This is a genomic window from Nocardioides campestrisoli (genome assembly GCF_013624435.2).
Lineage (GTDB): Bacteria > Actinomycetota > Actinomycetes > Propionibacteriales > Nocardioidaceae > Nocardioides > Nocardioides campestrisoli.
In genome coordinates this window covers 2,572,244-2,625,000 of the sequence record NZ_CP061768.1, presented here as the reverse complement: position 1 = coordinate 2,625,000, position 52,757 = coordinate 2,572,244, and the positions used below count along the sequence as shown (strand labels likewise).

General features: G+C 71.5%; 41 protein-coding genes, 1 tRNA gene, 2 rRNA genes and 1 other RNA gene (2 of these 45 running past the window's edge). 28 read left to right on the top strand and 17 right to left on the bottom strand.

The annotated features are described in order from the left end of the window. From H8838_RS12320 to H8838_RS12305, 4 genes are all read left to right on the top strand, one after another. A 23S ribosomal RNA gene (locus tag H8838_RS12320) occupies positions 1-2,081 on the top strand (it extends 1,041 nt beyond the left edge of the window). Between the two features lie 218 nt (positions 2,082-2,299). Continuing rightward, positions 2,300-2,416: ribosomal RNA gene (gene rrf, locus H8838_RS12315) — 5S ribosomal RNA — on the top strand. A 483-nt stretch (positions 2,417-2,899) separates the two neighbouring features. Further along, the gene (locus tag H8838_RS12310; protein ID WP_224766105.1) at positions 2,900-3,598 is read left to right on the top strand and encodes a tetratricopeptide repeat protein; all 699 of its coding nucleotides are present in this window, start codon (positions 2,900-2,902) and stop codon (positions 3,596-3,598) included. 188 nt (positions 3,599-3,786) lie between these two features. Then, positions 3,787-4,314, top strand: coding sequence for a DUF3145 domain-containing protein (locus H8838_RS12305; protein ID WP_181311349.1), 528 nt, complete (start codon positions 3,787-3,789; stop codon positions 4,312-4,314). Positions 4,315-4,465: 151 nt separating this feature from the next. On the opposite strand, the gene H8838_RS12300 is transcribed toward H8838_RS12305, so the two are convergent. From H8838_RS12300 to H8838_RS12275, 6 genes are all read right to left on the bottom strand, one after another. Then, complete coding sequence (locus tag H8838_RS12300) at positions 4,466-5,923, bottom strand: carboxyl transferase domain-containing protein (RefSeq protein ID WP_181311348.1); 1,458 nt, start codon at positions 5,921-5,923, stop codon at positions 4,466-4,468. Continuing rightward, on the bottom strand, positions 5,920-7,224 hold the full coding sequence (locus H8838_RS12295; RefSeq protein WP_181311347.1) for a beta-ketoacyl-[acyl-carrier-protein] synthase family protein: 1,305 nt from the start codon (positions 7,222-7,224) through the stop codon (positions 5,920-5,922). Before H8838_RS12295 ends, H8838_RS12300 begins: the two co-directional genes overlap by 4 nt. Before the next feature lie 71 nt (positions 7,225-7,295). Beyond that, on the bottom strand, positions 7,296-7,547 hold the full coding sequence (locus H8838_RS12290) for an acyl carrier protein (protein ID WP_181311346.1): 252 nt from the start codon (positions 7,545-7,547) through the stop codon (positions 7,296-7,298). Positions 7,548-7,618: 71 nt separating this feature from the next. Then, entirely contained in the window at positions 7,619-8,641 is a 1,023-nt protein-coding gene (locus H8838_RS12285) for a beta-ketoacyl-ACP synthase III (protein ID WP_181311345.1), read from the bottom strand. Then, entirely contained in the window at positions 8,638-9,822 is a 1,185-nt protein-coding gene (locus tag H8838_RS12280; protein ID WP_181311344.1) for an acyltransferase domain-containing protein, read from the bottom strand. The genes H8838_RS12285 and H8838_RS12280 overlap by 4 nt, the downstream gene beginning before the upstream one ends. Before the next feature lie 56 nt (positions 9,823-9,878). Continuing rightward, on the bottom strand, positions 9,879-11,120 hold the full coding sequence (locus tag H8838_RS12275) for a PucR family transcriptional regulator (RefSeq protein ID WP_224766104.1): 1,242 nt from the start codon (positions 11,118-11,120) through the stop codon (positions 9,879-9,881). Between the two features lie 104 nt (positions 11,121-11,224). Here H8838_RS12275 and H8838_RS12270 point away from each other — a divergent pair, with 104 nt between their 5' ends. Further along, complete coding sequence (locus H8838_RS12270) at positions 11,225-12,220, top strand: alpha/beta fold hydrolase (RefSeq protein WP_219924147.1); 996 nt, start codon at positions 11,225-11,227, stop codon at positions 12,218-12,220. Positions 12,221-12,232: 12 nt separating this feature from the next. Here the strand turns inward: H8838_RS12270 and aceE are convergent, their stop codons facing one another. Next, positions 12,233-14,995 carry a pyruvate dehydrogenase (acetyl-transferring), homodimeric type gene (gene aceE, locus H8838_RS12265; RefSeq protein WP_224766103.1) on the bottom strand — a complete coding sequence of 921 codons (2,763 nt, stop codon included), beginning with the start codon at positions 14,993-14,995 and terminating at the stop codon, positions 12,233-12,235. Positions 14,996-15,209: 214 nt separating this feature from the next. Between aceE and H8838_RS12260 the strand changes: the two genes are divergently transcribed. From H8838_RS12260 to H8838_RS12230, 7 genes are all read left to right on the top strand, one after another. Beyond that, complete coding sequence (locus H8838_RS12260) at positions 15,210-15,587, top strand: DUF3052 domain-containing protein (protein WP_181311414.1); 378 nt, start codon at positions 15,210-15,212, stop codon at positions 15,585-15,587. 61 nt (positions 15,588-15,648) lie between these two features. Further along, entirely contained in the window at positions 15,649-17,235 is a 1,587-nt protein-coding gene (locus tag H8838_RS12255) for an AMP-binding protein (RefSeq protein WP_181311343.1), read from the top strand. Positions 17,236-17,317: 82 nt separating this feature from the next. Then, positions 17,318-17,788, top strand: coding sequence for a peroxiredoxin (locus H8838_RS12250; RefSeq protein WP_181311342.1), 471 nt, complete (start codon positions 17,318-17,320; stop codon positions 17,786-17,788). Positions 17,789-17,935: 147 nt separating this feature from the next. Beyond that, positions 17,936-18,007: transfer RNA gene (locus H8838_RS12245), tRNA-Val, on the top strand. Positions 18,008-18,085: 78 nt separating this feature from the next. Further along, positions 18,086-19,618, top strand: coding sequence for an AMP-binding protein (locus H8838_RS12240; protein ID WP_185996364.1), 1,533 nt, complete (start codon positions 18,086-18,088; stop codon positions 19,616-19,618). A 35-nt stretch (positions 19,619-19,653) separates the two neighbouring features. Further along, a complete protein-coding gene (locus H8838_RS12235; protein WP_185996363.1) occupies positions 19,654-20,799 on the top strand; it encodes a Nif3-like dinuclear metal center hexameric protein in 1,146 nt (381 codons plus the stop codon). Then, positions 20,796-21,572, top strand: coding sequence for a zinc ribbon domain-containing protein (locus tag H8838_RS12230; protein ID WP_224766102.1), 777 nt, complete (start codon positions 20,796-20,798; stop codon positions 21,570-21,572). The genes H8838_RS12235 and H8838_RS12230 overlap by 4 nt, the downstream gene beginning before the upstream one ends. 6 nt (positions 21,573-21,578) lie before the next feature. Here H8838_RS12230 and yaaA read toward each other — a convergent pair whose 3' ends face one another. Further along, positions 21,579-22,358 (bottom strand): peroxide stress protein YaaA, encoded by a 780-nt coding sequence (gene yaaA, locus H8838_RS12225; protein ID WP_185996362.1) that lies wholly within the window; start codon positions 22,356-22,358, stop codon positions 21,579-21,581. A 167-nt stretch (positions 22,359-22,525) separates the two neighbouring features. Between yaaA and H8838_RS12220 the strand changes: the two genes are divergently transcribed. Together H8838_RS12220 and H8838_RS12215 are read left to right on the top strand one after the other, a co-directional pair. Then, on the top strand, positions 22,526-23,638 hold the full coding sequence (locus tag H8838_RS12220; protein ID WP_185996361.1) for a DUF4082 domain-containing protein: 1,113 nt from the start codon (positions 22,526-22,528) through the stop codon (positions 23,636-23,638). Positions 23,639-23,714: 76 nt separating this feature from the next. After that, a complete protein-coding gene (locus tag H8838_RS12215) occupies positions 23,715-24,383 on the top strand; it encodes a hypothetical protein (RefSeq protein WP_185996360.1) in 669 nt (222 codons plus the stop codon). 77 nt (positions 24,384-24,460) lie between these two features. Here H8838_RS12215 and H8838_RS12210 read toward each other — a convergent pair whose 3' ends face one another. Next, entirely contained in the window at positions 24,461-25,813 is a 1,353-nt protein-coding gene (locus H8838_RS12210) for a carotenoid oxygenase family protein (protein ID WP_185996359.1), read from the bottom strand. Between the two features lie 141 nt (positions 25,814-25,954). Here H8838_RS12210 and hrpB point away from each other — a divergent pair, with 141 nt between their 5' ends. Beyond that, on the top strand, positions 25,955-28,504 hold the full coding sequence (gene hrpB, locus H8838_RS12205) for an ATP-dependent helicase HrpB (RefSeq protein ID WP_185996358.1): 2,550 nt from the start codon (positions 25,955-25,957) through the stop codon (positions 28,502-28,504). 18 nt (positions 28,505-28,522) lie between these two features. On the opposite strand, the gene H8838_RS12200 is transcribed toward hrpB, so the two are convergent. Next, complete coding sequence (locus H8838_RS12200; RefSeq protein ID WP_185996357.1) at positions 28,523-29,179, bottom strand: hypothetical protein; 657 nt, start codon at positions 29,177-29,179, stop codon at positions 28,523-28,525. 105 nt (positions 29,180-29,284) lie between these two features. Here H8838_RS12200 and H8838_RS12195 point away from each other — a divergent pair, with 105 nt between their 5' ends. Continuing rightward, a complete protein-coding gene (locus tag H8838_RS12195; RefSeq protein ID WP_185996356.1) occupies positions 29,285-30,631 on the top strand; it encodes a wax ester/triacylglycerol synthase domain-containing protein in 1,347 nt (448 codons plus the stop codon). Positions 30,632-30,788: 157 nt separating this feature from the next. Then, complete coding sequence (locus tag H8838_RS12190) at positions 30,789-31,316, top strand: helix-turn-helix domain-containing protein (protein ID WP_224766101.1); 528 nt, start codon at positions 30,789-30,791, stop codon at positions 31,314-31,316. 409 nt (positions 31,317-31,725) lie between these two features. Here H8838_RS12190 and rnpB read toward each other — a convergent pair. Next, positions 31,726-32,112: RNase P RNA component class A (gene rnpB / locus H8838_RS12185), an RNA gene on the bottom strand. 55 nt (positions 32,113-32,167) lie between these two features. Between rnpB and H8838_RS12180 the strand changes: the two genes are divergently transcribed. Continuing rightward, complete coding sequence (locus tag H8838_RS12180; protein WP_224766100.1) at positions 32,168-32,587, top strand: tetratricopeptide repeat protein; 420 nt, start codon at positions 32,168-32,170, stop codon at positions 32,585-32,587. A 52-nt stretch (positions 32,588-32,639) separates the two neighbouring features. On the opposite strand, the gene map is transcribed toward H8838_RS12180, so the two are convergent. Further along, positions 32,640-33,488, bottom strand: coding sequence for a type I methionyl aminopeptidase (gene map / locus H8838_RS12175; RefSeq protein ID WP_444875241.1), 849 nt, complete (start codon positions 33,486-33,488; stop codon positions 32,640-32,642). Between the two features lie 25 nt (positions 33,489-33,513). Between map and H8838_RS12170 the strand changes: the two genes are divergently transcribed. After that, on the top strand, positions 33,514-33,732 hold the full coding sequence (locus H8838_RS12170; RefSeq protein ID WP_181311331.1) for an SPOR domain-containing protein: 219 nt from the start codon (positions 33,514-33,516) through the stop codon (positions 33,730-33,732). A 16-nt stretch (positions 33,733-33,748) separates the two neighbouring features. On the opposite strand, the gene H8838_RS12165 is transcribed toward H8838_RS12170, so the two are convergent. Both H8838_RS12165 and panB read right to left on the bottom strand, forming a co-directional pair. Beyond that, positions 33,749-34,954, bottom strand: coding sequence for a PQQ-dependent sugar dehydrogenase (locus H8838_RS12165; RefSeq protein ID WP_181311330.1), 1,206 nt, complete (start codon positions 34,952-34,954; stop codon positions 33,749-33,751). A 68-nt stretch (positions 34,955-35,022) separates the two neighbouring features. Further along, positions 35,023-35,889, bottom strand: a complete 867-nt coding sequence (panB, locus tag H8838_RS12160) for a 3-methyl-2-oxobutanoate hydroxymethyltransferase (RefSeq protein WP_181311329.1) — start codon at positions 35,887-35,889, stop codon at positions 35,023-35,025. A gap of 132 nt (positions 35,890-36,021) precedes the next feature. Between panB and H8838_RS12155 the strand changes: the two genes are divergently transcribed. From H8838_RS12155 to H8838_RS12140, 4 genes are all read left to right on the top strand, one after another. Next, positions 36,022-38,061 carry an NAD(+) synthase gene (locus H8838_RS12155; RefSeq protein ID WP_181311328.1) on the top strand — a complete coding sequence of 680 codons (2,040 nt, stop codon included), beginning with the start codon at positions 36,022-36,024 and terminating at the stop codon, positions 38,059-38,061. Positions 38,062-38,121: 60 nt separating this feature from the next. Next, positions 38,122-39,459, top strand: coding sequence for a glutamine synthetase family protein (locus H8838_RS12150; RefSeq protein WP_181311327.1), 1,338 nt, complete (start codon positions 38,122-38,124; stop codon positions 39,457-39,459). An 82-nt stretch (positions 39,460-39,541) separates the two neighbouring features. Then, positions 39,542-40,273 (top strand): hypothetical protein, encoded by a 732-nt coding sequence (locus H8838_RS12145; RefSeq protein ID WP_181311326.1) that lies wholly within the window; start codon positions 39,542-39,544, stop codon positions 40,271-40,273. After that, the gene (locus H8838_RS12140; protein ID WP_185996355.1) at positions 40,266-43,238 is read left to right on the top strand and encodes a bifunctional [glutamine synthetase] adenylyltransferase/[glutamine synthetase]-adenylyl-L-tyrosine phosphorylase; all 2,973 of its coding nucleotides are present in this window, start codon (positions 40,266-40,268) and stop codon (positions 43,236-43,238) included. The genes H8838_RS12145 and H8838_RS12140 overlap by 8 nt, the downstream gene beginning before the upstream one ends. A gap of 27 nt (positions 43,239-43,265) precedes the next feature. On the opposite strand, the gene H8838_RS12135 is transcribed toward H8838_RS12140, so the two are convergent. Continuing rightward, positions 43,266-43,637 (bottom strand): DoxX family protein, encoded by a 372-nt coding sequence (locus H8838_RS12135; protein WP_181311410.1) that lies wholly within the window; start codon positions 43,635-43,637, stop codon positions 43,266-43,268. Positions 43,638-43,825: 188 nt separating this feature from the next. Continuing rightward, positions 43,826-45,034, bottom strand: a complete 1,209-nt coding sequence (locus H8838_RS12130) for a TerC family protein (protein WP_181311324.1) — start codon at positions 45,032-45,034, stop codon at positions 43,826-43,828. A 189-nt stretch (positions 45,035-45,223) separates the two neighbouring features. On the opposite strand from H8838_RS12130, the gene H8838_RS12125 reads away from it, so the two are divergent. Genes H8838_RS12125 through H8838_RS12110 form a run of 4 tightly spaced genes read left to right on the top strand, consistent with a single transcriptional unit; the run spans position 45,224 to position 50,569 of the window. Further along, positions 45,224-46,441, top strand: a complete 1,218-nt coding sequence (locus H8838_RS12125) for a lipase family protein (RefSeq protein WP_185996354.1) — start codon at positions 45,224-45,226, stop codon at positions 46,439-46,441. A 46-nt stretch (positions 46,442-46,487) separates the two neighbouring features. Then, positions 46,488-47,375 (top strand): Gfo/Idh/MocA family protein, encoded by an 888-nt coding sequence (locus tag H8838_RS12120; protein WP_185996353.1) that lies wholly within the window; start codon positions 46,488-46,490, stop codon positions 47,373-47,375. Between the two features lie 51 nt (positions 47,376-47,426). Further along, the gene (ctlX, locus tag H8838_RS12115) at positions 47,427-48,464 is read left to right on the top strand and encodes a citrulline utilization hydrolase CtlX (RefSeq protein WP_185996352.1); all 1,038 of its coding nucleotides are present in this window, start codon (positions 47,427-47,429) and stop codon (positions 48,462-48,464) included. Continuing rightward, a complete protein-coding gene (locus H8838_RS12110) occupies positions 48,461-50,569 on the top strand; it encodes an MFS transporter (protein ID WP_219924143.1) in 2,109 nt (702 codons plus the stop codon). Before ctlX ends, H8838_RS12110 begins: the two co-directional genes overlap by 4 nt. On the opposite strand, the gene H8838_RS12105 is transcribed toward H8838_RS12110, so the two are convergent. Next, entirely contained in the window at positions 50,532-50,798 is a 267-nt protein-coding gene (locus H8838_RS12105) for a metal-sensitive transcriptional regulator (RefSeq protein WP_181311320.1), read from the bottom strand. The two genes, H8838_RS12110 and H8838_RS12105, sit on opposite strands and share 38 nt — an antisense overlap. 159 nt (positions 50,799-50,957) lie before the next feature. On the opposite strand from H8838_RS12105, the gene H8838_RS12100 reads away from it, so the two are divergent. Further along, positions 50,958-52,757, top strand: the 5' portion of a protein-coding gene (locus tag H8838_RS12100; protein WP_185996351.1) for an MMPL family transporter. 423 nt of this gene lie beyond the right edge of the window; 1,800 of the gene's 2,223 nt are visible here — the first part of the coding sequence; the start codon lies at positions 50,958-50,960; the stop codon falls past the right edge of the window.

Here is a 52,757-nt window from a genome sequence, read left to right as displayed (position 1 = left end):
GGGGATAAGCTCCGTAGTCGAGAGGGAAACAGCCCAGACCATCAGCTAAGGCCCCTAAGCGGTGACTAAGTGGAAAAGGATGTGGAGTCGCATTGACAACCAGGAGGTTGGCTTGGAAGCAGCCACCCTTGAAAGAGTGCGTAATAGCTCACTGGTCAAGTGATTCCGCGCCGACAATGTAGCGGGGCTCAAGTCATCCGCCGAAGCTATGGCATTCATACGTTAGCTAAGCCGCATCTTCGGGTGTTGGTTCAGGTGTGTGGATGGGTAGGGGAGCGTCGTGTGGGCAGTGAAGCAGCAGAGTGATCTAGTTGTGGAGCCTACACGAGTGAGAATGCAGGCATGAGTAGCGAATGAAGAGCGAGAAACTCTTCCGCCGAATGATCAAGGGTTCCAGGGTCAAGCTAATCTGCCCTGGGTAAGTCGGGACCTAAGGCGAGGCCGACAGGCGTAGTCGATGGACAACGGGTTGATATTCCCGTACCGGCAAAGTAGCGCCCATGACGAACCTGGTGATGCTAACCATCCGAAACCATGTTGACCGGACCCTTCGGGGCGAGGCGATGTGGCAGAGCGTGGGACCCGAGCTGGTAGTAGTCAAGCGATGGGGTGACGCAGGAAGGTAGTCCAACCGTGGCGATGGTAGTCCACGGCTAAGGGTGTAGGACGAGCGGACAGGCAAATCCGCCGCTCATGTGTCTGAGACCTGATGGGGACCCCGTATGGGGGAAGTGGATGATCCTATGCTGTCGAGAAAAACCTCTAGCGAGCTATGCGCCGCCCGTACCCCAAACCGACTCAGGTGATCAGGTAGAGAATACCAAGGCGATCGAGACAACCATGGTTAAGGAACTCGGCAAAATGCCCCCGTAACTTCGGGAGAAGGGGGGCCGGATCCGTGAACCACTTTTCGTGGGGAAGCGGTGATGGCCGCAGAGACCAGGCCCAAGCGACTGTTTACTAAAAACACAGGTCCGTGCGAAGTTGTAAGACGATGTATACGGACTGACTCCTGCCCGGTGCTGGAAGGTTAAGGGGACCGGTTAGAGGAGCAATCCTCGAAGCTGAGAACTTAAGCCCCAGTAAACGGCGGTGGTAACTATAACCATCCTAAGGTAGCGAAATTCCTTGTCGGGTAAGTTCCGACCTGCACGAATGGAGTAACGACTTGGGCGCTGTCTCAACCATGGACTCGGCGAAATTGCACTACGAGTAAAGATGCTCGTTACGCGCGGCAGGACGGAAAGACCCCGGGACCTTTACTATAGTTTGGTATTGGTGTTTGGTTCGGCTTGTGTAGGATAGGTGGGAGACTGTGAACCGGCCACGCCAGTGGTCGGGGAGTCATCGTTGAAATACCACTCTGGTCGTACTAGATGTCTAACCTAGGTCCGTAATCCGGATCAGGGACAGTGCCTGATGGGTAGTTTAACTGGGGCGGTTGCCTCCTAAAATGTAACGGAGGCGCTCAAAGGTTCCCTCAGCCTGGTTGGCAATCAGGTGGCGAGTGTAAGTGCACAAGGGAGCTTGACTGTGAGACAGACATGTCGAGCAGGGACGAAAGTCGGAACTAGTGATCCGGCGCCAGCATGTGGAAGCGGCGTCGCTCAACGGATAAAAGGTACCCCGGGGATAACAGGCTGATCTTCCCCAAGAGTCCATATCGACGGGATGGTTTGGCACCTCGATGTCGGCTCGTCGCATCCTGGGGCTGGAGCAGGTCCCAAGGGTTGGGCTGTTCGCCCATTAAAGCGGCACGCGAGCTGGGTTTAGAACGTCGTGAGACAGTTCGGTCCCTATCCGCCGCGCGCGCAGGAAACTTGAGAAAGGCTGTCCCTAGTACGAGAGGACCGGGATGGACGAACCTCTGGTGTGCCAGTTGTCCCGCCAGGGGCACGGCTGGTTGGCTACGTTCGGAAGTGATAACCGCTGAATGCATCTAAGCGGGAAGCACGTTTCAAGATGAGGTTTCCCACCACGTAAGTGGGTAAGGCCCCCAGCAGAACACTGGGTTGATAGGCCGGAGGTGTACAGCAGTAATGCCTAGCCGACCGGTACTAATAGGCCGAGGGCTTGTCCCAACACCGTACAAAACCACTCAACGGTGACAAGCACCACTGCGCACAACAAAAGAGCACAAGCTGCCCGCGTCCACTAACCAGTTCCCAACCAACAAACCACCACGAACTGTGGGGGCGATGGTTTCTGCGAACACACAACACAACAATGAGCTTGGCCCCACCCAGCACCCAACCCACACACACGTGGGCTGGTGATGCGGGTGGGAGACCACAAGAGTTACGGCGGCCATAGCGAAAGGGAAACACCCGGTCCCATCCCGAACCCGGAAGTTAAGCCTTTCAGCGCCGATGGTACTGCAACCGAGAGGTTGTGGGAGAGTAGGACGCCGCCGGACAACACTTCGCAGAGGCCACCCACTAGGGTGGCCTCTGCGCCATTTCGGGGCCCTCTGAACGAGTGGCCCGCACGCAGCACAGACACAAGAAGGTGGATCGTGGCCGAGGATCGTCGCAGTCAAGGAGCCGCTCGCAGCGGTGGGGGCACAGGTAGGCCGGGTCGCGGCGCTGCCAGACCCGGTGGCCGTGACGGGAAGCCGGCCCGGGACGACAGCCGCGGTGGCAAGCCCGAGAGCCGTGGTGGTCGCCCGGACTCCCGTGGCGGCAAGCCTGACTCTCGCGGTGGCAAGCCCGAAAGTCGTGGTGGTCGCCCGGACTCCCGCGGCGGCAAGCCTGACTCTCGCGGTGGCAAGCCCGACAGCCGTGGCGGTCGCCCGGACTCGCGCGGCGGCAAGCCTGACTCCCGCGGCGGACGCCCCGACTCCCGCGGCGGCCGGCCTGCCGGACGTGGCGCCCCTCGTCGTACGGGCGAGGAGGACCGCGTGCCGAGGACGGTCGACCAGGCCAAGTACGACGGTCCCGAGCTCCCCGAGGACATCACGGGCAAGGAGCTGGACCGAAGCGTGATTGCCCAGCTCAAGGGTCTGCCCGAGAAGCTGGCTGCGCGCGTGGCTCGACACCTGGCGGCGGCCGGTGCCCTGATCGACGAGGACCCGGAGACCGCGTACCAGCACACGTTGGCCGCCCGGGCCCGTGCCCAGCGGCTTGCCGTGGTGCGTGAGGCGACCGGTGAGGCGGCGTACGCGGCTGGTCACTACGCCGAGGCGCTCGCAGAGCTGAGGGCCGCGAAGCGGATGAACGGCGCGACCGACTACCTCCCGATCATGGCCGACTGCCACCGGGCCCTCGGACAGCCCGAGCAGGCGCTCAAGCTGGCCAAGAGCCCGTCGGTGGCGAACTTCGCGCCGGAGGCGAAGGCCGAGATGACGCTGGTCGAGGCCGGTGCGCGCCGGGACATGGGCCAGCTGGACGCTGCGCTGCGTACGCTCGAGCTGGCGCCGCTGATGTCGAAGAGCAGGGCGTCCTGGGTGGTGCGGCTGCGTTACGCCTACGCCGACATCCTGGAGGCGGCGGGACGGCACGGCGATGCTCTGGCCTGGTTCCACCGCACCCACGCCATCGACGGCGAGCAGCTGACCGACGCCGCGGAGCGGGCCGAGATGCTCGAGCGCAAGAGCTGACCCGGATCACCGCTGTTTCTTTGCCAGCGTCCGCGTGTCCCGGCGTGTCCGAGGGCGTGGGCGCTGGCAAAGTGAGGCGTCATGGGCCACAATGGGTCACACAAACCACATAGGTGTCACTTTGCTCTGTTGTTCCTGACGAGACCGCTGGGGAAGGCGTAGCTCGCGCCGGAACGAAGGAGGTCACGGTGACCACACGCACTGCACCCCGCCCGAACGGACCTGGGACCCGGGGGATTCTGTTCGTGCATTCAGCGCCGTCCGCGCTTTGCCCTCACATCGAGTGGGCCGTGGGCGGTGTACTCGGTGCTGCCGTCAGCCTGGACTGGACGCCGCAGCCCGCCCAGCCCGGCACCTACCGGGCCGAGCTGTCGTGGGCCGGTCCCGCGGGGACGGCCGCGGCGGTGGCCTCGGCGCTGCGCGGCTGGAACCACCTGCGTTTCGAGATGACCGAGGAGCCGACCGCCTCGACCGAGGGCAGCCGCTACTCCTTCACCCCCGAGCTGGGGGTGTTCCACGCCGTGACCGGCCTGCACGGGGACATCATGATTCCGGAGGACCGGCTGAAGGCTGCTGTGGTCAAGGCGTCGATGGGTGACACCACCGTGCTGCTCGAGATCGACAAGCTCCTCGGCAAGCCGTGGGACGACGAGCTCGAGTCCTTCCGGCACGCCGGCGACGGCGCGCCCGTGCGCTGGCTCCACCAGGTCGTCTGAGGCCGCAGGACCCGACGGTCCACAAACCACGAGGCGCCGACCGGAGCCGTGCTCGAGCAAGCACGGCTCCGGTCGGCGCCTTAGTCGTTCACCTGTCGCGCCACGTCGTGGTGTCGAGATGGTCGACAGGTCCGTGACTGGGACGGTCGAGTCAGAGCGGGATGTTGCCGTGCATCCCGCGCAGTACGCCGTGACGCTCGACCTCGTCGGCGATCGCGGCCGCCAGTGCGCTCCGGGTCCGTTCCGGAGCCACGACCTCGTCGACGACGCCGATCTCCACGGCGCGGTCCACGCCGCCGGCCAGCACCTCGTGCTCGGCGGCCAGCTCGGTCTCGACCTGGGCGCGGATCTCGGGCGGAAGCTCGGCGAGCCGTCGGCGGTGCAGGACCCGGATCGCGGCCACGGAGCCCATGACCGCCACCTCGGCGCCGGGCCAGGCGAACACCCTGGTCGCTCCCAGCGAGCGCGCGTTCATGGCGATGTAGGCTCCGCCGTACGTCTTGCGGGTCACCAGGGTCACCCGGGGGACGACGCACTCGGAGAAGGCGTGCAGCAGCTTGGCGCCGCGGCGCACCACGCCGTCCCACTCCTGGCCGACGCCGGGCAGGTAGCCGGGGACGTCCACCAGGACGACCAGCGGGATGCCGAACGCGTCGCACATGCGGACGAACCGGGCCGCCTTCTCGGCCGCCGAGGAGTCGAGGCAGCCGCCCAGGCGGAGCGGGTTGTTGGCCACGACGCCCACGGTCCGCCCGCCCAGGCGTCCCAGCACCGTCGCGACGTTGGGGGCCCAGCGGGCGTGCAGCTCGAGGGCGGTGCCCTCGTCGAGGACACCCTCCACCAGCGGGTGCACGTCGTAGGCGCGCCGGCGTGACTCCGGCAGCAGGGCGCCGAGGTCCAGGTCGGTCACGGCCTGCCGGTCCAGCGTCCCCTGCGTGCCCAGGAGGGTGGCCAGGTCCCGGGCGCGGTCGAGCGCCTCCTGCTCGGAGTCGGTCAGGACGTGCACCACGCCCGACCTGCGCCCGTGCGGCTCAGGGCCGCCGAGTCGCAGCATGTCCACGTCCTCGCCGGTCACCGAGCGCACCACGTCGGGCCCGGTGACGAAGATCCGGCCCTCGGGGCCCAGCACGACCACGTCGGTGAGCGCGGGACCGTACGCCGCGCCTCCGGCGGCGGGGCCGAGCACCACAGAGATCTGCGGCACCTTGCCGGACGCCTGGGTCATCGCGTGGAAGATGCGCCCGACGGCGTGCAGGGAGAGCACGCCCTCTGCCAGCCGGGCACCTCCGGAGTGCCACAGGCCGATGATCGGCACGCCGTCGGCCAGGGCGCGGTGGTAGGCCTCGACGACCACGCGGCACCCGGCGTCGCCCATGGCACCGCCCATCAGGCTGGCGTCGGAGCAGAACGCGACGACCCGGCTGCCGTGGACCAGTCCGGTGGCCGCGACCATGCCGGAGTCGTCGTCGGCGCTGATCAGCTCGAGCGTCCCGGCGTCCATCAAGGCTGCGAGCCGGTGCCGGGGGAGACGGGGGTCGCTGTCGCGGGACGTGCCCGCGTCGTGGCGTCGCGACTGCGCGGGGACGCCGACGGCGGAGGTGGCGCTCATCGGGCACCGCCCGCCGAGCCGAAGGCGACCGCGACGTTCGCGCCGCCGAACCCGAAGGAGTTGTTGAGCGCGGCGATCTCGCCGTCCGGAAGCGGTCGTGCCTTGGTGGCGATGTCCAGGTCGACCCGCTCGTCCTGGTCGTCCAGGTTGATGGTGGGCGGGCTGGTGCGGTCCGCCAGCGCGCGGACGGTGGCGACGGCCTCGAGAGCCCCGGCGCCGCCGAGGAGGTGACCGGTCATCGACTTGGTGCTCGTCACGACGACGTCGGAGACGGCCGAGCCGAGCACGGCGTGCAGCATCAGCCCTTCGGCCACGTCGCCGAGCGGCGTCGAGGTCGCGTGGGCGTTGACGTGCTTGACGTCCGAGGCGGAGATGCCGGCGGACTGCACCGCCTGCCGGATGGCTCGCGTGCCGCCGCGGCCCGAGGGGTCGGGCTGCGCGATGTCGTGGGCGTCGTTGCTGATGCCGGCGCCCAGCAGGACCGCGTGCACACGGGCGCCGCGGGCCCGGGCGTGCTCCTCGGACTCGAGCACGAGGACGCCGGCGCCCTCGCCGAGGACGAAGCCGTCACGGGCCTGGTCCCACGGACGCGAGACCGTCTGCGGATCTCCGTCGTTCTTCGACAGGGCCATCATGTTGGCGAAGGCCGCCATCGGCAACGGGTGGATCGCCGCCTCGGTGCCACCGGCGATGACCACGTCGGCACGACCGAGCCGGATCAGGTCCAGGCCCATCGCGATCGCCTCGTTGCCCGACGCGCAGGCCGAGGTGGGGGCGTGGACGGCGGCGCGTGCGCCGAAGAGGAGCGAGATGTTGGCGGCCGGCGCGTTGGGCATGAGCATGGGCACCGCCAGCGGCGAGACCCGCCGCGGCCCCTTGTCCCGCAGGGCGTCGTAGTTGTCCAGGAGCGTGGTCACGCCACCGATCCCGGAGGCCAGGCAGACGGCCAGCCGGTCCGGGTCGACCTCGGTGCCGTCCCCGGCAGCGGCCTCGTGCTGGTCGTCGGAGTCCGGTCGGTCCGTCCCGGGGGCGCGGAGCCCGGCGTCGGCCCAGGCCTCCTGCGCCGCGACCATGGCGAACTGGCTGGAGCGGTCGAGGCGACGAGCCTTGACCCGGTCCAGCACCTGTCCCGGCTCGACCGCGATGCGGCCCCCGATCCTGACCGGGAGCTCGGCGGCCCAGGGGTCATCCAGGTGGCGTACGCCGGACTGGCCGGCGAGCATGGCCTCCCAGGTGGTCGGCACGTCCCCGCCCAGCGGGTTGGTGGTGCCGAGTCCGGTGACGACGACGCGGGTGCTCATGTGGTGTTCCGTTCGATGAGGGAGTGGGGCGGACCGGCCGGTGGTCGCGGGACGACCACCGGCCGGGCGGATCAGGCGGCGGCGGTCCGGGCGCGCTCGATGAAGGCGACGGCGTCGCCGACGGTGCGCAGGTTCTTGACCTCGTCGTCGGGGATGGAGACGCCGAACTTCTCCTCGGCGGCCACGACGACCTCGACCATGGACAGCGAGTCGACGTCGAGGTCGTCGACGAACGACTTGTCGAGCTGCACGTCGTCGGGCTCGATGCCGGCGACCTCGTTGACGATGTCGGCCAGGTCGGTGCGGATCTCTTCGGTGGTCATCTGCTTCCTTCTCCTTGGTGGGTGGTGCTGGGTGGTCTGGATGGTGGGAGGTCGTGGGTGGTGCCGGGTGGTCAGGGGACGACGACGACCTGGGCGGCGTACGCCAAGCCGGCGCCGAAGGCGATGAGCAGTGCCTTGTCGCCCGGGCGGGCGTCCCCCTCGGCGATCATCCGTGCCAGCGCCAGCGGGACGGACGCCGCGGAGGTGTTGCCCGACTCGGCGACGTCGCGGGCGATCCGCACGTGGTCGGGAAGCCGCATCGCTCGAGCCATGGCGTCGATGATGCGCATGTTGGCCTGGTGGGGGACGAAGACGTCGAGCTCGTCGGCGGTGATGCCCGCGCGGTCCAGGGCCTGCTGGGCGACCTTCGCCATCGCGAACGAGGCCCACCGGAAGACGGCGTTGCCCTGCATGGTCAGGTGCGGCATGATCCGGCTCCCGGGGTCGGCGGTGGTGCCGAGCACGTCTCGCCAGTCCTCCCGGGACCTGATCAGGTCGAACTGCTCCCCGTCGGAGCCCCAGACCACCGGGGAGATGCCCGGCGTCTCGCTCGGGCCCACCACGGCGGCCCCGGCTCCGTCGGCGAAGATGAAGGCGGTGCCCCGGTCCGTCGGGGAGGTGATGTCGCTGAGCCTCTCCACCCCGATGACCAGGACGTGGCCGGCGCTGCCGCCGCGCACCATGTCCTGGGCCAGGGCCACGCCGTGGCAGAAGCCCGCGCAGGCGGCCGACACGTCGAACGCCGCGGCCTGCTCGGTCCCCAGCTCGTGGGCGATGGCCGGCGCGATCGCCGGGGTCTGCATCAGGTGGCTGACCGTGGCCACCACGACCGCGTCGATCCGCGGCGCGTCGAGACCCGCCTGGGCCAGGGCCTCGCGCGCCGCCTCGACGGCCATCCGCTGCACGGTCTCCTCGGGTCCGGCGAACCGGCGCTCCCGGATGCCCGAGCGCTGCTGGATCCATTCGTCGGTGGAGTCGATCGCCGCGACCAGCTCGCTGTTGGGCACGACCCGGCTGGGCCGGTACGCGCCCACGCCGAGGATCCGCGCGTGCGGGGCCCCGGTCGCACCGGCGAGACCACGTGAGGACCTCACCCGACGCCCTGGGGGTGCAGACGGAGCAGGGGCTGACCGGGAGCCACCGGGTCGCCGTCCTCGACCAGCCACTCGACGACCTGCCCGCCGTGACGGGCCGAGACCTGGGTGCGCTCGCGCAGGCTGGCGACGTCCCCGATGACCGATCCCGGGCCGAGGGAGTCCGCGGCGGCGGCTGCGGCCGACCGGTGGAAGGTCCCCTTGGCCGGGGCCACCACCATCCGCCAGGTGGGGGAGAGGTCCACGGGGGAGGCCTCGCCGTGACGCTCGCAGAAGGTGCGGGCATCGGCGAGCTGGTCGGGGTGCTTGAGCGCGAACGTCTCCACGCCGGGCAGCGCCCGCTTCGCGATCGCCGTCAGCGTGCCGGCGGGCGGCACCTCGAGCAGGCCGGTGACGCCGAGGTCCCGCATGGTCTCCAGGCACAGGTCCCAGCGGACCGGGGCGGCGATCTGCCCGACGAGGCGGGCGAGCAGCTCCTGTCCGTCGTGGACGATCTGGCCGTCCCGGTTGGAGATCACCCGGGTGCGCGGGTCGTGGGTGGAGACCGAGGCGGCGAGCTGGGCGAGGTGGGAGACGGCGGGCTCCATGTGCGAGGTGTGGAACGCGCCGGCCACGCTCAGCGGGACCAGGCGCGCCTTCGCCGGCGGGTCGGCGGCGAGGGCGTCCAGCTGCTCCCGCGTCCCGGCCGCGACCACCTGGCCGGGGCCGTTGTCGTTGGCCGCGGTCAGACCGTGCCGGTCCAGGGCGGCGAGGACCTCGGTCCGGTCGCCTCCCAGGACGGCGGTCATGCCGGTCGGGGTGACGGCGGCCGCACGAGCCATCGACTCGCCGCGCTCGCGCACCAGGACCATCGCCTGCTCCGCGGTGATCGCGCGGGCACCGGCCGCGGCGGTCAGCTCGCCCACGCTGTGCCCGGCGACGGCGCCGATCCGCTCGAAGGCGTCCCCGGGGTGCGGGAAGAGCTCGAGCGCGGTCACCAGGCCGGCGGCGACCAGCAGGGGCTGGGCGATCCGGGTGTCGCGCAGGGTCTCGGCGTCCGAGGTGGTGCCGTGCTCGACGAGGTCGAGCCCGGCGACGGTGGAGAGCCACTCCAGGCGCGACCTGAAGCGGTCGTCCTGGATCCAGGGCGTGAGGAAGCCGGGGGACTGGGCCCCTTGGCCGGGAGCGACGATGACGAGCACGGGAACCACTGTGCCGGTCCCGGGGGTCAGAACCCATCGCCGTTCGCGACGAAAGGTCACGGAGTTTTTTGGTCGTTTCCTACAAATGTCGACGACTCGGTGCGGGGAGACTGCCGGCCCAGCACGAGCGCGATCTGCAGGGTGAAGCCCTCCCGCGGCACGGTGGGGTCCAGACCGGTGAGCCCGACGACCTGCCGCAGCCGGTAACGGACCGTGTTCGGGTGGACGAAGAGCGCCCGCCCGGCCGCCTCGGTCGAGCCGCCGGCGGCCAGGTACGCCGAGACGGTGGACTCCAGGGTGCCGCGGGAGGCGAGCAGGGGTCGGTAGACCTCCTCGACCAGGCGGCGCCGCGCGTGACCGTCCCCGGCCAGGGCGCGCTCGGGCAGCAGGTCGTCGCTCGAGACCGGCCGGGGTGCCTGCGGCCAGCCGGGGGCCGCACGCAGGGCCGAACCCGCCGCCCGGGCGGAGACGTGTGCCCGGTCGAGCCCGCTGGTGACCGGGCCGACCACCACCGGTCCGTCGCCGAAGAGCCCGCAGACCACCCGGGCGGCGGCGAGGCCGTCGTCGACGCCGCCGAGCACGACGACCAGGCGCTCGCCCTGGGCGGCGCACAACGCATCCATGCCCGCTTCGCGTGCGACCCGACGTACCTCCTCGAAGACGTCGGTCTCGGTGCGGGCCGACGGCACGTCGCCGAGGACGACGGCCACCCCGTCGCGGGCGGCCCAGCCCAGGGCGCTGGCGCGGGAGAGCAGGGTCTCGTCACCCTCGGAGCGCAGCACCGAGTCCACGACCAGCGCCTCCAGCCGGGCGTCCCAGGCGCCCCGGGACTCGGCGGCTCGCGCGTAGACCTCCGCGGTCGCGAAGGCGACCTCGCGGGCGTAGCGCATCACCGCCGCACGCACCGCGGGCAGGTCCCCCGGGGGGACCAGGCGATCGATGTTGGACTCGACCACGTCGATGCTCAGCCGGATCAGGTCGACGGTCTGCTGGAGGTTGATCACCCCGGCGAGCTCGCGTGGGGCGGCGCCGAAGACCTGGCCGGCCAGGGCATGGCCCCAGGAGCCCTCGGCCCCGGTCGCGGGCGGGCTGAGCAGCCAGCCGGTGAAGCCCCTGATGCCGGCCTGGACGATCAGGCCGACCCAGGAGCGGTCCTCCGCGCTGAGCTCGCGGAACCACGGGAGCTCGGTCTCCATCCGGGACATCGCGGCCGTGCTGAGCGCGCCGGAGGAGCGGGAGAGGGCTGAGGCGATGCCGGCGCGGTGCTCCGGAACCGGCTCGTCCGAACTGGCGGTCACGGACCCAGATTAGTGGAGTTCTGCCAAACGTCACGATCAGGTGACGTATGGCCGGTCCGCGCCGCCGCCTGCGGGCGGAAACTGGTTGACTCCAGTACCCGCCGATGAAGGAGACGATCGTGGCCGAGAAGTCCTTCCAGGTTTCCTTCGTCACCGTGCACGGCCACCGCCGCGCGTACGTCCGGGCCGGCTCGGGTTCGCCGGTCCTGTTGCTGCACGGGGTCGGGTGCGACCACCGGACCTGGGCGCCGGTGATCGAGCGGCTCGCCCGCCACCACACGGTGATCGCCCCCGACCTGCTGGGCCACGGGCGTTCCGACAAGCCGCGCGCCGACTACAGCCTCGGTGGCTACGCCAACGGGATGCGCGACCTGCTCACCGTGCTGGGCATCGACAAGGTCACCGTGGTGGGGCACAGCTTCGGCGGCGGCGTGGCGATGCAGTTCGCCTACCAGTACCCCGAGCGGACCGAGCGGATCGTGCTGGTCTCCTCCGGTGGCCTCGGTCCTGACGTGACCCCGGCGATCCGCGCGATCACCACCCCGGGGTTCCACCAGGCGATGGGCGTGCTCACCCTGCCCGGGATCCGGCACGTCGCGGCGACCACCTTGCGGGTGCTCTCCGCGACCGGACTGCCGCGTACCCGTGACCTCGACGAGGTGGCCAACGTCTACGAGCAGTTCTCCGACCCCCGGCAGCGGGCGGCCATCCGGCACGTGGTGCGTGCCGTGGTCGACTGGAAGGGACAGGTCGTGACGATGTCCGACCGGGCCTACCTGACGCGCGAGATGCCGATGCTGGTGATCTGGGGGGCCGACGACCACGTCATTCCCGCCAAGCACGCCGCGCACGCCGCCGCACTGGCTCCGGGGGCCCAGGTGCAGGTGCTCGACCGGGCGGGGCACTTCCCGCACAAGGACCACCCGGAGAGGTTCGTCGACCTGGTCGAGGAGTTCATCGCCGGCACCCGGCCGTCGCGCCACTCCCGGGTCAAGTGGCGTCGCCTCCTGGAGGAGGGTGCCGCCCGACCGGTGCGGCAGGCCGCCGCCGGGCGCGCCCCCGTCACCCCGGTGCCGTCGTTGCACAGCATCCCGGGGTGACGGCGGAGCGGGTCAGGCGTCCCCGCCCTCCTGGGCGATCCCGCTCACGGCGGTGGGGTCGTCGATCCGGTAACGGTCCTTGGCCTCCACGACCTTCTCGACCGGCACCTCTCCGGCGTCCGCCAGCGCCTGGAGCGCCTGGACGACGATGGACTGCGCGTCGATGTGGAAGAACCGCCGTGCGGCCGGACGGGTGTCGGCGAAGCCGAACCCGTCAGCGCCCAGCACCCGGTAGTCGGCAGGCACCCAGCGGGCGATCTGCAGAGGGACCGCACGCATGAAGTCCGAGACGGCGACCACCGGGCCGGCAGCCTCGCGGAGCTTGTCGGTCACGTAGGGGGTGCGGCGGTCCTCTCCGGGGTGGAGCAGGTTCCACTCCTCCGCCGCGACCCCGTCGCGGGCCAGCTCGTTCCACGAGGTGACGGACCAGCGGTCTGCCTGCACGCCCCACTCCTCGCGCAGCAGCCTGGCGGCCTCCTCGACCCAGGGCAGGGAGATGCCGGAGCCCATGAGCTGGACCCGCGGCCCCTCGCCCTCGGCGGTCTCCACGCGGTGCAGGCCACGGAGGATCCCCTCCACGTCGACGTCCTGCGGCTCCGCCGGCTGCACGACCGGCTCGTTGTAGACGGTCAGGTAGAAGATGACGTTCTCGGGCTGCGACCCGTACATCCGCTCCAGGCCGGAGCGCATGATGTGGCCGAGCTCGTAGGCGTACGCCGGGTCGTAGTGCACGACCGCCGGGTTGGTGCTGGCCAGCAGCGGCGAGTGGCCGTCCGCGTGCTGGAGGCCCTCGCCCGTCAGGGTGGTGCGTCCTGCCGTGGCGCCGATGAGGAACCCGCGGGCCATCTGGTCGGCCATCGCCCAGATGGAGTCGCCGGTCCGCTGGAAGCCGAACATCGAGTAGAAGATGTAGAACGGGATCATCTGCTCGCCGTGGGTGGCGTACGCCGACCCCGCGGCCGTGGCCGAGGCGACGGCGCCTGCCTCGGAGATGCCCTCGTGCAGCATCTGGCCCTGCTTGGACTCCTTGTAGGAGAGCAGCAGCTTGCGGTCGACCGACTCGTACTGCTGGCCCCCGGGGTTGTAGACCTTGGCGCTGGGGAACATCGAGTCCATGCCGAAGGTCCGGTACTCGTCGGGCGCGATCGGCACGATCCGCTCGCCGATGCCGGGGTGCTTCATCCAGTCACGCAGCAGGCGGACCAGGGCCATCGTGGTGGCGACCTGGTTCTTCCCCGAGCCCTGCTTGAGCTCCGCGTAGGCCTCGTCGCCGGGCAGCGAGAGGGGCTTGGACCGGTCGACGCGACGGGGCAGCGACCCGCCCAGCTCGCGGCGCCGCTCCAGCATGTACTGGATCTCGGGGGAGTCCTTGCCCGGGTGGAAGAAGGGGGCGCCGCCGGTGCGCTCGTAGGACTCCTCGAGCTCGCGGTCGCTGATCGGCAGGTAGAGGCGGTCGCGGTACTTCTTGAGGTCCGCCGGGGTCAGCTTCTTCATCTGGTGGGAGGCGTTCTTGCTCTCCAGCGAGTCCAGCGTCCAGCCCTTGATCGTCTTGGCCAGGATCACCGTCGGCTGACCGGCGTGCTTGCTCGCGGAGTCGAAGGCGGCGTACACCTTGCGGTAGTCGTGACCGCCGCGGGCGAGCTTGAGGATCTGGTCGTCGCTCATGTGCTCCACCATCTGGCGGAGCCTGGGGTCGGATCCGAAGAAGTGGTCGCGGATGTAGGCGCCGCCCTCGGCGTGGTAGGTCTGGAACTGGCCGTCGGGGGTGTTGTTCATCCGGTTGACCAGGACGCCGTCGACGTCCGCGCCGAGCAGCGAGTCCCACTCGCGGCCCCAGACCACCTTGATCACGTTCCATCCGGCGCCGCGGAAGTTGGACTCGAGCTCCTGGATGATCTTGCCGTTGCCGGTCACCGGGCCGTCGAGCTGCTGGAGGTTGCAGTTGATGACCCAGGTGAGGTTGTCCAGCTCCTCACGGGCCGCCACGCGGATCGCCCCGAGCGACTCGGGCTCGGCCATCTCGCCGTCGCCCATGAACGCCCAGACGCGCTGGTCGCTGGTGTCCTTGATCCCGCGGTTGTGCAGGTAGCGGTTGAAGCGGGCCTGGTAGATGGAGTTGATGCCGGTCAGGCCCATCGAGACGGTGGGGAACTCCCAGAAGTCGGGCATCAGCCGGGGGTGCGGGTACGACGGGAGCCCGGCCCCCTTGCCGTGCTGGACCTCCTGGCGGAACCGCTGGAGCTGCTCCTCGCTCAGCCGGCCCTCCAGGAACGCGCGGGCGTAGATGCCGGGGGAGGCGTGGCCCTGGATGTAGACCTGGTCGCCACCGCCGGGGTGGTCCTTGCCGCGGAAGAAGTGGTTGAAGCCGACCTCGTAGAGGCTGGCCGCGGACTGGTAGGTGGCGATGTGCCCGCCGACCTCGAGGCCCTTGCGGTTGGCGCTGGAGACCATCACCGCGGCGTTCCAGCGGATGAAGGCGCGGATCCGCCGCTCGATCTGCTCGTCGCCGGGGAACCAGGGCTCACGCTCGGGCGGGATGGTGTTGATGTAGTCGGTGGAGCGGAGGGCGGGGACGCCGACTGCCTGCTCGCGCGCCCGCTCGAGCAGGCGGAGCATCACGTAGCGGGCCCGGTCGCGGCCGCGGTCCCCCACCATGGCGTCGAAGCTGGCGAGCCACTCCTGCGTCTCCTCCGGATCGATGTCCGGGAGCTGGGTGGGGAGCCCCTCGTGGATGACGGGCGGGGTCTGCGGTCGGTCCAGTTGCTGGTCATTCACCCCTGCATCGTTGCACGCGGGTGGTGCCCAAAAAATCTACCGGCCAGTACGCGCCACGAGGCTCGTCCCGGGCGCAGGCTTGCGCTCAGGCCCGGACTCCGCTGGACTACTCACCACCCCACGTACCCGTGGGGACGAGACGAAGGAGGGTCCGGTGACTGCGAGCGTGGGCGGTGAGTCCACCCAGGGGGCTGGAGACGGCATCGGGACCAGGATGGGCTTCAAGCCCGGTCTCGTCGTGCAGGAGCTCGGCTGGGACCAGGACACTGACGACGACCTGCGGATCGCGATCGAGGACTGCATCGACGCCGACATGGTCGACGGCGACTACGGCAACGTGGTCGACGCCGTCGTGCTGTGGTGGCGCGACGACGACGGCGACCTGGCCGACGGCCTGGTGGACGCCAAGGCCGACGTCGTCGGCGGTGGTGCCATCTGGCTCCTGACTCCGAAGGTGGGACGACCCAACAGTGTCGATGCCGCCGACATCGCCGAGGCTGCGCCGATCGCGGGCCTGGTCCAGACCACCACGGCAGCCGTCAGCAAGGACTGGCAGGCTACCCGCCTGGTCGCGCCCAAGACCCCCGCCTGAGCCGCGGCTCGCTCGCGCGCAGCTGCGTCCTCCGGCGTTCATCCGAGCCCCGAAGGACCCTATGAGCCTCGCCAAGACCCTGTCCGTCCTCACCAAGGCGGGCGTGATCCGCCCGATGTCTCCCGTGGTGCTGCCCAAGATCGTCAAGATCGTCAAGGCCTGGGGCACCGGCCCCGCCGGCGGGTTCAGCCAGCTGGCTGTCTCGCGCCCCCAGCAGGTCGGCCTGATCGATGAGCTGGGCTCCCTCACCTTCCTCGAGATCCACCAGCGCTCCAACGCGGTGGCGCATGCGCTGGCCGCCCGCGGCGTCAAGGAGGGCGACCAGGTCGCCATCATGTGCCGCAACCACCGCGGGTTCGTCGACGCCACCATCGGCGCGGCGAAGATCGGCGCGGACCTGCTCTACCTGAACACGGCCTTCGCCGGACCCCAGCTGGTCGACGTGATCGCCCGGGAGCAGCCGGTCCTGGTCATCCACGACGAGGAGTTCACCGAGCTCCTGGCCAGTGCCGAGGTCAAGGACCGGGTCCTGGCCTGGACCGACGCCCCCGGGCAGCCGGACTCGCTGGAGACGCTGATCGCGGCCAACCCCGTCACGGACCTGACGCCGCCCGAGCACCACGCGCGGATCGTCATCCTCACCTCCGGCACCACCGGCACCCCCAAGGGCGCGCCCCGCAAGGAGGCGGGCATCAGCAACGCCGTCGCACTGATGTCGCGGCTGCCGCTGAAGGCGGAGTGGCGCACGCACATCGCCGCCCCGCTCTTCCACACCTGGGGCTTCGCGCACCTGTTCCTGGGGATGCTCCTGGGCTCGACGATCGTCCTGCGTCGCAAGTTCGACCCGCTGGACGCCCTGGAGGTCGTCCGCGACGAGCGGTGCGACTCCTTCATCGTCATCCCGGTGATGCTCCAGCGCATCCTCCACCTGCCCGACGAGACGCTGTCGCGGATCACCATGCCCTCGCTCAAGCTGGTCGCCTCCTCGGGCTCGGCGCTGCCGGGCGACCTGGCCACCGCCTGGATGGACCGGTTCGGTGACAACCTCTACAACATCTACGGCTCCACCGAGGTCGCCTACGCCTCGATCGCCGACCCGGTGGACCTCCGCGAGTCGCCCAGCTCGGCCGGGAAGCCGCCGTACGCGACCGTGGTGAAGATCCTGGGTCCCGACGGCAAGGAGCTCCCCACGGGTGAGTCGGGCCGCATCTTCGTGGCCAACTCGATGCTATTCGAGGGCTACACCGGCGGGGGCAGCAAGGAGATGGTCGACGGACTGATGTCCACCGGCGACGTCGGCCGCTTCGACGCCGACGGCCGTCTGCACGTCGAGGGCCGCGACGACGAGATGATCGTCAGCGGCGGCGAGAACGTCTTCCCCAAGGAGGTCGAGGACTGCCTGTGCCGCCACGAGAGCGTGGTCGAGGCCGCGGCGGTCGGGGTGGACGACGACGAGTTCGGCCGACGGCTGCGTGCCTTCGTCGTGGTCTCCGACCCCGCCGCCGCGGACGAGGCCGTGCTGAAGGACTGGGTGCGGGCCAACCTCGCGCGCTACAAGGTGCCGAAGGAGATCGTCTTCCTCGACGAGCTTCCGCGGAACGCGACCGGCAAGATCCTCAAGCGGGTGCTGGCACACACCGAAGGCTGAGCGGGCAGCAGAGCAGGGCCGACCCCGCGTGGGTCGGCCCTGCTCCGGCTGCGCGGGACGACGGTGCGAGGATGTGGGGACCATGAGCGGACTCATCCTGGGCGGACCGGCCCCTGACTTCACCTTGCGAGACCAGTTCGGCCAGGACGTCTCGCTCTCGGACTACCGGGGCCGCAAGGCGGTGGCCATCCTCTTCTACCCCTACGCCTTCTCCGGGGTGTGCACCGGCGAGATGGCCGCGGTGCGGGACCGGCTCGCCGAGTTCATGACCTTCGACACCGAGGTGCTCGCCATCTCCTGCGACCCGGTCTACTCGCTGCGCGCGTTCGCCGACCAGGATGGGCTGAACTTCCCGCTGCTCTCCGACTTCTGGCCGCACGGCGAGGTCGCTCGCGCCTACGAGGTCTTCGACGAGACCAAGGGCGCGCCGCGGCGGTCCTCGTACGTGATCGGCCCGGACGGAGTGGTGCGGTGGTCGGTGCACAACGCCCTGCCCCAGGGACGCGACCTCGACGAGCACCTGGCCCGACTGCGCGAGGCCGTCGCCGGCTGAACCGGCGGAATTCTTTACCTTCGGTTTCCTCCTACCTCCGGACACCGCTGGGCCCCGCGTCGTAGGATCGAGGTGTTGAACCGCTGGTGACCCGAGACGCCGGCGGTTCGACTCATTTCGGTGCCGTAGTCTGTGCGCGCATCTCCGGCGTCGGTAGCTCAGCGGTAGAGCACTCGGTTTACACCCGAGCGGTCGGCGGTTCGAAACCGTCCCGACGCACCCCTCGTCCCGTCCTCCTGCCCTTTGTGGCGTGTGTCACAGTGGGTCCGCTCAGTCTCCCGCGACCGAGGAGGACCCATGCGCGTCCCGCTCACCGTCCGCGACTTCATCGACCGGGCGGAGACCGTGTACGGCCGCCGGATCGGCGTGGTGGACGAACCGGACCAACCCGCGTCCTCCTGGGGTGAGCTCACCTACGCGGACCTGGCGGACCTCGGCCGCCGGATGGCCGCGCGGCTCGACCAGCTCCAGGTCGGCGTCGGCGAGCGGGTGGCGATGGTCTCCCACAACAGCGCACGGCTGCTGGCGGCGTACTACGGGGTCTGCGGCACCGGACGCGTCCTGGTGCCCATCAACTTCCGGCTCTCGCCCGAGGAGGTGCGCTACATCGTCGGCCACTCCGGCTCGCGGGTCCTGTACGTCGACCCCGAGCTCGACGCCGCCCTCGCGCAGGTGGGTGCCGAGCACCGGTTCGTGCTCGGTGACGACGCGGACCTGCTGGCCGCTCCCGGCGCCGAGCCCGTGCCGTGGACGCCGGACGAGCAGGCGACGGCGACCATCAACTACACCTCCGGCACGACGGCACGGCCCAAGGGCGTGCAGCTCACCCACCGCAACCTGTGGGTCAACGCCACCACCTTCGCCCTGCACGCCGGGGTCAGCGACCGGGACGTCTACCTGCACACCCTGCCCACCTTCCACGCGAACGGCTGGGGGATGCCCTTCGCCACGGCGGCGCTCGGGGTCAAGCAGGTGGTGCTGCGCAAGGTCGACGGGACCGAGATCCTGCGCCGGGTGGCGGAGCACGGCGTCACCTTCATGTGTGCCGCCCCGGCCGTGGTGGCCGCGGTCCTGGACGCGGCCAGGAGCTGGGAGGGCGAGGTGCCGGGACGCGACCGGGTGCGGATCATCGTGGCGGGAGCGCCTCCGCCCACCCAGACGATCCTGCGAGTCGAGCAGGAGCTGGGCTGGGAGTTCATCCAGATCTACGGCCTGACCGAGACCTCGCCGCTGCTCACCGTGAACCGGTCGCGCCAGGAGTGGGACGACCTGCCCGACGAGGAGCGCGCCTCCCGCCTGGTGCGCGCCGGAGCGCCCGCCCTGGGCGTCACGCTCGCCACCGACGAGACCGGCGAGGTCCTGGCCCGTTCCAACGTGGTGCTCGAGGGCTACTGGGAGCAGCCCGAGGAGTCGACGCGGGCGCTGCGCGACGGGTGGTTCCACACCGGCGACGGCGGCGCGATCGGTGACGACGGCTACCTGACCATCAAGGACCGCAAGAAGGACGTGATCATCACCGGCGGGGAGAACGTCTCCTCCATCGAGGTCGAGGACGCGCTGTTCTCCCACCCCGACGTCGCGGAGGTCGCGGTGATCGGAGTGCCGAGCGAGCGCTGGGGCGAGACGATCAAGGCGCTCGTCGTGCTGGCCGAGGGGTCGCAGGCCACCGAGCAGGAGCTGATCGGGTGGTGCAAGGAGCGGCTGGCCGGCTACAAGGCGCCCACGTCGGTGGAGTTCCGCGAGGTGCTGGCCCGGACCGCCACCGGCAAGCTGCAGAAGTTCAAGCTCCGCCAGCAGTACTGGGCGGGCCGGGACCGGCAGGTCAACTAGGGCTCGGCGCCGAGGCCGTCCACTAGGCTCGGGCCATGCCCAGCCTGCAGGAAGTCGTCGACCGCCTCCACGCCTGGTACCCGCCGGAGACGGCGGAGGAGTGGGATGCCGTCGGCCTGGTGTGGGGGGAGCCGCAGGCCCAGGTCTCGAAGGTGATGTTCGCCGTCGACCCGACCCTGGAGGTCGCCGAGGAGGCCGCCGCGTGGGGGGCCGACCTGCTCGTGGTCCACCACCCGCTGTTCCTCAAGCCGGTGCACGGCTTCGCCGCCAGCACGCCGAAGGGTCGCACCCTGAGCACCCTCGTGGGTGCCGGGTGCGCGCTGCTGGCCGCGCACACCAACGCCGACCAGGCCGTCGACGGCGTCTCGGAGGCGATGGCGCTCGCGCTGGGGCTGAGCGAGCTCCGCCCGCTCGTCCCGGCGCCGGCGCCGGCGGTGGACTCGCTCGTGGTCTACGTCCCCGGTCCCGACGCCGAGCGGCTGCGGCAGGTGCTCAGCGAGGCTGGCGCGGGGGCCCTGGGTGACTACGACCAGTGCAGCTACAGCACGCCCGGCGAGGGCAGGTTCCGGCCGCTGGCCGGCTCGGACCCGGCGATTGGCGAGCACGGCCGGCTCGAGGTGGTGGCGGAGGAGCGGATCGAGGTGGTGCTGCCCCGGCGCCTGCGCCAGCAGGTCGTGCAGGCGATGCTCGCCGCACACCCCTACGAGGAGCCGGCCTTCCAGGTGCTCGAGCTCGCCGACGCCCGCCAGGCCGGGACCGGTACCGGACGGGTCGGCACGGTGGGGCCGACGACGCTCGCCGAGTTCGCCCGCACCGTGGGGGAGCGGCTGCCGGCGACCGTCCAGGGAGTCCGGGTCGCGGGCGACCCGGAGCGTCCTGTCCGGACGGTGGCGGTGGTCGGCGGCGCCGGTGACTTCCTCCTCGACCGGGTGGCCGGGATGGACGTGGACGTCTACGTCACCAGCGACCTGCGGCACCACCCGGCGTCGGAGTTCGTGGAGAAGGGTGGCCCCGCACTGGTCGACGTCGCGCACTGGGCAGCCGAGTGGACGTGGCTCCCGGTGGTGGAGCGTCGGGTCCGGGAGACCTGGGGCGATACGGTGGAGACCCGCGTGAGCACCGCGCGGACCGATGCGTGGACGTTCGCCGTTCCGCAGGAGCCCCACTCAGAAGGAGCATGACCCTGAAAGCCGACCCCGCCGCCCAGGTCCGGCTGCTCGACGTGCAGGAGCTCGACTCCACCGTCGACCAGCTCCGTCACCGTCGAGCGAGCCTCCCCGAGCTCGCCGAGATCGCCAAGCTCGAGACCAGCCGGGCCGGCCTCGCCGACCGGGTGCGCGACGCGCGGATCGTGGTCGACGACCTGACGGTGGAGCTGCGCAAGGCCGAGAGCGACGTGGAGCAGGTGCGGGCGCGCCGTGCCCGGGACCGGGACCGGATGGACCAGGGCCTGATCACGAACGCCAAGGACCTGCAGCGCATGACCCACGAGCTGGAGTCCCTGGAGCGTCGCGTCTCGACGCTGGAGGACGCCGAGCTCGAGCTGATGGAGCGGATGGAGCAGGCGCAGCAGGAGCTGGCCCGCGCGGAGGAGGAGATCGCCGCCACCGATGCCCGGCTCGCGGACCTCGCGGCCTCCCAGGCGGAGAAGGAGTCGGAGATCGAGGCCGAGCTGCAGGCCGTCGTGGCCCGTCGCGGTCCCGCCGTCCAGGACCTCCCCGCCGACCTGCTCGCGCTCTACGACAAGCTCCGCCAGGCCAAGGGCGGCATGGGTGCCGCGCTGCTGCGCGCCCGGCAGTGCGGTGGCTGCCGGCTCACCGTGGACCCCCAGGAGCTGGCTCGGATCAAGGCGGCCCCGGCCGACGACGTGATCCGGTGCGAGGAGTGCCAGCGGATCCTGGTGCGCACCTCCGAGTCCGGGTTGGGTGGACGGCAGGCGGGCACCGGCGACTGAGCCGGCTCAGACCTCCTCGACCACGACGTCGAGTCGCGTGCCGGTCGGGGTGGGGTCGTCCTGCTCGACCTTCCAGCCGAGGTCGCGCAGCGCGTCGGCCAGCGCGGCGGGGGTGCGCGGGTCTGCGCCCTCCTCGAGCAGGGCGCGGACGATCCGCCCCTTGGTCGCCTTGTTGAAGTGGCTGACCACCTTCCGCTTGCCCTGGTGCTCGTGGAGCACCCGGACGCTGGCGGTCCGGCGCGCCGTCGCGGCGTCGGGCCGCCAGAACGCGGCGTACATCGAGGAGCGCAGGTCGACCAGCAGCCCGCGCCCCACCCCCTCGGTGACCGCGGGACCGAGGGCTTCTCGCCACGTGGCGGCGACGGAGCCGACGGTAGGCAGGACGGCGTCGCCGGAGAGCCGGTACGCCGGGATCCGGTCGCCGGGTCCGACGAGTCCGAAGAGCGCGGAGGTGACGGCGAGGCGCCGGGCGGCCCGACGCTTGGCCGCCGCGGAGAGCGTCGCCGGCGAGAGGGCGTCGTACAGGACCCCGGTGTAGACGGCGTCGGCGCGGGCCGTCGGAGCCTGCGCGAGCTCCGCGTTGCGGGTCACCAGGTCGGCCTGCGTCGGTCCGAGGCCGAGCACGCGGGCGGCCTCGTCCGGCTCTTGACCGCACAGCGCCGTCAACGCGTCGAGCAGTCGGGCCCGGGCGGGCGTCAACGAGGGGTACGAGAGGGTCGCGAGGTCGAGCGGCTTGCCGCGGGCCGGGGCGGTCTTGCCTTCGCTGGGGGGAAGCAGGATCAGCACCCGGCCACCCTAGGACGGCGCCTGCGAGCCTCGGGACGCCCCCTCCAACACCCGCAATTTGGGGATGCTCCTGGGAGTCGTGCCGGGGCTACGGTGACAAGACATCGCGTGCTGAGCGCGATCCCAGGGGCCCCAGGGGGGTGGCTCCGAGGATGACGGAGCCCGACATGCCCGTTCGACCCACACGCACCTTGCTCGCGGTCCTGACCACGCTGCTGACGTCCGCGGCCCTGGTCGTCCCACTCGCCGTCCTGCTGGGCGCCGGACCGTCCTTCGTGGGGGCGAGCGCGTCGGCGCAGCGGCAGGACTCGACGGCCTGGTGGGCCTTGGGCAGGCAGGGACGCCAGCAGGCGGGGGACTGTGGAATCTGGGTGCTCGACAGCCGCGGCTACTGCGTGGCCGACGATCGGCGCAACGGCCTGGAGGTCGGCGTGCGGTTCCGGACCTCGAGCCCTGTCCTGGTCACCGGGATCCGCCTCTACCGGGTCGACCCGTCCCAGCTGCGGGTGTCGTTGTGGGACCAGCAGGGCAACCGGATCGGCTCCGGCCTGGTCACCGCCGGGGTGGCGAACGGATGGACGGACGTGGCCTTCGACTCCCCGGTGCAGGTCGGCCCTGGAGCCACCTACACGGCGTCCTACTTCAGCCCGCGCACCATGTACGCGTTCGAGTACGGCTTCTTCGCCGACCGCACGATGACCGAGGGACCGGTCACAGCCCTGGCACACACCGAGGCCAGCCCGAACGGCGTGCACTGCTACGACGACGCCGTGTGCGGCTCCTACCCGGTGCGTGGGCACCGGCAGTCCAACTACTGGATCTCACCGCTGTGGCAGCGGGACGCGGGCGCGCCCGGGCCGTCGCCGACTCCGACCCGACCGCCGGGCGGGGGACCTGGTGGGCCGGGGCAGGGCCCCACTCCGACTCCGGGGGCCAGCAAGGCGGCCCCGCGCGTGGTCGGGTGGCAGGTCAAGCCCCGCTCCGGCCGGGCGCAGGTACGGATCCGCTTCTCCGAGCCGCTCCGGGCGAGCAGCGTGAAGCCGCGAGCGGTGCGGCTGCTGCGCGGCAACGGCGCCGCGGTCAAGGCGCGGCTGCGGCTGTCGAAGAACGCCGCGGAGGTCACGTTGACGCCCACGGCGTCGCTGAGGCCCGCGACCTCCTACCGCGTGGTGGTCACCACCCGGGTGCGGGACGCCGGGGGAGACCGGCTCGACCAGCAGCCGAAGAAGCCCGGCCGGCAGGACGCCACCTGGAACTTCAAGACCCGAGGACGAGGCTGACGCCGGATCGGCTCCGGGCTGCAACCGAACGGACGGTTCCCGCGTCTGTGGGGTGTCGAGACTCGAGGAGGAGATCATGACCATGTCCATCAGGACGTCGGCCGGCGCGCGGTTCCGCGGAGTGCGCCGCACACTGGCGACCGTCCTGGCGACGGGGCTCGCCACTGGGCTGGTCGTCGGTGTCGCCGGCGTGCCGGCCGGCGCTGCCGGCTCCGGCCTCGCCACGGGCGCAGGGGCCTCCGCCACCGGCGACGCCCGGACCCGGGTGCTCTTCACCGTGCCCGACTGCGAAGGGTGCGAGATCCAGCTGCACCAGGCGCGACGTACGCCGCGGGGCGACGTGCGGACGTGGTCCTCCCGGGTGCGCAGGGTCGAGGCCGGCACGGTCTCGTTCCGGCCCGCCACGCGGCGCACCCACGGGATGTCGGCGACGGTCCGGGCGCCCTGGGAGGGGCAGACGGGCTACGTGACGACCGTGGCGTGGCGCTACGGCGGCAAGCAGGTCGGCGATCCGGTGACGCTCCCCGAGGCGTTGGCCAAGCAGCGCGCCTCCGCGTGCTGGGAGGGAGTCCGAGGACGCCGGGTGACGATCCCCCTGGTCGTCGCCCAGGTGGAGGTCGACGGTGTGCACGGGCGAGTGCCGGGGAGCATCGCGTTCGTGCCCAGCACCCAGGCGTGGCTGCCGCCGATGCGGCGCACCTTCGAGGGGGTCCTCGGCTCCCAGGACGTGAACATCTGCCGGTGAGCGGACTCCGGGCACGGACCCGAGGGCCGTCGGCGCGAGGGCTGTCCGAGGTGACGGCGCTGCATCGTGGGAGCTGCTCAGACGAGGGCGGAGTCGGGGATCCAGCTCCCGTGGAATCCCTGCGGCACCCGGGCCGGCAGATGGACGGTGGCCACCGGTTGTGCGAAGTCGTGGGCATCGATGATCACCAGGTCGCTGGCGTCGCGCGCGGCGTCGTAGACGTAGCCCATGAGCCAGCCGTCGTCCTCGCCGGCCGCGCGGCCGGCCGGGACGAACACCATCTCGCTGGCGATGCGGCCCGGGCCCAGGTCCAGCTCGACGGTGGTGCCGCCGACGAGGTCGTGCTTGCGCACAGCGGTCCGAGGGTCATCACCTAGGGCGCCCAGGTCGCGCACCGAGGATGCCCCGATCGTGTAGCCGTAGCGGTGGGGGCGGCCAGTGAGTCGTTCGTCCCCGCGCGGGAACTCCGTACCGCGATCGTCGATCGTCTCGGTGAGGACCTTGCGTGAGCGCGGGTCGATCGTCCAGCGCTCCAGGCGGGAGCGGTCGGACACGGGCTCGCCGTCCTCGGCGAAGGCGTGGTCGTGCACCACCAGGTCGATGACCACCCGATCACCGACGTCGAAGGCGTTGAGGGGGTGGTAGACGAAGCACGGCTCGACGTCGATCCACACGACGTCGGACCCGGTGCCCGCCCGGGGCAGGAGCCCGACCCGGGCCCCGTTGTCGGGACGCCAGCGGAAGGGCAGGGCAACGCTCTGGAGGGCGAGCTCCAGGTCGAAGAGCACCGGCAGGTCGAAGAGCACGACCCGGGAGGCGGTCAGGCCCATGTCGTGGACCATGACCGGAGCCGGAAGGTCGATGTCGACCGTGCTGACGAGCTCCCCGGCGGGGTCGATCACGTGGTAGCGCATGGCGGGGTTGTCGAACCCGTAGCTCATCACGTGCATCTCGCCGCTGTCCGGGTCGAACTTGGGGTGAGCGTTGAGGCCGGCAGGGAGAGGGCCGCCGAAGTTGCGCGTGGCGACCGTGTCCAGCTCGCCCGTCAGCTCGTAGGGCAGCGATCCCTCGGTGACGGCCAGGATCCGGCCGGCGTGGGCGAACACGTTGGTGTTTCCCGAGCCGGAGTACCACCCGCCGTCCTCGCGGGGTACGGGGGACGCACCGAGGTACGCGCTGGCCTCGGGACTGCGCACCCAGCGGTTGCGGTACCAGCGCGGCCGGCCGCCGTGCAGGTCGACGCCGTGCACCATCCCGTCGCCAGCGAACCAGTGGTACGTGTCGTCCTGGGCTGCGAACGGGTTCGGCCCGGTGCGGATGTACCTGCCCGCCAGGTCCGGCGGCACCGCGCCCGTGACCTCGAGCTCCGTGGCGGTCACCTCAGTGGCCACCGGCGCAAAGTTGCCGTCGAGGTACTTCGCTGCAGTCATCGTCTGCTCCCTGCCTCGGGCCGCCGAGCCGACCCCACCACTAGACACCCTCGCCCCCGAGGCGTCAATCGGTCCGAGCCGAGGATCCTCTCGGCCTGGGCAGGCCGAGTCCCGGTCGGGCGCGTCGGGCACACTGCAGGAGTGCCCGACCCGCTGCGCAGCCTGCTCGACGCACCTCCCGACCTCCCGGTCACCGCGGGCCTTGCCGCTCTCGACGAGGCGGTCCGGAGCCGTGGGGTCGCGGTGGTCCACGCGCCGCCCGGCACCGGCAAGACGACGTTGGTCCCACCCGCGGTCGCCGACGTCGTCGCCGGACGAGTCGTCGTCACCCAGCCCAGCCGCCTCGCGGCTCGCGCTGCCGCCCGTCGGTTGGCTCACCTGCTGGGCGAACCGGTGGGGGAGACGGTCGGATACTCGGTACGCGGAGACAGGCGCACGAGTCGACGTACCCGGGTCGAGGTGGTCACGACCGGCCTGCTGCTCCGTCGCCTCCAGCACGATCCCGAGCTGGCCGGGGTCGGGGCGGTCGTGCTCGACGAGGTGCATGAGCGCCACCTCGACGCCGACCTGACCCTGGCGCTGCTGATCGACGTCCGGGCCAACCTGCGGGAGGACCTGTCGCTGGTGGCGATGTCGGCCACCCTCGAGGCCGAACAGACGGCAGCCCTGCTCGGTGGAGGCGACGAGCCTGCCCCGGTCATCGACGTGCCGGGTGCCCTGCACCCGGTCCAGACGGTCTGGTGCCCGCTGCCGGCGGGGCTGCGCCGTACCGACGACCGGGGGATCACCCCGGCCTTCCACGACCACGTCGCTGCGACCGTGCGCCGGGCGCTCGCCGAGCACGAGGGCGACGTCCTGGTCTTCGTGCCGGGTGTCGCGGAGGTCGAGGCGACCGTGCGTCGCCTCGGCGGCGTGGACGCGGACGTGCACGCCCTGCACGGACGTCTCTCCGCCGCCGAGCAGGACCGGGCGCTGGGGGAGAACCGTGGGGGCGAGGGCCCGCGCCGTCGGGTGATCGTCTCGACCGCCGTGGCCGAGTCGTCGCTGACGGTGCCCGGGGTTCGCGTCGTGGTGGACGCCGGGTTCTCCCGCGAGCCGCGCACCGACCACCGTCGCGGACTGGCCTCCCTGGTCACCGTCGCGGTGAGCCGGGCTGCGGCCGAGCAACGGGCGGGCCGGGCCGGACGTCTGGGACCGGGGGCCGTGCTGCGGTGCTGGTCCGAGGCGGAGCACGCGCACCTGCCCGCGCACCCGGAGCCCGAGATCGCCACCGCCGACCTGACGGGCTTCGCCCTGGAGGTGGCGTGCTGGGGGAGCCGGGACGTCCGCGACCTGGCGCTGCTCGACCAGCCGCCGGCGCACGCGCTGTCGGCCGCCCGGGAGGTGCTGGTCGAGCTGGGCGCGATGACCGACGACGGCCACGCCACCCCACGAGGCCGGCTGATCGCCGGCGTGCCGGTCGACCCGCGGCTGGCGCGGGCCCTGCTCGACGGGGCGCCTCTGGTCGGGGGCAGGCGGGCCGCCGAGGTGGTCGCGCTGCTGAGCGAGGACGTGCGCGCTCCCGGCGCCGATCTCGTCGCAGCGTTGCGGTCGCTGCGCTCGGGCCAGCGGTCCGGGTCGTGGCGGACCCAGGTGAAGCGTCTGGAGAGGATCGCGGCCGAGCACGTCGACGGGGACGGGGGAGTGAAGCCCGGTGCCGGACGGTCGCTGACCGACGACGTCGCCGTCGGACTGGTGGTGGCCCTGGCGCACCCGGACCGGATCGCGCGCAAGCGCTCCGGTGCCTCGAGCTATCTGATGACATCCGGGACGGGCGCGGCGCTCGACCCGAGGGATCCCGGTCCTCTGGCTGGCCTGGAGTGGCTCGCCGTCGGCGACGCGGAGCGGCGCGCAGGCCAACGTGAGGCGCGGATCCGGGCGGCGGCCCCGCTCACCGAGGACCTCGCGCTGGAGGCGGCGGGCTCCCTGTGGACCGAGGTGGACGAGGTCACCTGGACCGGCGGGCGGGTGCTGGCCCGCCGACGCAGGCTGTTGGGCGCGATCGAGCTCGGCTCCGTCCCGCTGACCGAGCCACCGGCGCAGGCGGTGACCGCCGCGATTCGGGAGGCCCTGAGGAGTGAGGGGATCGGTCTGCTCACCTGGTCGGAGGCGGCCGTCGCGCTGCGTGCCCGCCTCGCCTTCCTGCACCGGGCTCTCGGCGACCCGTGGTCCGACGTGAGTGACGAGGCGCTGACACAGGATCTCGAGTCGTGGCTGGGGTCGCAGCTGGCACGGGTCCGGTCGGCCCAGGACCTGCGCCGGATCGACGTCGCTGCCGCGCTCCGGGCGCTGTTGCCGTGGCCCCAGGCTGGCCGGCTCGACGAGCTGGCGCCCGAGCGGGTGGAGGTGCCCAGCGGGTCGAGCGTGCGGATCGACTACTCCGCCGAGCAGCCGGTGCTCGCGGTGCGGCTGCAGGAGGTGTTCGGCTGGACCGCGGTGCCGGCGCTCGCGGACGGGCGCGTCCCGCTCCTGCTGCACCTGCTCTCGCCCGCGCGCCGCCCGGCAGCGATCACGGCCGACCTGGACTCCTTCTGGGACAACGGCTACCCGGGCGTGCGTGCCGACCTGCGCGGGCGCTACCCCAAGCACGCGTGGCCCGAGGACCCGCGCACCGCGCCGGCCACCCGACGTACGAACACGCCCCGACGGTGACTGGCAGGCTCTCCCTGCTCAGAACTCAGTGCTCCTGCTCGGCGCCCTGTTCAGTGGTTGTGGCCCGGCAGTCAGGAGGTGGTGGTGCTGCCAGGCCCAGTACACGAGCTGCCCCGCGGCCACCGAGCCGAGCGAACCGAGCGCCATGTCTCCCAGCGTGTCGGCGTACCGGTCGATCACGCCCGAGGTGCTGAGGAAGGCGTAGTACTCGGCGATCTCCCAGCCGAGCGCCGCGGTGACGCCGAAGGCCAGCGAGCGCTCGAACACCTGCCCTCGGGACGCCTGCGGCGACATGGTGAGGAGGATGAACGCAGCCGTCAGCGCCCCGGTGTTGACGAAGTGCATCAGGTCGTCGAATCGCCGGATCGTGTCGTAGAGGTCCATCCGGTTGCCCAGCGTGTCCGTGAAGCAGGTGAGGGTCACCAGCAGGTCCACGATCCACGGGAACGTCACCCGGCGGCGCCAGAGGAGGAACCACGCGGCCGGGATGATGAACGCCGCCAACGGGTAGCCGACCGCCCGGGCGGTCGCGCCCTTGCCCTGGAGATGGCCCAGCTCCGGGTACCGGAGCGCGGTCATCAGCAGGAGCAGCAACATCGTCTTGGCCGCCACGTCGAGGACGATGACGGCTCCCCGGACGGGAGGGCGGACCGGGACCACGGTGAGTTCGCTCACACGGTCCACGCTAGCCAGGTCATGCGAATGCGAACCGAGTCGTTGGACCCTCCCGGGGCTCCTCGTGGCACTGCTGGCCGCAGGACCGAGGCCTACTGTTGAGTCGTGGGCTTGCCGATCACGCGGCTTTCGACGAACGACCTGACCAGTGTCGCCACGGACCGCGGACCGGTGCCGATGCAGGTCGGCGCAGCCCTGCTCCTCGAGGAGGACAGCGGGCCGAGCGCTGCAGAGCTGGCCTCGGTCGTCGAGCAACGGCTTGCCCGCGTCCCGCGTCTCGGTGACCGGCTGCGACGTGCACCCTGGGGCTGCGGACGGCCCTACTGGGAGGCCGCACCTCTCGGCACCAAAGGCCTCGTCACCATCGCGACCGCGCCGTCCGGGGATGCCGGGCTTGTCGGCACCGCGGTCGACGACGTCCTCCGGCGACTACCGCGCGACCGTCCGCTGTGGCGTGCGGTGGTGTACGCCGACACAGCTGGTCGCGCCCGCGGCCTGGCGGTGGTGATGCACCACGTGCTCGCCGACGGCATCGGTGGACTGGCGGTCCTGGTCGAGCTGGTCGACAGCGACGACACCCGTGGGCCCCAGGGCACCCCGATTCCTGCGCCGAGTCCTGCGCCGAGTCCTGCGCCGAGTCCTGCGCCGAGTCGCCGCGAGCTCGCCCGCGACGCCTGGACCCGGCGGTGGTCGGGGCTCCGCTCGGCACCGAACACGGTTCGCGGTCTCGTCGCCGGCCTGCGCGAGCTCGGTGGCATCCCCCGCCGGGAGGCGGGCCGGACGAGCCTGTTGCAGCCCACGTCGTCGAGTCGGTGCGTCGAGATGGTCGAGGTAGACCTCGCGCCAGTCGTCGCGGCCGCCCACGCGCATGGCGCGACCGTGAACGACCTGCTGCTCGTGGCCGTGAGCGGAGCGCTGCGACGCCTCCTCGCTGCTCGCGACGAGCAGCTCGACCACGTGCTGATCTCGGTCCCCGTGAGCGGCCGGTCGGCCACCTCGTCCGCAGACCTCGGCAACCAGGTCGGCGTACTCCCCGTCGCGGTACCGCTGGACGAGGACCCAGCACTCAGGCTCGCCGCGGTCCGTGACCAGCGCGCCCGCCTCGGCACGCTTGCTCCGCGCGCCAGCTCAGGCGCCGTGCTCTCGGTGCTCTTCCGTGGCCTGGCCGCGGTCGGGATCTTCCAGTGGTTCGTACGTCGTCAACGGCTGGTGCACACCTTCCTCACCAATCTGCGTGGCCCGGCGGAACCGGTTGCGATCGCCGGCACCCGGGTCCGCCGGCTGGTGCCGATCGCGACCGTCCCCGGGAACGTCACCGTCTCCTTCGACGTGCTCTCATACGCAGGACGACTGCTGATCGCGGTCGTGTACGACCCGGACTGCATGCCCGACCACGCGCTGGTCGCCGACGCGCTCGCAGGCGAGCTGACGGGACTCACCGTCCACGAGTAAGCCTGGTGCGTCCGCGCCCCCGAACCGACCTCGAGGGTTCGGCCTCTGAGCGTGGTGGCCGCCGCAGGTCGGCAGGCAGACTCCCAGCCCCCAGGCGTGTCTACTGGGTCTGGATGGTGATGCCCGAGGATATAGCAATCGTTGCTATGTTGATTTCATGTCCTCGCGACGTGACATCCTCCGTCAGGTGATGCTGCAGACCGGCACCACCCAGACGACGCTGTCGCGAATCAGTGGGGTGCACCAGCCGAGCATCAGCCAGTTCCTCTCCGGCAGGGTTGACCTCAGCGACGAACAGCTCGACCGGCTGCTCTCGTGCATGGGCCACCGGCTCGAGGTGGTCCGGCGCCCGGTGAGCCCCGAGCTGACGCACTCCGAGCGACGGTCCTGGAGCCTGCACCGACAGCTGTCCACCCACCTCACCCGCGAGACTCTGGAGGAGTGGCTCCCGACGCTACGGCGGAATCTCGAGCGCGAACGCACGTCGGTGCGGGGGAGCGTCCACCTCGACAACATCGAGCGCTGGCAGGACCTGATCGATCGTCGTGACCTCCGTGGGCTCCGACAGGCGATGACGGGCCTGGACCGCGACTCGATCGAGATGCGCGAGGTCTCGCCGATGGGTGGACTGCTCCCGGACGTCGAGCGTCTTGAGGTCCTCCGGGGTCTGAAGCGAGCCGGCTGATGCGCCGCGACCAGCTTGAGCACGCGATCCGGACGCGTGCCAGATCATCGGCCGACCGGAGGTGATCATCGTCGGGTCGCAGGCCATCCTCGGTACTTTTGATGAGAGCCAGTTGCCCGAGGGCGCGACGGTCAGTCTCTGAGCTAGTGGATCGTTCGGTGATCGCGGCTAGGCTGGCAACCGTGCCGGCACGCTACGAGTCCGCTGCTGCTCGGGCGTCAGCCTGGCTTGCCTCGACTTGAGGGCCCGAGACGATCCGCGCCCCGCGCGAGGCGCCTTCCTCGACGAGGACGATCCCGGTCGGCGACGGCGTCATCGACGGCGTCTGCCGGCATCTGGGGGGAGCGCGGCCACCACGGGGCACAGCACTTCCCTGTGACCTGCGTTTCCGCAGGACACAGGGCTGGAGCGAATGGGTCAGCCTGTAAGCCGGGTTCTGTCCCGCCGTGAGGCGGGGGCGATCATCCATCTACGACGACCGTTGCCGGCCGCCTCCTGCGATCTACCCGTGCACTCGGGCGGGCCGCCCTCGAACGCGCACGCGTCACCCGCGGACGGGTGACTTCTTGACCTTGCTCCAGGTGGGGTTTGCCTAGCCGCCCCGGTCTCCCGGGGCGCTGGTGGTCTCTTGCACCGCCGTTTCACCCTTACCGCTCCGGAGAGCGGCGGTCTGTTCTCTGTGGCACTTTCCCGCGGGTCACCCCGGGTGGGTGTTACCCACCACCTTGCCCTGTGGAGCCCGGACTTTCCTCGGCAGCGCAGTCTCCTGCGCCGACGCGATCGCCCGGCTGACCCATTCGCAGACCCGAGTCTAGGGGAATCTCGCTCCGGGCCGACGCGTTGACCCCGACATGGAGCAGGAGTACCAGGTCCCCCCGATGGTCTTCCCCGGGATGCGGCAGCACGAGAAGGCGTACGCCGCGGCGTACGACCTGCTGGCGCGCCGCGCGCCGGAGGAGGCGCTCGGGCTGCTCGAGCCGGCCCTCGAGGCGGAGCCGGAGAACACCGGGCTGCGGACGCTGCGCGCCTGGGCCTGGATGATCCGGGCCCAGCTCGGCAGGGCCGAGGAGGAGCTCCGGTCGCTGGTCGAGGAGAACCCCAGCGACGACTGGTCCCGGCACGCGCTGGGCCGCGTCCTGGAGCGCCAGGGAAAGCTGGAGGAGGCGCTCCCGCACCTGCGCCTGGCGGCGGTGATGTCCGGCGACTACGACCACCGGGCCGCCGTCTTCCGGGTGGAGCAGGAGATCGCTCGTCGACAGGACCGTGGCTGAGCAAGCGCCACCCCCGCTCGGCCCTGCCTGAGCCGGCCTTGCTCGAGCAGGCTCAGGGGTTGGTCAGCACCTCGGCGCCGTCCGCGGTGACCAGCAGCGTGTGCTCGAACTGCGCGCTGCGACGCAGGTCCTTGGTGACCACGGTCCAGCCGTCGTCCCACATCTCCCACTCATGGGTGCCGAGGTTGAGCATCGGCTCGATGGTGAACGTCATCCCGACCTCGATCAGGTCGTCGTAGTGGTCGGTGTCGTAGTGGGGGATGACCAGGCCGGAGTGGAACGACGTGCCGATCCCGTGACCGGTGAACTCGCGGACCACGCCGTAGCCGTAGCGCTTGGCGAAGGACTCGATGACCCGGCCGATCACGTTGACCCGGCGACCCGGGCGCACCGCCTTGATGCCCCGCTCCAGCGCCTCCTTGGTCCGCTCGACCAGGAGGCGTGACTCCTCGTCGACGTCGCCGGCCAGGAACGTGGCGTTCGTGTCGCCGTGGACGCCGTCCAGGTAGGCGGTGATGTCGATGTTGACGATGTCGCCGTCCTCCACCACGCGGGCGTCGGGGATGCCGTGGCAGATCACCTCGTTGACGCTCGAGCACAACGACTTCGGGAAGCCGCGGTAGCCCAGGGTGGAGGGGTAGGCGCCGTGGTCGCAGAGGAACTCGTGGCCGATCCGGTCCAGCTCGTCGGTGGTCACGCCCGGCGCCACGTGGGAGCCCACGAGCTCGCGGGCCTGGGCGGCCAGCCGGCCGGCGACGCGCATCTTCTCGATCGTCTCCGCGTCCTTGACCTCCGAGCCCTCGAACGGCGCCGGCTTGGGGCGGTCGACGTACTCCGGCCGGACGATCGAGGCAGGAACAGGACGGCGGGGGGAGACGGGCGCGGCCACTACGGGAGTCACGCCCGCGAGTGTAGTTTCAGCAGGCATGAGCGACACAAAGCCGCAGTACTGGTTCTGCCTGACCCACCACGCGGTGGAGGGACGCGACGGCTGCAAGAACGCCGACCGGCTCGGGCCCTACTCGACCGCCGCCGAGGCCGAGCAGGCGCTCGAGCGGGTCCAGGAGCGCAACGAGTCCTGGGACAACGACCCGGTCTGGAACGACGACGACGAGGACGACGAGCCGGACCCGGCCAAGAGCTGAGGCTCCTCAGCGCCGCTCAGCCTCGTGGCGAGACCCGGAGCACCCGGTCGCGGCCGGCGCCGTTCGAGGTGGTGACCAGGAGGTCGCCGCCGGGCAGCGAGGTCACGCTGCGCAGCCGTCCGTACCTGCGCAGCTCCTTCGGTGCTCGGACCTGGCGGAGCTCACCGTCGGCGTCGAACCGCATGAACAGCACCCGGCTGCCCTTGAGCGCCGCGACCGCCAGGGTGCCGTCGAGGCGTCCCCACTGCTTGCCGCGGACCCAGGCGGCGCCGGAGGTGGCCACGGTCGGTCGCCCCGAGCTCCACCGGGCGTCGATCTGGACGCCGGGCAGCGAGTGGTCGGTCATCGGCGCGGACTCGTCGTACCCCGGCCCCGGCTGCCACCCGTAGTCACCACCAGGAACCAGCAGGTTGACCTCGTCGTCGCGGTCGGTGCCGTGCTCGACCGACCACAGGGAGCCGTCGGCCCGCTGGGCCAGCCCTTGGACGTTGCGGTGGCCGTAGGTGAGGACGTAGCGCCGTGCCGTGGCGGCGCCCGCCCACGGGTTGTCGGGCATCGGCTCACCGGTCCGGCCGTCGAGCCGCAGCACCTTGCCGCCGAGGGAGTCCAGGTCCCGCGGCACGCCGCTGACCCCGGTGTCGCCGGTGCCCACCAGGAGCGCGCCGTCACGGCGGTCGACCAGCAGCCGGCACCCGCCGTGCTTGCCCATGGTCAGCGGGATGCCTCCCAGCACCGTGCGCGGCATGCGCAGCCGGGTCCAGGACCGGTTCGCCCGCCACCTGGTCACCCGCACCTCCATGCCCGCCCGGGTGCGAGCGCCGTGGCAGGCCCACAGGGTCCGGCTGGATGCGTCGAGCGCCATCGACATCAGGCCGATCTCGCCAGTGACCTGCACCAGCGAGCGCAGGTTGGCCACGGTCGTACGTCGTCCCTTGCGGACCAGGCTGACCCGCGCGCGCTCGCGCTCGGTCACCAGGACACCGCCACCCGGAGCGCGCTGGACGTCCCAGGGCAGGTCGAGGCGCCGCGCGACCGTCCGGACGCGCAGCCGCGGCACGCCCGCCCGGCGGGCAGTCGCCTGCCCAACCACCGAGGTCGCCGGGGTGGCGGCTCGCGCGGCGGGCTTCGGCCCGTCCGACGCTGCGCCCGGCGGGGCCAGCGCCACGCCGCTGAGCGACGTGGCGAGCAGGAGCAGGGCAGCGGCTGACGTCCGGGTGCGCATGGGCCCGGAGGTTACGCCGCCCTCGGGGCGATCGGAACCGCCAGCAGCCCCCGTGAGGCTCAGGACGCTCAGAACGTGTGCTCCGGACCCGGGAACGTGCCGCCCCGGACGTCGTCCGCGTACGCCTTCGCCGCGTCGAGCAGGACGCCGTGCACGTCGGCGTACTGCTTGACGAACCGGGCCATCTTGCCCGTGCGCAGCCCGAAGGCGTCCTGCCAGACCAGGACCTGGCCGTCGCAGCCCGGACCGGCGCCGATGCCGATGGTGGGGATCGTCAGGGTGCTGGTCACCTCGCTGGCCACGTCGCCGGGGACCATCTCCATCACCACGGCGAAGGCGCCGGCCTCCTCGACCGCGCGCGCGTCGGCGAGCACCCGCTCGGCGGCGTCGCCCCGGCCCTGCACCCGGTAGCCGCCCAGGGTGTGCTCGCTCTGCGGGGTGAAGCCGATGTGGGCCATCACCGGGATGCCGCCCCGGGTCAGCTTCTCGATCACCGGCACCATCTCGACGCCGCCCTCGAGCTTGACGCAGTGTGCGCCGCCCTCCTTCATGAACCGGGCCGCGGTCAGGTAGCCCTGCTCGGGGGAGGCCTGGTAGGAGCCGAACGGGAGGTCGCCGACCACCAGCGCCCGTCGCGCCGACCGGGCGACCGCGCGGGTCAGGGGGAGCAGCTCGTCGACGGTGATCGGCAGGGAGGTCTCGTTGCCGAGCACGTTGTTGGACGCGGAGTCGCCGACCAGCAGCACCTCGATGCCCGCCTCGTCGAACGTGGCGGCGGTGTACATGTCGTAGGCGGTGAGCATGGTGAAGCGCTCGCCGCGCTCCTTCATCTCCCGCAGGTGGTGGGTCCGCACGCGCTTGACCGGGGTCGGGCCGGGCGCCGCGGCGCCGGAACCGTACGGCGCGCCGACGTCGCCGTGCTGCTGCTCGCTCATGGGCTTGCTCTCCTCTGGCTCGTCTCGCGGCTCCCCGCTGGAGTCCACGGACCGCGGACAGGCTATTCCTCTCCATGAGGTTGGCGATGTGGCGGGCGCCACGCCCGGCTCGTCCGCACCTAGACTCCGGGCGTGGACTTCTACTCCGCCTACGCCCAGGGGTTCGCCCGGATCGCGGCCTGCACGCTGCCGGTCGCGCTCGCCGACCCCTCGACCAACGCCCGCCGCGTGGTCGAGCAGGCGCGGGCGTGCCACGACGACGCGGTCGCGGTCGCCGTCTTCCCCGAGCTGTGCCTGAGCGGCTACTCCGTCGACGACCTCTTCCTCCAGGACACCTTGCTCGCCGCCGTCGACGACGGGCTGCGGACCGTGGTCGAGGCGAGCCGTGACCTGCGACCGGTGCTGGTCGTCGGCGCCCCGGTGGTGCACGGGTCCCGGGTGCTCAACTGCGCGGTGGTGATCCACCGCGGCCGCGTGCTCGGCGTCGCGCCGAAGTCGAACCTGCCCACCTACCGGGAGTTCTACGAGCGCCGCTGGTTCGCGCCCGGCGACGACCTGGCCGGTCACGAGGTCGCGGTCGCCGGTCAGGTCGCCCCCTTGGGTCCAGACCTGCTGTTCCGCGCCGTCGACGTGCCGGGGCTGGTGGTCCACGTCGAGGTGTGCGAGGACATGTGGGTCCCCGTCCCGCCCAGCGCGCGTGCCGCCCTGGCCGGTGCCACGGTGCTGCTCAACCTCTCCGGCAGCCCGATCACCGTCGGCCGCGCCGAGGAGCGACGCCTGCTGGTGCGCAGCGCCAGCGCCCGATGCCTGGCCGCCTACGTCTACGCCGCCGCGGGCCAGGGCGAGTCGACGACCGACCTGAGCTGGGACGGCCAGACGATGGTCTACGAGGTGGGCGACCTGCTGGGGGAGAGCCCGCGGTTCCCCGAGGACGCCCAGCGCACGGTGGTCGACGTGGACCTGACGAGGCTGCGCGCTGAGCGGCTGCGGCAGGGCACCTTCGACGACAACCGCCGCAGCGTCGGCACGGCGGGCACGTCGTTCCGGACGGTGGACCTCACCCTCGAGCCCCCGACGGGCGACGTGGGGCTGCGCCGCAAGGTGGACCGCTTCCCGTTCGTCCCCGACGACCCCGAGCGGCTCGCCCAGGACTGCTTCGAGGCCTACAACATCCAGGTCTCCGGCCTGGAGCAGCGGCTGGTCTCGATCGGGCACCCGCGGCCGGTGATCGGGGTCAGCGGCGGGCTGGACTCCACGCACGCGCTGATCGTGGCCGCGAAGGCGATGGACCGCCTGGGTCGCCCGCGCAGCGACATCCTGGCGTTCACCATGCCGGGCTTCGCCACCGGCGACACCAGCAAGTCGTACGCCACCCGGCTCGCGACCGCCCTCGGGGTGACCTTCGAGGAGATCGACATCCGGCCCGCCGCCGAGCAGATGCTCGCCGACCTGGGCCACCCCTACGCCCGCGGCGAGAAGGTCTTCGACGTCACCTTCGAGAACATCCAGGCGGGCCTGCGCTACGACTACCTGTTCCGGCTGGCCAACCAGCGCGGCGGGATCGTGGTCGGCACCGGCGACCTCTCCGAGCTGGCGCTGGGGTGGTGCACCTACGGCGTGGGCGACCAGATGTCGCACTACAACGTCAACGCCGGCGTGCCCAAGACCCTGGTGCAGCACCTGATCCGCTGGGTGATCAGCCACGACGAGCTCGAGGCCGGCGCGGACGCGGTGCTGGCCGAGATCCTGCGTCAGGAGATCACCCCCGAGCTGATCCCCACCGTCGAGGGGGACAAGCCGCAGGCCACCGAGGACTCGGTCGGCCCCTACGCCCTGCAGGACTTCACCCTGTTCCACCTGGTGCGGCAGGGCCACTCGCCCGCCCGCATCGCGTTCCTCGCGATGCACGCGTGGGCCGACGCCGAGGCGGGGGAGTGGCCGCCCGGCTATCCGGAGCAGGACCGGCCGGCGTACGACCTGGCCACGGTCCGCCGGTGGCTGGAGGTCTTCCTCCGGCGGTTCTTCGCCTCCCAGTTCAAGCGCAGCGCGCTGCCCAACGGACCCAAGGTGAGCGCGGGCGGGACGATGTCGCCGCGAGGGGACTGGCGGATGCCCTCGGACGCCCGCGTGGACGCCTGGCTGGCCGACCTGGAGAGGGTGCCGCGCGGCTGAGCGTGTCCGTTTGGGTGATCCGCGCGTGGAAGGCCCACCGGTAGGACATAGTTTGGTGCCATGGGCAAGCAGGAAGACTTCGTTCTCCGGGCGCTCGAGGAGCGCGACGTGCGTTTCGTGCGCCTCTGGTTCACCGACGTGCTGGGCTACCTCAAGTCGGTCGCCGTGGCACCGGCCGAGCTGGAGAGCGCCTTCGGTGAGGGCATCGGCTTCGACGGGTCGGCGATCGAGGGCTTCGCGCGGGTGCAGGAGAGCGACATGCTCGCCAAGCCCGACCCCTCCACGTTCCAGATCCTCCCGTGGCGCGGCGAGGGCCCGTCGACCGCACGGATGTTCTGCGACATCCTGATGCCCGACGGCAGCCCCTCGTACGCCGACCCGCGGCACGTGCTGAAGCGGACGCTGAGCCGCGCGGCCGACAAGGGGTTCACCTTCTACACCCACCCCGAGATCGAGTTCTACCTCTTCAAGGACACCCCGCAGCCCGGCACGCTGCCGGTCCCGGTCGACCGCAGCGGCTACTTCGACCACACCGCGCAGTCGATGGGCGCGGACTTCCGGCGCGAGGCGATCTCGATGCTGGAGGCGATGGGCATCTCGGTGGAGTTCAGCCACCACGAGGGCGGTCCGGGCCAGCAGGAGATCGACCTGCGGTACGCCGACGCGCTCAGCACCGCCGACAACATCATGACCTTCCGCACCGTGATCCGCGAGGTCGCGCTCAGCCAGGGGATCTGGGCCAGCTTCATGCCCAAGCCCTTCACCGAGCACCCCGGCTCCGGCATGCACACCCACGTCTCGCTCTTCGAGGGCGATCGCAACGCCTTCTTCGAGGCCGGCGCCCAGTACCAGCTCTCCCGCACCGGCAAGCAGTTCATCGCCGGGCTGATGCGGCACGCCGCCGAGATCACCGCGGTGACCAACCAGTGGGTCAACAGCTACAAGCGGCTGATCGGCGGGGGTGAGGCGCCGTCGTACATCTCCTGGGGCCACAACAACCGCTCCGCCATGGTGCGCGTCCCGATGTACAAGCCGAGCAAGGGACAGTCGACCCGGATCGAGCTGCGCTCGCTGGACGCCGCGTGCAACCCCTACCTGGCCTTCGCCGTCGTGCTGGCCGCCGGGATGAAGGGGATCGAGGAGGAGTACGAGCTCCCGCGCGAGGCCGAGGACGACGTCTGGTCGCTCAGCGAGCGCGAGCGCCGCAGCCTCGGCATCGAGGCACTGCCCCGGACCCTGGCCGAGGCGATCAACGTCGCCGAGAACAGCGAGCTGCTGGCCGAGACCCTCGGCGAGCACGTCTTCGACTTCTTCCTGCGCAACAAGCGCAACGAGTGGGACGAGTACCGCGGACAGGTCTCGAGCTTCGAGCGGGACCAGATGCTTCCGGTGATCTGAGGTGCTCGGCCAGAGCAGCGACGAGCACGGGCGCCCGGCGGGCGCGCGCAAGCGGACTCGTCCGGTCGTGGACCCGACGCCCGTGTCCCGCTCGTCTGCGCTGGCCGGCGGCGCCCGTCCGCACGTCTCCAGGCGGCGGCCGGGGGTCTCCCAGGAGCCCCGGGTCGACCCGACCCGGGTGACGGGACCGATCCGCCTCGTGCTGGAGCCGCTGCTCTGGGTGGCCTTCGTCTGCGGGGTGATCTGGCTGCTGGTGGCCCTCGACCCCGGCGCCCGCACGCCCGCCACCGGGGTTCCGCTCTACCAGTACACGCTGCCGCTGGCGATCCTGGTCGGCTCCCTGCTGGTCATCTCGACGGTGACCGCGCTGCTGTGGCTGCCCACCTCGACCACCGCGACCCGGGCCCGCACCTCCTTCGCGGGGCTGGGGATGCTGGCCTCGGGCTGGCTCTTCGCCAAGGTCGACCCCGTGGAGACCACGGACTTCGTGGCGCTGTCCTGGCTCTGCATCGGCGTCGGGGTGCTCCTGGTGACCATCTGCTCGGTCCCGTGGCCCACCACCTACTCGGTGCGTCGGGGGACGCCCGGCCCCGCCGTCAAGGCGGTCGCCGGACTGCTCCTCCTGGGCGCTGCGCTGGTGGCGCTGGTGGCCTGGGAGACCGCCCAGCGGGGCCTGGTCGGCCGTCCGCCGGGGGCGGAGACCGCGTGGGACGAGCTGATGCCGTTGCTGGGACTGATCGTGCTGCTGGCCGCCGGAGCGAGGGTGGCCCTGCGGCTGCCCACCCGCCAGCCGACCGCCCGCCACCATGCGTAGCGACCTCGGCTCCGGACCACTGATCCGCGCCGGGTTCCAGGACGTCACCCGGGCGCAGGAGGGCCTGGTCGCCCTGGGCGACCATGCGGCCGCGCTGCTCGCGCCACTGGCCGGGTCGGCGGACCCGGACCTGGCGCTCGCGTCCCTGGTCCGCCTGGTCGAGGCCACCGACGACCCGGACGCCACCCTGGTCGAGCTCAGCGAGGACGAGGGCACCACCATGCGCCTGGTCGCGGTGCTCGGGGCCAGCGAGGCTCTCGGCGACCACCTCGTCCGCCACCCGGCGCAGTGGCGCGAGCTGGCCGACTCCCGCCTCGGCTGCACCCGCCCGGCGGCCTGGTGGCTGCGCGCCCAGCTGCTGGCCGCCGTGGGTGCGGACCCCGAGGACCCGGACCCGGTCTCGCGGCTCGACGACGCCGTGGCCGTCGACGCGCTCCGGGTGGAGTACCGCCGGCTCCTGCTGCGCCTGGCCGCCCGCGACCTCGCCCACCACCAAGGTGTCGACGACCTGGCCGCCGAGCTCTCCGACCTGGCGGCCGGCACCCTGGACGCCGCACTGGCGATCGCCCGGGCCCGGGTCGGCGAGGACGCCGCGACGGTGCGGCTCGCGGTGGTCGCGATGGGCAAGTGCGGCGGCCACGAGCTCAACTACGTCTCCGACGTCGATGTGATCTTCGTGCACGAGCCGCGCCCCGGGGTCGACGAGGTGGCCGCCACCAGGGCCGCCACCCAGCTGGCCTCGCACCTGATGAAGGTCTGCTCCGACACCACCCGCGAGGGCACCATCTGGCCGGTCGACGCGGCGCTGCGACCCGAGGGCAAGGCGGGCCCGCTGACCCGGACCCTCGCCAGCCACCAGGGCTACTACGAGCGCTGGGCCAAGACGTGGGAGTTCCAGGCGCTGCTCAAGGCCCGCCCGGTCGCGGGCGACCTCGAGCTCGGCCGACGCTTCGTCGAGCTGGTCGAGCCGCTGGTCTGGTCGGTCGCCGAGCGCGAGGGGTTCGTGGCCGACGTGCAGGCCATGCGCCGCCGGGTGCTCGACCACATCCCGTCCAAGGACGCCGAGCGTCAGCTCAAGCTCGGCTCCGGCGGGCTGCGCGACGTCGAGTTCGCCGTCCAGCTGCTCCAGCTCGTGCACGGTCGCGCGGACGCCTCGCTGCGGGTGCCCACCACCCTGAGCGCCCTGGCCGAGCTCACCCGGGGCGGCTACGTCGGGCGGGAGGACGGGGAGACGCTGCACCAGGCGTACTCCTTCCTGCGCACCCTCGAGCACCGGATCCAGCTCTTCCGGCTCCAACGGATCCAGGTCGTGCCCACCGACGAGGCCGACCTGCGACGGCTGGGGCGGTCCCTGGGGTTCACGAAGAAGCCGCTCGAGCGGCTGGAGCAGACCTGGCGGCACCACCGGCGTGAGGTGCGCAGGCTGCACGAGAAGCTCTTCTACCGCCCGCTGCTCGAGGCGGTGGCCCGCATCCCCGGCTCCGACGCGCGACTCACCACGGCCCAGGCGCAGGAGCGGCTGGCGGCCCTGGGCTATGCCGACCCGCAGGCGGCGCTGCGCCACCTGGAGGCGCTGACCAGCGGGGTCTCCCGGTCTTCCTCGATCCAGCGGACGCTGCTGCCGGTGATGCTCCAGTGGTTCGCCGACTCGCCCGATCCCGACGCCGGCCTCTTCGGGTTCCGCCGGATCAGTGAGTCGCTGGGGGACAGTCCGTGGTACCTCAGCCACCTGCGCGACGAGGGGCAGGTCGCCTTCCGGCTGGCGCGGGTGCTGTCTACCTCGGCCTACGCCACCGACCTGCTCGAGCGCGAGCCGCAGGGGGTGCGGATGCTCGCCGGTGACCTGGTGCCCCTGACCGCGGAGACGCTGACCGCCGAGATGCTCGCCACCGCCGGCCGCCAGGGCAGCCCGGAGGATGCCGTCCGGGCCGTGCGGGCGATCCGGCGCCGGGAGCTGCTGCGGATCGCCGTGGGCGACCTGCTCGGTGAGATCGACGTCGCCGACGTGGGCCGCGCCCTGGGCCGGCTCACCGACGCCACGTTGGAGGCGACGCTGGCGGTGGCCGCGCGCCAGGGTTGCGAGCAGCGCGAGCTGAGCGAGCCCCCCGCCCGGATGGCCGTCGTGGCCATGGGCCGGTACGGCGGCTTCGAGCTCTCCTACGGCAGCGACGCGGACGTGATGTTCGTCTACGAGCCCGTGCCGGGGGCCGACGGGCGGACGGCGGCGGTCTGGGCCCAGGGCGTCGCCAACGAGATCCGGCGGCTGCTGGCGCTGCCCGGTACCGACCCCGCGCTCGAGGTGGATGCGGGGCTACGCCCCGAGGGCCGGCAGGGCCCGCTGGTGCGGACGCTGGACTCCTACGCCGCCTACTACGCCAAGTGGTCGCAGGTCTGGGAGGCCCAGGCGCTGCTGCGGGCCGACGCGGTGGTGGGGGACCGGGACCTGCGCGACCGGTTCACCGCCCTGATCGACCCGCTGCGGTTCCCCGCCGACGGGCTGGGCGACGACGACGTGCTGGAGGTACGGCGGATCAAGGCCCGGGTCGATGCGGAGCGGCTGCCGCGTGGCGCCGACCCGCGGACCCACCTCAAGCTGGGCCGCGGCGGGCTCGCCGACATCGAGTGGACCGTCCAGCTCCTGCAGCTGCGGTACGCCGGGACGGAGCCGACGCTGCGGACCCCCGAGACCCTCAAGGCGCTCGAGGCGGCCCGCGACGCGGGCCTGCTCACCCCGGAGGACGCGGAGACGCTGCTCACCGCCTGGCGGCTGGTCAGCCGGGTGCGCAACGCCGCGACGCTGGTCCGGGGCCGGCCGGTGGACCAGATCCCGCAGGACGCGCGGGAGAAGGCGGCGCTGACCAGCGTCCTGGGCTACGAGCCGGGGGAGTCCGACCGGATGGTCAACGACTACCTGCGGGCCACCCGGCACGCCCACGCGGTGGTCGAGCGGGTCTTCTGGGACTGAGCCCTGAGGGGGTGCCGGCCCGCTCGGTCAGTCGCGGTCCTGCCGGGCCGCGCGCAGCGCCCGCCAGGCACCGGTCGACCACGCGGCCCACGCCACCAGCAGCGGCTGGAAGAAGAGCCGGACGAACCGCTTGCGGTCCGTGTCGAGCCCGAACGCGTCGGTGCCCTCGGCGTACTGGGCGATGTTGCCCGGGAAGATGACCACGAAGAAGGTGGCCGTCGCGAGACCGACGGCGACCCGCGGCTTCTCCAGCGCGAGCAGCCCGAGACCGAGGCCGACCTCGGCGACGCCGGAGACCACCACCACCACGTCGGGGTCGACGGGGAACCAGTCGGGCACCTGTGCCTGGAACTCGTCCCGGGCCGTGGTCAGGTGGGAGACGCCGGCGAAGGTGAGCATCGCGCCGAGCAGCCGGCGGGCCCACCGGCGGGTGGTGGTGGTCTCCGGGGCGGGGCGGGTGACCGCCCGTCGTACGAGATCGAGCACGGCGGCCTCCTAGGCGTGGGTACCCGGTCGTCCGGGTGCAGGCAGCCTAGCGACGCGTCCCCAGCCCCAGGCCGGCCTCGAGGCCGGCCTGGGGGACGACCTCAGGACCGCGGCGGCGCGTCGCCCCGGTCGATCGCGCTGTCGTGGCTGGCCTTGACCTGGTCGAGCAGCTCCATCAGCGGACGCTCCTGGCGGGCCTTCTCCTGGTACTTCGGGCCCAGCTGGCGGATCTGCTCACGCTCGGCCTCCAGCGCCCGGTAGATCCGCTCGCGCTCGGCCGGGTCGTGGGTGTACTCGGAGTCCAGGTACGCCGCGGCGTGCCGACGCGCGTTGGCGATCGCGTTCTGGGCCTTGCCCGCCGGGCTGACCAGGGAGGCGATGACGGTGATCGCCAGGACGCCGACGATCACTGTGAGGGAGAGGCCGATCCCGACCTCGACGACCTTGACGTGCTCGCCGCCGTTGATGAACGGCAGGTTGTTCTCGTGCAGCGCGTGCAGGATCAGCTTGACGCCGATGAAGGCGAGGATCGCCGCGAGGCCGTAGGAGAGGTAGATGAGCCGGTCGAGCAGGCCGTCGATCAGGAAGTAGAGCTGGCGCAGGCCCAGCAGCGAGAAGGCCGTCGCGGTGAAGACGATGTAGGTGTTCTGGGTGAGACCGAAGATGGCCGGGATCGAGTCGAGGGCGAAGAGGATGTCCGTGCCGCCGATGGCCACCATGACCAGCAGCATCGGGGTCATGACCTTCTTGCCGTTCTCGATGGTGAACAGCTTGTCGCCGTCGTAGAAGTCGGTGGTGTGGAAGACCTTCCGGGCCAGCCGGATGATGAAGTTGTTGGCCTCCTCGTCCTCCTCGTCGTCCTTCTTGAGCAGGTTGCCTGCGGTGAGCAGCAGGATCAGGCCGAAGAGGTAGAAGATCCAGGCGAACTGGTTGATCAGCGCGGCGCCCAGCAGGATGAAGCCGGTGCGGGCGATCAGCGCGAACACGATGCCGAAGAGCAGGACCTTCTGCTGGTCCTCCCGGGGAACCCGGAAGCTCGACATGATGATGAGGAAGACGAACAGGTTGTCGACCGACAACGCCTTCTCGGTGATGTACCCGGCGAAGTACTCAGACCCGACCGTGCCCCCACCGAATGCCAGCATGAGGAACCCGAAGACGATCGCGATGCCGACGTAGAGGGCCGACCAGAAGGCGGCCTCCCGCAGCGTCGGCACGTGTGCCTTGCGGACGTGGAAGAAGAAGTCGAAGGCCAACAGCCCCAGGATGGCGACGATGGTCACGCCCCAGATCACTGGGCTCACGTCCATGGATACAGCTCCTCTTGATCGGTCGGGCGATGCGTCGATTCTCGCAGACCCCCGGTGGAGCCTCCGCGCCGACTTCAACGACCGGCGTCGCCGAGACGTCCCAGCCTGTGAGCAACTTCTTGTCCGTGACCCCGGTCACATGCTCTGCTGCGCTCATCTGGACGGGGGTGACAGAAAGAAGAGAAGAACGTGACATTGCGTGCCCTGATCGCCCGGCTGAGCGCCGTGGTAGCCCTGACCCTGGTGACGCTGGTGCCAGGCCCCGCGCAGGCGGAGGAGCCCATCCCGCCCTTCTACCAGGCGCCCGCGACGCTCCCCGCGGCCAACGGCGACCTGATCCGCAGCGAGAACCTCGACATCCTGATCAACCCCTCCAAGCTCTTCGGGGTGCGGTCCACCGCCACCCGGGTGCTCTACCGCTCCACCGACCGTACCGGAGCCCCGATGGCGGTCTCCGGCTCGGTGATCGTCCCGGAGAAGGCGTGGGCCGGACCCGGGCGGCGACCGGTGATCGGCTACGCCGTCGGCACCCAGGGGATCGGGGACAGCTGCGCCCCGTCGCGGCTCTTCAGCGAGCTGCTGGAGTACGAGTCGATCTTCATGTCGGGTCTGCTGGCCCGCGGCTACGCCATCGCGATGACCGACTACGAGGGCCTCGGCACCGCCGGGCCGCACACCTACATGGACCGCAAGTCCCAGGGGCACGCGGTGCTGGACATCGTCCGGGCCGCCCAGCGGCTGCCCGGCAGCGGGCTCTCGACCGCCAACCCGGTGGCGTTCTACGGCTACTCGCAGGGCGGTGCGGGGGCCGCGTCGGCCGGTGAGCTCGCCGGGTCGTACGCCCCCGAGCTGAAGGTGAAGGGCACCGTGGCCGGCGCCGTCCCGGCCGACCTCCGGGCGCTGCCCGGCGCGATCGACGGCAGTCTCTACTCCGAGTTCACCTGGTACGCGATCGCCGGGCTCTCGGCCAGCTACGACCTGGACATCACCACCTACCTGAACGCGGACGGCAAGGAGATGTTCGCCCAGATGCAGGACAACTGCGTCTTCGACCTGTTCGGCTCGGCGTTCACCCAGTCGTCGGACTACACCGCCGACGGCGCCTCGCTCGGCCAGCTGATCGAGCGCGAGCCCTTCCGGACGATGATCGACGACCAGCGCATCGGGCGGATCCGCCCCAGCGCGCCGGTGCTGGTCACCCACAGCCTGCTCGACGACGTGGTGCCCCACCGGGTCGGCAAGCAGATGGTCCGCGACTGGTGCGACCGCGGCGCCTCGGTGCGGCTGAGCACCAACGCCACCCCGCTGCACGTGGGCGGCATGCTCAACAACGCCACCGAGGTCTACGGCTTCCTGGAGGCCCGGTTCGCCGGCGTGCCGGCCGCCTCCTCCTGCTGGCGGCTCTGAGGACAGGCTGCTCGGACGAACGGCGGCCACGCCGTACCCTCGCCGGATGGAACGGCTTCGGGTCGGGGTGGCAGGGACGTCGCACTGGGCGCGTGAGGTGCACGTCCCAGGCGTGGCCGCCGCCGAGCACGTCGACCTGGTCGCGGTGTGGGGACGCGACCCCGGGCGGCGCGAGCCGCTGGCACGCCAGCACGGCGTGGTCGCCTGCACCTCCTTCGAGGAGCTGGTCGACCGGGTCGACGTGGTGACCTTCGCCGTGCCGCCGCAGGTGCAGCCCGGCCTCGCGGTGGTGGCCGCGCGGGCCGGGAGGCACCTGCTCCTGGAGAAGCCGGTCGCCGTCTCGGTGCGTGAGGCCGCTGCCGTCCAGGAGGCGGTGCGCGAGGGAGGTGGGCGGGCGATGGTCTTCTTCACCCGTCGGCTCGTGCCGGAGGTCGAGCGGTTCGTCGAGCAGGCCCGTGGCCGGGAGTGGAGCCGGGCCACGGTCCGTGCCCACAGCGACGTGATGGTCACGCAGTCGCCGTACCGGGACTCGCAGTGGCGCGGCGGGCCACGGGCTGCCCTGTGGGACCTGGCACCGCACGCGCTCTCGGTCCTGCTCCCCGTGCTGGGTCCGGTCCGGCAGGTCACTGCGGCGCAGCACGGACGGACCGTGGTGCTGACCGTCCAGCACGCCGGGGGCGCGCAGGCCGAGATCTCGGTGTCGTTGCACGCCGACAGCCCGGCGGACGAGATCCGGCTGCATGCCGACGGCTCCGAGGCTGCCCTCGTCGCACCCACCTACGACGGGAGAGCGGCCTTCGTCCGTGCCCTGGACCGGTTGGCGGCGCTGATCCGGGACCCGGACCGCGAGGATCCGCTCTCCCTCGACCTCGGGGTCGAGGTCACCCGGGTGCTGGAGGCGGCCGAGCAGTCCCTGCTCGGCTCCGGGGCCTGAGGGTCCCGTCGCCGTGCGCGCGTCGGGGCAGGTGATCTACATTCGGCTCCCGTGAGCGCACAGGCACCTTCCGCCGTCATCCTGGTCCGAGCCGAGAGGTTCGTGCCCAACCCGGCGACCGCGGCGGACAACGCCTTCCAGGCCGAGGCGCCGGTGGACCAGCCCGACGAGCTGACCTCGGCCCGGGCGCTGGCCGAGATGGACCTCCTGGCCGACGCGCTGCGCGGCGTGGGGGTGCGGGTGCACGTCTTCGCCGACCCCGACCACACCCGGCCGGACAGTGTCTTCCCCAACAACTGGCTCTCCACCCACGCCGGCGGCAGTGTCGCGGTCTACCCGATGTACGCCTCGAACCGGCGGCACGAGCGCCGGGCCGACGTGCTGGAGATGCTCAAGTCCGAGTACCGCGTGCAGACGATCGTCGACTACTCAGGCCTGGAGCCCGACGGCATCTTCCTGGAGGGCACGGGCGCGATGGTGCTCGACCACGTCTCCCGCGTCGCCTACACCGCGCGCAGCCATCGCGCCGACACCCACGTGCTGGAGCGGTTCTGCACGGACTTCGGCTACGAGCCGATGGCCTTCGACGCCGTGGACTCCGCGGGCGTGCCGGTCTACCACACCAACGTCATCGGCTGCGTCGGCACCGAGGTCGCGCTCTTCGCGCTGGAGATGATCCCGGACGAGCCGCGGCGCGAGGAGGTCCGCGAGCGGCTCTCGGTCAACGGGCGCCAGGTCGTCGAGCTCACCGAGGCCCAGGTGCGCGAGTTCGCCGGCAACGCCGTGGAGCTCTGCGGGCGTACGGCGCAGGGGCGCCGCCGCTACGTGATGGCGATGTCCGAGCGGGCACGGCGGAGCCTGCGCCCCGACCAGGTCGCGGCGATCGAGGAGTCGTGCGAGATCGTCGCGGTCGACATCCCGACGATCGAGCTGGCCGGGGGATCGGTGCGGTGCATGATCGCCGGGGTTCACCTGGACCGACGGCCCGCCTCCGGGCACGAGCTCACCGAGGCGGTGGAGGCGATCAACGAGGACGCCCCGGCCACCGCCGACGGCCAGGACGTCGCGATGGCCGAGGTGGGGGCGTGACCACCTCCGTGGCGGCCGGCGCCGCGACACCGACGCGGCGCACCGGGCCGATCATCCTGGTGCTCGCGCTGTGCGGCACCGCGGTCTCGCTCATGCAGACCCTGGTGGTCCCGCTGCTCCCGGACTTCCCGCGACTGCTGGACACGAGCGCCGACAACGCCTCGTGGCTGGTCACGGTCACCCTGCTCACCTCCGCGGTGGCCACCCCGATCCTGTCCAAGCTCGCGGACATGTACGGCAAACGCCGGATGATCGTGGTCTCCCTGCTCGCCCTGCTCGCGGGCTCCTTGCTCGGGGCTGCCAGTGACACCCTCACGGTGCTGATCGTCGCCCGCGCCCTCCAGGGGTTCGCCCCCGCCCTGATCCCGATCGGCATCTCCACGATGCGCGACGCGCTCCCGCCCGAGCGGATCGGCGGCGCGGTGGCCCTGATGAGCACAACGCTGGGGATCGGCGGCGCGGTCGGGCTGCCGCTGTCGGGGATCATCTACGAGGCGTTCGGCTGGCAGGCCGTCTTCTGGGGATCGGTGGCGATGTCGCTGCTGATGATCGCCCTCGTGCTCGCCGTCGTCCCCGAGTCGACGGTCCGGGCGCCCGGCGCCTTCGACTGGGTCGGCGCGGTGCTCATGTCGATCGCGCTCACCTCGCTCCTGCTGGCGATCTCCAAGGGCGGACAGTGGGGGTGGACCTCGCAGTGGACGCTGCTCTCGTTCGTCCTCGCGGTCCTCGTCTTCGGGCTCTGGGTGCCGTGGGAGCTGCGGACCGGCCAGCCGCTGGTGGACCTGCGGACCTCCGTGCGTCGCCCCGTGCTGCTGACCAACGTCGCCTCCCTGCTCGCGGGCTTCGCGATGTTCGCCAACCTGCTGGTGGCGGTGCAGCAGCTGCAGTTCCCCGAGGCCAGCGGTGTCGGCTTCGGGCTCGGAGTGACCGAGGCCGGGTTGGCGATGCTGCCCGGCGGCCTGCTGATGATCATCGTCTCGCCCTTCTCCGCCTCGATCACCCGCCGGTTCGGCGCCCGCACGACGCTGGTGGCCGGACTGTCGGTGACGGGCCTGGGCTACCTGCTCCGGGTGCTGCTCGACTCCAACGTGCTCGAGCTGCTGATCGGCGTGGGCGTCGTCTCGGTGGGGGTCGCCATATCGTTCGCCGCGATGCCCGTGCTGATCATGCAGTCGGTGCCGATCACCGAGACGGCGGCCGCCAACGGCCTCAACACGGTGGTGCGTGCGCTGGGCACCTCCACCTGCTCGGCGACGGTCGCGGCAGTGCTCGCGGCCGGCACGGTCACCGTCGGCGGCCAGGTATTCCCCAGCGAGGGAGCGCTGCACGCCACCAGCTGGCTGGCGGCAGGCGCGGCGTTCCTGGGTGCGGGCGTCGCCCTGCTGATCCCGGCCAGGATCGCTCCGGCGGTCGCGCCCTCCGCCGACCCGGGTCGCGGCCAGGTGGCCGCGGGCGAGGTCTCCGCGGTCCGGCGTGACGTCGTACGCCGGGGCGAGGCCGGCGCCGAGGTGGTCGTCCGCGGACGGGTCTGCCAGGCCGACGGGCGCCCCGCCCGGCTGGCAGTGGTCTCGGTGCTGGAGCGCACCGGGCGCCAGGTCGACTGGGCCCGCGCCGACAACGACGGCCGCTGGTCGGTGGTGCTGCCCGGCGCGGGGGAGTACCTGGTGATCTGCGCCGCCGAGGGCTGGGCGCCGCGCTCGGAGCTGAGGCACCTCGACCCGCAGGAGCCGGCGACGATCCAGCTGGAGGAACGGCTCACCGTGGCCGGCGTCGTCTCCCGCGGCGGCTGGCCGGTCGAGGGAGCGCTCGTGGTGCTCACCGACGACTCGGGAGAGTCGGTCTGCGCGACGCGGACCGACGAGGGCGGGCACTACGAGCTCGACCTGCCCCCGCTGGGTCGCTACGTCCTGACCGCCCTGGACCCCGAGCTCGGCGTGGCGGAGTCCGAGGAGGTCGTGATCAGCGCGCAGCGCCGACGCTTCCACGTGGTCATGGCGGAGGCCCCCGCGGCCACCGAGACCGCGGCGTTCGGGGCTTCCGAGGTGGCGTCCGAGGCGATGTCCGAGGTCAGGCGAGCGCGAGGAACAGCTTCTCCATCTTCTTGACGTCCACGTCCTCCAGCCCCTCCTCGCTGTCCTGCAGACACTGCTGCAGGCCGGTCGCCACGACGGCGTAGCCCGCGCGGGAGAGCGCCTTGTTGACTGCGGCGAGCTGGGTCAGCACCGACTCGCAGTCCGAGCCCTCCTCCATCATCCGGATGACGCTGCCCAGGTGTCCGTGGGCGCGCTTCATGCGCGTGATGATCGCCTTGATGTCGGTCGGCTCGAGGTCCATGGGGGCCTTCTCTCTCCTGCGCAGCGGTGTGTCTCAGCGAGCCCGGCGGACGGGCTGCGGCCAACTGTACAACCCCCCTGGGGGATGTGTTAGCGTCGCGCTCCGATAACCCCCCGGGGGGTTATCCGACTCTCCCTTGCCGACATCGAACGGATCCTCATGCACACCATGCCGTCCTCGCGGGACGGGGCCGACCAGCCCACCGCGAACCGCGGACGCCCGACCTCCGGACCCGGACCCCTGGGCCGGCTCGGGGTCTGGGTCACCCGTCACGCACGCCTGGTCACCGTGGTCTGGCTGCTGGCCGTCGTCGGCCTGGGCGCGTTCGCGCCCCAGGTCGAGAAGAACCTCTCCGGGGCCGGCTGGCAGGCCGACGGGTCGGAGTCGGTGACGGCGCGCGAGCTGGCCCAGGAGCACTTCGGCGGCAACGCCTCCTCGGCGATCCAGGTCGTCGTCCGCTCGACCGACGGACCGGTCACCCGCGGCGAGGGCAAGCAGGTCCTGACGGAGGTGACCCGGGTGCTCGAGCAGGAGCCGCGGATCGCCGACGTCCTGGCACCGGTGCCGGGCGCCACCCTCAGCCAGGACGGGTCGACCGCGGTCGTCCTGGCCGGGGCGGGCGCGGACACCAACGAGATGGTCAGGGTCGCCACCGAGATCAAGGCCGGCCTCCAGGACCTCTCCACCGACGACGTGCAGGTCAACCCCACCGGGTCCTCCCTGTTGTGGAGCGACTTCAACGAGGCCAACCTCGACGCGATGCTCACGTCCGAGATGATGTCCTGGCCGGTGACGCTGGGGATCCTGGTGCTGGCGTTCGGTGCGCTGGTGGCCGCGGGGCTCCCGCTGCTGCTCACCCTCGCCGGGCTGGTCGCCTCAGCGGGCTCGCTGGTGCTGATCAACGAGCTGATCCCGGTCTCCATCTGGGCGATGAACTTCGCGATGATGTTCGCGCTGGCGCTGGGCATCGACTACGCGCTGTTCGTGGTGGTCCGCTACCGCGCCGCCCGGGCGGCGCGACGCGCGGCCAGCCGGGAGGCCGGACGCGAGGACTCCCTCGACGACCGGCGCGCGGCGGTGGCCGAGACGATGGACACCGCCGGCAAGGCGGTGCTGCTCTCCGGGCTGACCGTCCTGGTCTCCCTCTCCGCGGTGATGATCGTGCCGTCGCCGTCCTTCCGCTCGATGGCCGGCGGGATCATGCTCTCGGTGGTCTTCGTGCTCGGCGCGACCCTCACGCTGCTGCCCCTGGTGCTGTTCAAGCTCGACGACCGGATCAACAAGGTCGCGCTGCCGTGGTCGCGCTCCCAGGAGCACCGTTCGCCGAAGTTCGCAGCCTGGGGCGAGCGGCTCTGGAAGCGCCCCCTGGTGTGGGGCCTGGCCTCGGTCGCCATCCTGCTGGCGCTGGCCGCCCCGGTCGTCGGCCTCGACACCGCCATGCCGTCGATCAAGGTCCTGCCGGAGGACGCCTCGGCGCGCGTCGGCTACGACATCGTCCAGGAGTCGTTCGGCGAGGGCGCGCCGGGCACGCTCCAGGTGGTGGTGGACGCCGACGAGGCCGCCGAGGCCGCCGAGGCCGCCGAGGTGCTGCGCGCCGACGAAGGCATCGCCGGCGCCATGCCGCCGATGCCGGCCGGCGACGAGAGCGGTCTGGTGATGGTGCAGGCGGTGCCCACGGTCGACCCGTCGGACCCGGCGCTGGGGGAGACGGTGGACCGCCTGCGCGGCGACCTTCCCGACTCGGCGCTGGTCGGTGGTGCTCCGGTGGAGAACCTCGATCTCAAGTCCCAGCTGGACGAGTCCACACCGTGGGTGATCGGCATCGTCCTGGTCCTTGGCTTCCTGCTGCTGCTGATCGCGCTGCAGGCGCCGCTGATCTCGCTGCTCGGCACCCTGGCCAGCCTGCTCTCCACCGCGGCCGCCTTCGGTGTGGCCCGGTTGATCTTCCAGGAGGGGTAC

What these genes read in the sequence shown, in the direction of transcription:
- H8838_RS12260 (WP_181311414.1), top strand. Translation starts at nt 15,210, where the DNA reads ATGGGCTTCAAGCCCGGTCTCGTCGTGCAGGAGCTCGGCTGGGACCAG.
- H8838_RS12165 (WP_181311330.1), bottom strand. Translation starts at nt 34,954, where the DNA reads ATGCGCACCCGGACGTCAGCCGCTGCCCTGCTCCTGCTCGCCACGTCG.
- H8838_RS12300 (WP_181311348.1), bottom strand. Translation starts at nt 5,923, where the DNA reads ATGAGCGCCACCTCCGCCGTCGGCGTCCCCGCGCAGTCGCGACGCCAC.
- H8838_RS12250 (WP_181311342.1), top strand. Translation starts at nt 17,318, where the DNA reads ATGAGCGGACTCATCCTGGGCGGACCGGCCCCTGACTTCACCTTGCGA.
- H8838_RS12270 (WP_219924147.1), top strand. Translation starts at nt 11,225, where the DNA reads ATGAAGGAGACGATCGTGGCCGAGAAGTCCTTCCAGGTTTCCTTCGTC.
- H8838_RS12130 (WP_181311324.1), bottom strand. Translation starts at nt 45,034, where the DNA reads ATGGACGTGAGCCCAGTGATCTGGGGCGTGACCATCGTCGCCATCCTG.
- H8838_RS12135 (WP_181311410.1), bottom strand. Translation starts at nt 43,637, where the DNA reads ATGCTCACCTTCGCCGGCGTCTCCCACCTGACCACGGCCCGGGACGAG.
- H8838_RS12170 (WP_181311331.1), top strand. Translation starts at nt 33,514, where the DNA reads ATGAGCGACACAAAGCCGCAGTACTGGTTCTGCCTGACCCACCACGCG.
- H8838_RS12215 (WP_185996360.1), top strand. Translation starts at nt 23,715, where the DNA reads ATGACCATGTCCATCAGGACGTCGGCCGGCGCGCGGTTCCGCGGAGTG.
- H8838_RS12120 (WP_185996353.1), top strand. Translation starts at nt 46,488, where the DNA reads ATGGAACGGCTTCGGGTCGGGGTGGCAGGGACGTCGCACTGGGCGCGT.
- H8838_RS12210 (WP_185996359.1), bottom strand. Translation starts at nt 25,813, where the DNA reads ATGACTGCAGCGAAGTACCTCGACGGCAACTTTGCGCCGGTGGCCACT.
- H8838_RS12295 (WP_181311347.1), bottom strand. Translation starts at nt 7,224, where the DNA reads ATGAGCACCCGCGTCGTCGTCACCGGACTCGGCACCACCAACCCGCTG.
- H8838_RS12230 (WP_224766102.1), top strand. Translation starts at nt 20,796, where the DNA reads ATGACCCTGAAAGCCGACCCCGCCGCCCAGGTCCGGCTGCTCGACGTG.
- H8838_RS12150 (WP_181311327.1), top strand. Translation starts at nt 38,122, where the DNA reads ATGGGCAAGCAGGAAGACTTCGTTCTCCGGGCGCTCGAGGAGCGCGAC.
- panB (WP_181311329.1), bottom strand. Translation starts at nt 35,889, where the DNA reads ATGAGCGAGCAGCAGCACGGCGACGTCGGCGCGCCGTACGGTTCCGGC.
- H8838_RS12220 (WP_185996361.1), top strand. Translation starts at nt 22,526, where the DNA reads ATGCCCGTTCGACCCACACGCACCTTGCTCGCGGTCCTGACCACGCTG.
- H8838_RS12235 (WP_185996363.1), top strand. Translation starts at nt 19,654, where the DNA reads ATGCCCAGCCTGCAGGAAGTCGTCGACCGCCTCCACGCCTGGTACCCG.
- H8838_RS12255 (WP_181311343.1), top strand. Translation starts at nt 15,649, where the DNA reads ATGAGCCTCGCCAAGACCCTGTCCGTCCTCACCAAGGCGGGCGTGATC.
- H8838_RS12190 (WP_224766101.1), top strand. Translation starts at nt 30,789, where the DNA reads ATGTCCTCGCGACGTGACATCCTCCGTCAGGTGATGCTGCAGACCGGC.
- H8838_RS12180 (WP_224766100.1), top strand. Translation starts at nt 32,168, where the DNA reads ATGGAGCAGGAGTACCAGGTCCCCCCGATGGTCTTCCCCGGGATGCGG.
- H8838_RS12290 (WP_181311346.1), bottom strand. Translation starts at nt 7,547, where the DNA reads ATGACCACCGAAGAGATCCGCACCGACCTGGCCGACATCGTCAACGAG.
- H8838_RS12140 (WP_185996355.1), top strand. Translation starts at nt 40,266, where the DNA reads ATGCGTAGCGACCTCGGCTCCGGACCACTGATCCGCGCCGGGTTCCAG.
- H8838_RS12240 (WP_185996364.1), top strand. Translation starts at nt 18,086, where the DNA reads ATGCGCGTCCCGCTCACCGTCCGCGACTTCATCGACCGGGCGGAGACC.
- H8838_RS12105 (WP_181311320.1), bottom strand. Translation starts at nt 50,798, where the DNA reads ATGGACCTCGAGCCGACCGACATCAAGGCGATCATCACGCGCATGAAG.